General features: G+C 70.1%; 53 protein-coding genes (2 of these 53 cut by a window edge). 28 read left to right on the plus strand and 25 right to left on the minus strand.

Translation table 11 applies throughout. The features are described 5' to 3' along the window. Window positions 1–814, minus strand: the 5' portion of a protein-coding gene (locus tag BM060_RS02300; RefSeq protein ID WP_074976957.1) for a carbohydrate porin. Its footprint begins 521 nt before the window's first position; 814 of the gene's 1,335 nt are visible here — the first part of the coding sequence; it begins with the start codon at window positions 812–814; its stop codon lies off the left edge, out of view. A 535-nt stretch (window positions 815–1,349) separates the two neighbouring features. On the opposite strand from BM060_RS02300, the gene BM060_RS02305 reads away from it, so the two are divergent. Next, window positions 1,350–2,321 carry a LysR family transcriptional regulator gene (locus BM060_RS02305; protein WP_074976958.1) on the plus strand — a complete coding sequence of 324 codons (972 nt, stop codon included), beginning with the start codon at window positions 1,350–1,352 and terminating at the stop codon, window positions 2,319–2,321. Between the two features lie 35 nt (window positions 2,322–2,356). On the opposite strand, the gene madM is transcribed toward BM060_RS02305, so the two are convergent. The 9 genes from madM to mdcA are packed head-to-tail and all read right to left on the minus strand — an operon-like array spanning window position 2,357 to window position 9,700. Beyond that, window positions 2,357–3,121, minus strand: coding sequence for a malonate transporter subunit MadM (gene madM, locus BM060_RS02310; protein ID WP_074976960.1), 765 nt, complete (start codon window positions 3,119–3,121; stop codon window positions 2,357–2,359). Window position 3,122: 1 nt separating this feature from the next. Then, window positions 3,123–3,539: a malonate transporter subunit MadL gene (gene madL, locus BM060_RS02315; protein WP_043314736.1), complete on the minus strand. Its 417-nt coding sequence runs from the start codon at window positions 3,537–3,539 to the stop codon at window positions 3,123–3,125. A 48-nt stretch (window positions 3,540–3,587) separates the two neighbouring features. After that, window positions 3,588–4,520 carry a malonate decarboxylase subunit epsilon gene (gene mdcH / locus BM060_RS02320; protein WP_074976962.1) on the minus strand — a complete coding sequence of 311 codons (933 nt, stop codon included), beginning with the start codon at window positions 4,518–4,520 and terminating at the stop codon, window positions 3,588–3,590. After that, complete coding sequence (locus BM060_RS02325; RefSeq protein WP_074976964.1) at window positions 4,517–5,185, minus strand: malonate decarboxylase holo-ACP synthase; 669 nt, start codon at window positions 5,183–5,185, stop codon at window positions 4,517–4,519. Before BM060_RS02325 ends, mdcH begins: the two co-directional genes overlap by 4 nt. A gap of 17 nt (window positions 5,186–5,202) precedes the next feature. Then, on the minus strand, window positions 5,203–6,009 hold the full coding sequence (mdcE, locus tag BM060_RS02330; RefSeq protein WP_074976965.1) for a biotin-independent malonate decarboxylase subunit gamma: 807 nt from the start codon (window positions 6,007–6,009) through the stop codon (window positions 5,203–5,205). Beyond that, window positions 6,006–6,869: a biotin-independent malonate decarboxylase subunit beta gene (locus BM060_RS02335; protein WP_074976967.1), complete on the minus strand. Its 864-nt coding sequence runs from the start codon at window positions 6,867–6,869 to the stop codon at window positions 6,006–6,008. Before BM060_RS02335 ends, mdcE begins: the two co-directional genes overlap by 4 nt. Next, entirely contained in the window at window positions 6,862–7,161 is a 300-nt protein-coding gene (locus tag BM060_RS02340) for a malonate decarboxylase subunit delta (protein WP_074976970.1), read from the minus strand. The genes BM060_RS02335 and BM060_RS02340 overlap by 8 nt, the downstream gene beginning before the upstream one ends. 2 nt (window positions 7,162–7,163) lie before the next feature. Beyond that, window positions 7,164–8,039 carry a triphosphoribosyl-dephospho-CoA synthase gene (locus tag BM060_RS02345; RefSeq protein ID WP_074976971.1) on the minus strand — a complete coding sequence of 292 codons (876 nt, stop codon included), beginning with the start codon at window positions 8,037–8,039 and terminating at the stop codon, window positions 7,164–7,166. Further along, a complete protein-coding gene (gene mdcA, locus BM060_RS02350; RefSeq protein WP_074976973.1) occupies window positions 8,039–9,700 on the minus strand; it encodes a malonate decarboxylase subunit alpha in 1,662 nt (553 codons plus the stop codon). Before mdcA ends, BM060_RS02345 begins: the two co-directional genes overlap by 1 nt. A 247-nt stretch (window positions 9,701–9,947) precedes the next feature. Here mdcA and BM060_RS02355 point away from each other — a divergent pair, with 247 nt between their 5' ends. From BM060_RS02355 to BM060_RS02375, 5 genes are all read left to right on the plus strand, one after another. Next, window positions 9,948–11,090 (plus strand): porin, encoded by a 1,143-nt coding sequence (locus tag BM060_RS02355; protein ID WP_371857774.1) that lies wholly within the window; start codon window positions 9,948–9,950, stop codon window positions 11,088–11,090. A 148-nt stretch (window positions 11,091–11,238) separates the two neighbouring features. Beyond that, complete coding sequence (locus tag BM060_RS02360; protein ID WP_074976975.1) at window positions 11,239–12,405, plus strand: M20 aminoacylase family protein; 1,167 nt, start codon at window positions 11,239–11,241, stop codon at window positions 12,403–12,405. 43 nt (window positions 12,406–12,448) lie between these two features. After that, window positions 12,449–13,771: a citrate-proton symporter gene (locus BM060_RS02365; RefSeq protein ID WP_074976977.1), complete on the plus strand. Its 1,323-nt coding sequence runs from the start codon at window positions 12,449–12,451 to the stop codon at window positions 13,769–13,771. Window positions 13,772–13,780: 9 nt separating this feature from the next. After that, window positions 13,781–15,247, plus strand: a complete 1,467-nt coding sequence (locus tag BM060_RS02370) for an amidase (protein WP_074977323.1) — start codon at window positions 13,781–13,783, stop codon at window positions 15,245–15,247. Window positions 15,248–15,323: 76 nt separating this feature from the next. Then, complete coding sequence (locus BM060_RS02375; RefSeq protein WP_074976979.1) at window positions 15,324–16,094, plus strand: IclR family transcriptional regulator; 771 nt, start codon at window positions 15,324–15,326, stop codon at window positions 16,092–16,094. A gap of 7 nt (window positions 16,095–16,101) precedes the next feature. Here BM060_RS02375 and BM060_RS02380 read toward each other — a convergent pair whose 3' ends face one another. Continuing rightward, window positions 16,102–16,947, minus strand: coding sequence for a CAP domain-containing protein (locus BM060_RS02380; protein ID WP_074976980.1), 846 nt, complete (start codon window positions 16,945–16,947; stop codon window positions 16,102–16,104). A 216-nt stretch (window positions 16,948–17,163) separates the two neighbouring features. On the opposite strand from BM060_RS02380, the gene mdaB reads away from it, so the two are divergent. After that, window positions 17,164–17,751: an NADPH:quinone oxidoreductase MdaB gene (gene mdaB / locus BM060_RS02385; RefSeq protein ID WP_074976982.1), complete on the plus strand. Its 588-nt coding sequence runs from the start codon at window positions 17,164–17,166 to the stop codon at window positions 17,749–17,751. Between the two features lie 866 nt (window positions 17,752–18,617). Then, window positions 18,618–18,899: a peptidylprolyl isomerase gene (locus tag BM060_RS02390; RefSeq protein ID WP_009621739.1), complete on the plus strand. Its 282-nt coding sequence runs from the start codon at window positions 18,618–18,620 to the stop codon at window positions 18,897–18,899. A gap of 21 nt (window positions 18,900–18,920) precedes the next feature. Here BM060_RS02390 and BM060_RS02395 read toward each other — a convergent pair whose 3' ends face one another. The 5 genes from BM060_RS02395 to BM060_RS02415 form a co-directional block, all read right to left on the minus strand. Then, entirely contained in the window at window positions 18,921–20,228 is a 1,308-nt protein-coding gene (locus BM060_RS02395) for an SLC5/6 family protein (RefSeq protein WP_074976984.1), read from the minus strand. Then, entirely contained in the window at window positions 20,225–21,337 is a 1,113-nt protein-coding gene (locus tag BM060_RS02400) for an S-methyl thiohydantoin desulfurase family protein (protein WP_074976987.1), read from the minus strand. Before BM060_RS02400 ends, BM060_RS02395 begins: the two co-directional genes overlap by 4 nt. 21 nt (window positions 21,338–21,358) lie before the next feature. Continuing rightward, entirely contained in the window at window positions 21,359–22,945 is a 1,587-nt protein-coding gene (locus tag BM060_RS02405; protein ID WP_074976989.1) for a hydantoinase/oxoprolinase family protein, read from the minus strand. 11 nt (window positions 22,946–22,956) lie between these two features. Then, window positions 22,957–23,901 (minus strand): SphA family protein, encoded by a 945-nt coding sequence (locus BM060_RS02410; RefSeq protein ID WP_043270753.1) that lies wholly within the window; start codon window positions 23,899–23,901, stop codon window positions 22,957–22,959. Between the two features lie 381 nt (window positions 23,902–24,282). Further along, the gene (locus BM060_RS02415) at window positions 24,283–26,925 is read right to left on the minus strand and encodes a winged helix-turn-helix domain-containing protein (protein WP_159458811.1); all 2,643 of its coding nucleotides are present in this window, start codon (window positions 26,923–26,925) and stop codon (window positions 24,283–24,285) included. 592 nt (window positions 26,926–27,517) lie between these two features. Here BM060_RS02415 and BM060_RS02420 point away from each other — a divergent pair. The 3 genes from BM060_RS02420 (at window position 27,518) to BM060_RS02430 (ending at window position 30,226) form a co-directional block, all read left to right on the plus strand. Further along, entirely contained in the window at window positions 27,518–28,642 is a 1,125-nt protein-coding gene (locus tag BM060_RS02420) for a PilT/PilU family type 4a pilus ATPase (protein ID WP_074976992.1), read from the plus strand. A gap of 339 nt (window positions 28,643–28,981) precedes the next feature. Then, window positions 28,982–29,545, plus strand: coding sequence for a GNAT family N-acetyltransferase (locus BM060_RS02425; protein WP_074976995.1), 564 nt, complete (start codon window positions 28,982–28,984; stop codon window positions 29,543–29,545). A 186-nt stretch (window positions 29,546–29,731) separates the two neighbouring features. Further along, entirely contained in the window at window positions 29,732–30,226 is a 495-nt protein-coding gene (locus tag BM060_RS02430) for a hypothetical protein (protein ID WP_074976997.1), read from the plus strand. A gap of 3 nt (window positions 30,227–30,229) precedes the next feature. On the opposite strand, the gene BM060_RS02435 is transcribed toward BM060_RS02430, so the two are convergent. After that, window positions 30,230–31,138 carry a YihY/virulence factor BrkB family protein gene (locus tag BM060_RS02435; protein WP_043270759.1) on the minus strand — a complete coding sequence of 303 codons (909 nt, stop codon included), beginning with the start codon at window positions 31,136–31,138 and terminating at the stop codon, window positions 30,230–30,232. A 194-nt stretch (window positions 31,139–31,332) separates the two neighbouring features. On the opposite strand from BM060_RS02435, the gene BM060_RS02440 reads away from it, so the two are divergent. The 3 genes from BM060_RS02440 (at window position 31,333) to BM060_RS33195 (ending at window position 32,216) form a co-directional block, all read left to right on the plus strand. Beyond that, the gene (locus tag BM060_RS02440; RefSeq protein ID WP_074976999.1) at window positions 31,333–31,791 is read left to right on the plus strand and encodes a hypothetical protein; all 459 of its coding nucleotides are present in this window, start codon (window positions 31,333–31,335) and stop codon (window positions 31,789–31,791) included. Beyond that, window positions 31,788–31,979: a hypothetical protein gene (locus BM060_RS02445; RefSeq protein ID WP_074977001.1), complete on the plus strand. Its 192-nt coding sequence runs from the start codon at window positions 31,788–31,790 to the stop codon at window positions 31,977–31,979. Before BM060_RS02440 ends, BM060_RS02445 begins: the two co-directional genes overlap by 4 nt. A 105-nt stretch (window positions 31,980–32,084) precedes the next feature. Further along, window positions 32,085–32,216, plus strand: coding sequence for a hypothetical protein (locus BM060_RS33195; RefSeq protein WP_009621712.1), 132 nt, complete (start codon window positions 32,085–32,087; stop codon window positions 32,214–32,216). A gap of 374 nt (window positions 32,217–32,590) precedes the next feature. Here BM060_RS33195 and def read toward each other — a convergent pair whose 3' ends face one another. After that, entirely contained in the window at window positions 32,591–33,130 is a 540-nt protein-coding gene (gene def, locus BM060_RS02450; RefSeq protein ID WP_074977003.1) for a peptide deformylase, read from the minus strand. Between the two features lie 225 nt (window positions 33,131–33,355). On the opposite strand from def, the gene BM060_RS02455 reads away from it, so the two are divergent. Next, entirely contained in the window at window positions 33,356–33,910 is a 555-nt protein-coding gene (locus BM060_RS02455; RefSeq protein WP_074977005.1) for an NAD/FAD-utilizing enzyme apparently involved in cell division, read from the plus strand. Window positions 33,911–33,994: 84 nt separating this feature from the next. Here BM060_RS02455 and BM060_RS02460 read toward each other — a convergent pair whose 3' ends face one another. Continuing rightward, complete coding sequence (locus tag BM060_RS02460) at window positions 33,995–34,831, minus strand: CvfB family protein (protein ID WP_009621700.1); 837 nt, start codon at window positions 34,829–34,831, stop codon at window positions 33,995–33,997. Window positions 34,832–34,861: 30 nt separating this feature from the next. Beyond that, window positions 34,862–36,631 carry an ABC transporter transmembrane domain-containing protein gene (locus tag BM060_RS02465; RefSeq protein ID WP_074977007.1) on the minus strand — a complete coding sequence of 590 codons (1,770 nt, stop codon included), beginning with the start codon at window positions 36,629–36,631 and terminating at the stop codon, window positions 34,862–34,864. A gap of 157 nt (window positions 36,632–36,788) precedes the next feature. Here BM060_RS02465 and BM060_RS02470 point away from each other — a divergent pair, with 157 nt between their 5' ends. From BM060_RS02470 to BM060_RS02480, 3 genes are all read left to right on the plus strand, one after another. Further along, window positions 36,789–36,980 carry a PFL_1563 family small protein gene (locus BM060_RS02470; RefSeq protein ID WP_009621696.1) on the plus strand — a complete coding sequence of 64 codons (192 nt, stop codon included), beginning with the start codon at window positions 36,789–36,791 and terminating at the stop codon, window positions 36,978–36,980. Window positions 36,981–37,185: 205 nt separating this feature from the next. Then, on the plus strand, window positions 37,186–38,283 hold the full coding sequence (locus tag BM060_RS02475; RefSeq protein ID WP_074977009.1) for an AI-2E family transporter: 1,098 nt from the start codon (window positions 37,186–37,188) through the stop codon (window positions 38,281–38,283). 52 nt (window positions 38,284–38,335) lie between these two features. After that, window positions 38,336–39,046 carry an rRNA pseudouridine synthase gene (locus tag BM060_RS02480; protein ID WP_074977011.1) on the plus strand — a complete coding sequence of 237 codons (711 nt, stop codon included), beginning with the start codon at window positions 38,336–38,338 and terminating at the stop codon, window positions 39,044–39,046. Between the two features lie 6 nt (window positions 39,047–39,052). Here BM060_RS02480 and BM060_RS02485 read toward each other — a convergent pair whose 3' ends face one another. Then, complete coding sequence (locus BM060_RS02485; protein WP_074977013.1) at window positions 39,053–39,988, minus strand: p-hydroxyphenylacetate 3-hydroxylase reductase component; 936 nt, start codon at window positions 39,986–39,988, stop codon at window positions 39,053–39,055. Between the two features lie 175 nt (window positions 39,989–40,163). Beyond that, window positions 40,164–41,333: a p-hydroxyphenylacetate 3-hydroxylase oxygenase component gene (locus BM060_RS02490; RefSeq protein WP_009621689.1), complete on the minus strand. Its 1,170-nt coding sequence runs from the start codon at window positions 41,331–41,333 to the stop codon at window positions 40,164–40,166. 301 nt (window positions 41,334–41,634) lie between these two features. On the opposite strand from BM060_RS02490, the gene BM060_RS02495 reads away from it, so the two are divergent. Further along, entirely contained in the window at window positions 41,635–42,864 is a 1,230-nt protein-coding gene (locus BM060_RS02495; RefSeq protein ID WP_074977015.1) for an MFS transporter, read from the plus strand. A gap of 1 nt (window position 42,865) precedes the next feature. Here the strand turns inward: BM060_RS02495 and BM060_RS02500 are convergent, their stop codons facing one another. From BM060_RS02500 to hpaR, 3 genes are all read right to left on the minus strand, one after another. Then, window positions 42,866–44,071 (minus strand): Bcr/CflA family multidrug efflux MFS transporter, encoded by a 1,206-nt coding sequence (locus BM060_RS02500; protein WP_074977017.1) that lies wholly within the window; start codon window positions 44,069–44,071, stop codon window positions 42,866–42,868. Between the two features lie 405 nt (window positions 44,072–44,476). Continuing rightward, window positions 44,477–45,391: a 4-hydroxyphenylacetate catabolism regulatory protein HpaA gene (gene hpaA / locus BM060_RS02505; protein ID WP_009621686.1), complete on the minus strand. Its 915-nt coding sequence runs from the start codon at window positions 45,389–45,391 to the stop codon at window positions 44,477–44,479. Between the two features lie 201 nt (window positions 45,392–45,592). After that, entirely contained in the window at window positions 45,593–46,015 is a 423-nt protein-coding gene (gene hpaR / locus BM060_RS02510) for a homoprotocatechuate degradation operon regulator HpaR (protein WP_009621684.1), read from the minus strand. Between the two features lie 275 nt (window positions 46,016–46,290). On the opposite strand from hpaR, the gene BM060_RS02515 reads away from it, so the two are divergent. The 9 genes from BM060_RS02515 to BM060_RS02555 all read left to right on the plus strand — a co-directional run. Next, the gene (locus BM060_RS02515) at window positions 46,291–46,956 is read left to right on the plus strand and encodes a fumarylacetoacetate hydrolase family protein (protein ID WP_074977019.1); all 666 of its coding nucleotides are present in this window, start codon (window positions 46,291–46,293) and stop codon (window positions 46,954–46,956) included. Between the two features lies 1 nt (window position 46,957). After that, a complete protein-coding gene (locus BM060_RS02520; protein ID WP_074977021.1) occupies window positions 46,958–47,728 on the plus strand; it encodes a fumarylacetoacetate hydrolase family protein in 771 nt (256 codons plus the stop codon). A 19-nt stretch (window positions 47,729–47,747) separates the two neighbouring features. After that, entirely contained in the window at window positions 47,748–49,208 is a 1,461-nt protein-coding gene (gene hpaE / locus BM060_RS02525) for a 5-carboxymethyl-2-hydroxymuconate semialdehyde dehydrogenase (protein WP_074977023.1), read from the plus strand. A gap of 112 nt (window positions 49,209–49,320) precedes the next feature. Next, complete coding sequence (hpaD, locus tag BM060_RS02530; protein WP_074977025.1) at window positions 49,321–50,244, plus strand: 3,4-dihydroxyphenylacetate 2,3-dioxygenase; 924 nt, start codon at window positions 49,321–49,323, stop codon at window positions 50,242–50,244. Window positions 50,245–50,254: 10 nt separating this feature from the next. Continuing rightward, window positions 50,255–50,647, plus strand: coding sequence for a 5-carboxymethyl-2-hydroxymuconate Delta-isomerase (locus BM060_RS02535; protein ID WP_043270789.1), 393 nt, complete (start codon window positions 50,255–50,257; stop codon window positions 50,645–50,647). 43 nt (window positions 50,648–50,690) lie between these two features. Then, window positions 50,691–51,995, plus strand: a complete 1,305-nt coding sequence (locus tag BM060_RS02540; RefSeq protein WP_074977027.1) for an MFS transporter — start codon at window positions 50,691–50,693, stop codon at window positions 51,993–51,995. Window positions 51,996–52,007: 12 nt separating this feature from the next. Beyond that, the gene (hpaH, locus tag BM060_RS02545) at window positions 52,008–52,811 is read left to right on the plus strand and encodes a 2-oxo-hept-4-ene-1,7-dioate hydratase (protein WP_074977029.1); all 804 of its coding nucleotides are present in this window, start codon (window positions 52,008–52,010) and stop codon (window positions 52,809–52,811) included. Between the two features lie 67 nt (window positions 52,812–52,878). Next, window positions 52,879–53,685 carry a 4-hydroxy-2-oxoheptanedioate aldolase gene (gene hpaI, locus BM060_RS02550; protein ID WP_074977031.1) on the plus strand — a complete coding sequence of 269 codons (807 nt, stop codon included), beginning with the start codon at window positions 52,879–52,881 and terminating at the stop codon, window positions 53,683–53,685. Between the two features lie 142 nt (window positions 53,686–53,827). Further along, window positions 53,828–54,262: the 5' portion of a GlcG/HbpS family heme-binding protein gene (locus tag BM060_RS02555; RefSeq protein WP_064987636.1), read on the plus strand. Its footprint extends 6 nt past the window's final position; the window shows 435 of its 441 coding nt (coding positions 1–435); its start codon is at window positions 53,828–53,830; its stop codon lies off the right edge, out of view.

The following is a 54,262-nucleotide window of genomic DNA, read 5'->3' on the forward strand; positions in this document are numbered from 1 at the left end:
CGGCCTTGGCGGTGCTGTAGTAGTAGCCCAGGCGATATTCGCCCGGCAGCCCGCCGACCTTCGGCGACCACACCAGCTCCACCGGCAGGATGGCGCCCTTGGTGCCGCTGCCGCTGAGCTTGAAGCCGTTGCCGGTCTCCAGGTTCGAGGGGTTCTGCTCGTAGGCGCCGACCTGCACGAAGAACTCGGGGCTGAGGTTGTACTTCACCCGCAGCGCCCACTGCGCCACCGGCCAGTTGTACCAGATGCCGCCGACCCAGTTGCCCACCTGCGAGCCGCAGAAGGCCAGGTTCTGGAAGTCGCAGGGGAAGCTGTTGAAGTCCTCGCCCTCGCCGAACTGGCCGACCTTGATGTCCAGGGCGTCGTCGAGGAAGGTCTGCTTGTACCACATCTGTGTCAGCCGCCAGGTCTGGCCGCGGCCCCAGACTTCCTGCACCGAGCTGAGCTGGCCGGCGCGCGGATCGCTGATGCGGTCGTTGGAGAGGTTGTTGCCGCTGCGCTCGGTCACCGTCAGCTGGAACTCCGCGCCATGCCAGCCAAGGATCTTCTGCAGGTCCAGGTGCGTGCCCAGCGCCCACTGGTCGGTGTAGCGCGCGGTCTTGTCGTCGTTGTAGCCGCCGTGCAGGTTGCCCGCGGCCTCGCCGACGTAGTCCAGCTTGAAGTCGTAGCCCTTCTCCAGCAGCTCGCTGCGGGTGCCGCCCCAGTCCCCCAGGCCCCACTTCGAATCGGCGGAAAAAGCCTCGTCGCCATGGGCGCCGCCGGCCAGCAGGGCGAGCAGCCCCAGCCCCGGGGCGAGATTGCGGGCGGTGATCATGGGGGCTATTCCTCCTGGCAGCCTGAAGCGAAAAAGCGCCACCCGGCCCGCTCCCCAACGGGGCGCGAGCCGCATGGCCAAACGAAAACTGTAGAACAGGGGCCGACGCAGCGCTCTGGCGCGGCCATTCCCCCTGCCCCGGAAAACCTGCGCAGCCTTGAGACAGCGCTATCTTTTGCAGGTGAAAAAAATGCCCGGTCAAAGGCGACGCGCACGTTACTGCCCGCGCGGGCTAATGGCCAGACGCAGGGCTGGCAATATTATTTTTCATATCCCGTAATAATCCAGCCCGTTCGTGAAACATTTTCCTCAATAACCGCACAATAACCAGGGTAATGGCGACTCACAGGTTCGCGCCTGCGGGGCCCTGCGGCGACATGCAGCCTCCCGCGCGCAAAAGACAGCGCTGTCCAAACACCTCTCCAAACCACCACCGGCACGGCGCTGGCAGCCCGCGCCCGGCTCCGCTACCTTGGCCGGGCCATCGACGAAGCGAGAATCCCCATGCCTCTTCCGCACGCCGCCCGAGCCGCCCATGCCCCGCGCTGACACGGCCAGCGCGCCCACGCCGCGCATCGACGAAGAGCTGACGCTGAAGAAACTGGAAGTCTTCCTGGCCTTCATGCGCACCGGCAACCTGGCCCGCGCCGCCGCCGAGCTGGGCACCAGCAACGTCAGCGTGCACCGCGCCATCCACTCCCTGGAAAGCGCCCTGCGCTGCCCGCTGTTCAAGCACGAGGGGCGCACGCTGACGCCGCTGGAAAGCGCCTTCGTGCTGGAGGAACGCGCGCAGAAGCTGGTGCAGGACGTGAACGAGACGGTGCGCCTCACCCGCGAGGCCGCCGGCTTCTCTGCCGAGCGCTTCAAGCTCGGCGCGCTCTATTCGCTGACGGTGAAGACCGTGCCGCAACTGATCATGGGCCTGAAGCTGCGGCGCAGCGAGCTGAACATCGACCTCATCCTCGGCTCCAACGTCGACCTGTTCTACCAGCTGAAGAACATGGAGCTGGACGCCATCCTGGTGTCGCTCAACGAGAGCGTGGCCGACCCCGACTGCGAGCAGCTGCCGCTGTTCTCCGATGACATCTTCCTCGCCGTGCCGGTGGATTCGCCCTACGCCGAGCAGGCCGAGATCGACCTGGCCAGCCTGAAGGACGCGCCCTTCGTCACCCTCGCCCAGGGCTTCGCCACCCACCAGGACGGCGTGCGGGTGTTCCGCCAGGCCGGCTTCGAGCCGCACATCGCCATGCAGGTGAACGACATCTTCACCCTGCTCAGCATGGTCAGTTCCGGGGTGGGCTACGCGCTGCTGCCCAAGCGCATCGAGGCGGTGTACGAGAACCGCGTGAAGCTGATTCCGCTGCAGGCGCGCTACCGCCTGCAGCAACGCATCGGCGTGGTGTTCCTGCGCGCCAAGGAGCGCGACCCGAACCTGCTGGCGCTGCTCGCCGAATGCCGCATGTACGGCATGCGCCACGAGCAGGAAGCGGCGCGGGCGGGGGCCTGAGGCGCCCCGCCCGCTTCACTCAACCGCTCACTAGCTCAACCCACCAGGCCACGCACGCAGAAGTACAGCAGCGAGGGGCCGAGCAGGCAGCCCAGGCCGGTGTGGAAGGTGGCGGTCAGCGCGCCGTAGGGCACCAGGCGCCGGTCGGTGGCGGCGAGCCCGGCGGTGACGCCGCTGACGGTGCCGGCCAGGCCGCCGAAGACCATCGCCGAGCGCGGGTTGTCCAGGCCCAGCAGGCGTGCCGAGACCGGGGTGAAGACCATCACCAGGATGGCCTTGATCAGCCCGGTGGCGATGGACAGCGCCATCACGTCGGAGCTGGCACCCAGCGCCGCGCCGGTGACCGGGCCGACGATGTAGGTGACCGCGCCCGCGCCTATGGTGGTCATGCTCACCGCGTCGCGGTAGCCGAACGACCAGGCCACTATCACCCCGACGATGAACGGCAGGATAGTGCCCAGCAGCAGCGACACCACGCCGATCAGCCCGGCCTTGCGCGCCTCGGTGGCCTGCACCTCGAAGGCCGTGGCGACAATGGCGAAGTCACGCAGCATGGCCCCGCCCATCAGGCCGATGCCGGAGAACAGCGAGAGGTCGGCCAGGCCCTTCTGCCCGCCGCTGAGGGTGCCGCCGACCCAGGCCAGCACCAGGCCGATGAGGATGGCGATGGCCGAGCCGTGGACGCGGCCGAAGGTCAGGTGGCGGGAAATCAGCACCGACCCCCACATGATCACGCCCACCACCGCGAAGGCGGTGACCAGGCCGTTATGGATGAGCGCGTTCTCGACGATCTGCCACATCTCAGCGCCCTCCCACCGGGGCGGCGCCCAGGTCTTCGGCGCGGTCCTCGCGCGGCAGCGGCTCGCCGCGGTGGGTACGACTGATCAGCGCGATGGTCGCGCCGCACACCAGCACCGAGCCGATCGCCGCGAGCAGCGCCACCGGGCCGCCGTGCAGGGCGGTGACCACGTTCTGCTGCGCGGCCATGGCGACTACCACGGGGATGTACATGGCGCCCCAGAAGCCCACGCCGAACTCGCATTCCTTGCTCAGCCCGCCGCGCTTGTGCATCGCCAGGCGGGCGAAGATCAGCAGCAGCATAGCGATGCCGACGCCGCCGACGTTGGATTGCACGCCGAGCAGCACGCCCAGCAAATCGCCCAGGATCACGCCCGCGAGCGTGCAGGCAGACAGTAAAGCGACACCGTAGATGATCATTGTTGTTGTCCTCGGTTGGTCGTTGGGGTTGGGGATGTTGGGACCGGCTCAGGGGTCGCGGCGTTCCTCCTCGCGCAGCAGCGCGTCCAGGGTGTCCGCGCGGGCACCGTCGAAGGCGATGGCGGCGGCGCCGAAGCAGGGCCTGGCCAGGCCGCTGAGTATGCGCCCGGGCGGCAGCTCCAGGTGCAGGCGGGCGCCGCGCTCGTAAGCGCTGCGCAGGGTGGCGCGCCACTCGACGCGGCGCGCCATGTTCCAGGCGAGGTCGGCGGCCAGCGCCGCCGGGTCCATGACCAGGCGCGCCGTGCTGCCGCTCAGGTAGCGCAGGCGCGGGCGCTTCAGTTGCACGCCGGCGAAGGCTTCGGCCAGGCGCGCGGCGGGTTCGGCCAGCAGTTCGCAGTGCGAGGGCACGCTGACCGCCAGGCGCTTCGCCGCGCTGGCGCCCTGGGCGCGGGCCAGTTCGGCGATGGCTTGCAGGGCCTCGTCGCTGCCGGCCACCACCAGTTGCCGTTCGGCGTTGATATTGGCCAGGTAGACCGGGCGTTCGGCGCTGTGCACCTGGGCCAGCAGCGGCTCCAGCTGCGCCTGCTCCAGGCCGAGGATGGCGCTCATGCCGTAGCCGCTGGGCCAGGCCCGCTGCATCAGCTCGCCGCGCAGGGCGACCAGGCGCAGCGCATCGGCATAGGCCAGGGCACCCGCGACCACGGCGGCCGGATAGGCGCCGATGGACAGCCCGGCCACCATCGCCGGCCGATGCCCGCGTGCGCCGAGCAGGCGTGCCGCGGCGACACCGGCGATCAGCAGGCACAGCTGCACGGCGCGAGTAGAGGCCAGGGCCTCGGCGTTTTCCAGGCTGGCCATGGGCTGGCCGAGCACGTCCGCCGCCTCTTCCAGGCAGGTGCGCACTTCCGGCTCGCCGGGCAACGCCGAGAGCATTCCGGGGTACTGCGCGCCCTGGCCGGGGAAGGCGAAGAAGTTGCTCATGCGGCCACCTCGGCACGCGCCCAGGGATCGGCCAGCAGCGCCGGCGCGTGGTCGCCCTTGACCATGACGCGGGCGCCCTCCCCGGCCCATTCGGCCAGGGCCAGGCCGCCGGCGGGGGTCTGCAGTTGCAGGTCGATGCGGCAGGCGGCCTGGTTCAGTTCGGCGAGCAGCGCGCGGGCCGCGTCGCGGGAAAACGGCTGCGGAGTGCGCAGCAGCAGGTCGAGGTCGCTGGCGTCGTGCAGCACCGGCACGCCGGTGGCCAGTTCGAAGCCGGCGCCGCCGGTGATGCCCCAGGCCAGGCCGCTGGCGTCCAGCACTTCGCGCACTTGGCGCAGGGCCTGCCAGGAGGGCAGCTCGCGTTGCGGCGCGACCTGGCGCAACGCTTCGGGCGTGGCGCAACGCTGCACCGCGGCTACCGACAACCAGCCGGCCCAGCGCTGGTCGCGGCTGTGGCCGCGCAGGCCTACCGCCAGCCAGCCCGGACGCGTCGGCGCACGGCGAACGACAACAGGCCAACCGGCTGCCAGCACTTCGCCCGCCCAGGCCGGAGCATCCTCCGGCAAGTGTTCGGTGCCCATGCCCCAGAGCAGGTCGTGGGCGCGGAAAAGGTCAGGAGCGGGCCAGTCCCGGCGCGAGCCCCGCTGTGAGCTATCGACGATGGCCATGGCCCGCTCCTGAGTTCTCACCACTGCTCGCGCAGCAGTTCGCGCACGCGGCCGGACGCCGCGCGGTTGGCTGCGCCGAGGCGGCCGCGCAGGTCGCGCGGGGCGCCGGCGATATCGTCCAGGGCGCGGCGCAGGCTGGCTTGCACCTGGGCCACGTCCGCTTCGCCGGGCGCGTCTATGGACGGCACTTCCAGGCTGTCCCACAGCAGGCCGAGCGAGGCGTAGCTGTCGATGTCGTAGGCCATCGGCGGCACCGTGGCGGCCAGCCGTTCCAGTTCCTCGACGCTGCGCAGGGTGATACGCGCGGCGGCGGCCTTGCCCATGGCGTGGACCATCACCCCCGCATCACGCAACGCGATCAGCCGGTTGGCCTGGTAGCCATGGGCGAGGAAGGCGCCGGACATGGCCTTGCCCACCAGCAGGCCGATTACCGGGTGGCCGGCGAGCCGGGCGCGGGCATAGGCGTCCACCGCCGCGGCCAGGGCCTGGTGGATGCCCAGGGCTTCCTCGCGGCGGCCGTAGGCCTGGCTGGGCACGTCGACTATCGCCACCAGGGCGCGCTTGAGCGGCGCATCGCGGTCGGCCTCGATGGCCTCGTCCACCGCCGCCGCCAGGCGCCAGCCTTCGAGCAGGCCGACCTCGCCGTTGCGGGCGCGGGGGAAGGGACTCTGTGCATCGGCGGTCACCGCCAGGTAGCGCAACGGCTGACCGTCCAGCTCGACGTCGGCCACCCGCAGCGAAGCGCCGTCCTGCGCCCGCGCGGGCTGTTCGCCGGCCAGCGCCTGGAACCAGGCCAGGCCACGGGAAGAAGGTGCTTGGCTCATTGCGCGTCTCCTTGGTTCAGGCCGGCGTAGAGGCGGCGCACGCCGGCGGCGTCGATCTGCTCGCTCGTATCGAGGCTTTCCAGGCGCGCCAGGAAGTCCCGCGCGCAGCGGCTGCGCGGGTGCGCCGGCAAGCCCTTGGCGAAGTAGTCGCGCAGCGCCTGATGAAGGGTGTCCACGTCGTCCGCCAGGCAGGCATCGGCCAGGCCGCTGGCGGTGCGTTGCTCGCCGCCGGTGAGGCTCCAGATGAAGGGACGGTCGCGGGAGTCGTATTCCTCGATGCCGGCTTCCTGCTCGATCACCTGCGGGCCGTTGAGCCCCAGGCGCGCTTCGCGGGTGACCAGCACGTAGCTGCACAGCCCGGCGGCGATGGACATGCCGCCGAAGCAGCCGACCGGGCCTGCGATCAACGCCACCACCGGCTGGTACTGCTGCAGGTCGACGATGGCCGCCTGGATTTCGGCGATGGCCGCCAGCCCCAGGTTGGCCTCCTGCAGGCGCACGCCGCCGGTTTCCAGCAACAGCAGCGCGCGGGTGGGGATGCCCTGGCGGTTGTCCTCGGCGGCCAGTTCCAGGGCGCCGGCGATCTTCGCCCCGCTGACCTCGCCCATGCTGCCGCCCTGGAAGGCGCCTTCGATGGCGGCCACCACCGCCGGCTGGCCATCCAGGGTGCCGCGGGCGATGACCACGCCGTCGTCGGCCTGGGGCACGATGCCCTGCCCTTCCAGCCAGGGCGACTGCACGCGGGCGAAGGGGTCGATGAGTTCGCGGAAGCTGCCGGCGTCCAGCAGTTCGCGGGCGCGCTGGCGGGCGGAGAGTTCGGTGAAGCTGCGCAGGGCCAGCAGTTGGGCGACGTCACTCATGGCCGGCCTCCTCCAGCGCCTGTTCCAGGCGCAGGCGCACCACCCCGGGGGTGGCGCCGAAGTCGTGGATGCAGATCTGCGCGGCCGGCGCCGGCACGGCGGCGAACAGCCGCTCGAAGAGTTGCCGCCAGCGCGGCGCGCTGCCGTTCACCGAGGTCACCACCTCGATCTTCAGGGCCCCGGCCGCGGCCGGTTGCAGCAGCACCTCCAGGTCGCCGGAACCGACGCAGCCCACCAGGGCGCGGCCGCGCACCGACGAAGTGGCGGGGTATTCGAAGGACAGGGTTTCCATGGTCAGAGGCTCCCGGCCCACCCGCCGAGCGCGGCGGGCAGGCGATCCAGAAAGAGACAGGCGGCGAGCAGGTCGGCGGCGCCGCCGGGAGATGCGTTGAGCGCCAACAGCGCACGGTCCAGCTCGCGCAGTTGGCGGCGCCCGGCCAGGCTGGCGCTGCCGCCGGCATCGAGCACCGCCCGCGCGCCGCCCTGCATGGCTTGCAGGCCGGCGCTGCCGGCGCGGTGCAGCACGCAGGTGTCGTCCAGCACGGCCATGATCGCCAGCAGCGCGTCGAGCCGGGCGTTCTGCTCGCCGGCGCCGGCCGCGCGGCTGCGCCTTAGTTGCGGCAAGCCGTGCAGCACCACGCGGGGGAAGCCCAGCTGGGCTTCCTCGCGGGCGCCGCCGACGCCGTAGCGCTGGCGCACCCTGGCGCCATGGCTGGGCAGTTGCGGTTGCGCGCGGTCGGCGAGCACGGCGATGCGCCCGGCGCGGGCGGCCACCGCTTCGGCCGCCAGCCGCGAAGTGTCGAGCGCGGCGGCGGCGCTCAGCAGGCCCAGGGCCCAGATGGCGCCGCGATGGGTGTTCACCCCCGCCGTGGTGCGCAGCATGTCCGCCTCGCCTTCGCGGCCGAGGCGGCCGAGGGTTTCGCGCAGCGGCAGGCCGATTTCGCCATGGGCCCGGGCGGCCTCGGCCATGGCCTGGAAGCACGGCCACAGGCTCAGCGCCGAGGCCTGCATCAGGCCCAAGTGCAGGTCGCTGTGGGCGCCGCTGCCGCGACGGTCCACCAACGCCGGCTTGGGCGACAGCTCGGCTTCGTCGATCAGCGCGTCCACCGCCAGGTCGGCCAGGCGCTCGCCCAGGCCGGCGCGGGGTTCGAGTTCGTATGCCTGGGCCATCACCAGCTCCTGAAGCGCGCCGGCGGCTCGTACAGGCCCCCGGACCAGTCGACCAGTTCGGCGATGCTCTTGGCCGCGAGCAGTTCGCGGCTGGCGTCGGCGCGGCGGATGCCCAGATCCTCGGGCAGCGCGATCAGCCCTTCGCGGCGCATGCGCTCGGTGTCCTGCGGGTCGTGGCGCAGGCCGATGGGGCTGATGCCGGCCACCGCGGCGATCATCGCCCGGCGCTCCTCCAGCGAGCGCGCCTTGTACAGGTAGGCGATGCCTTCCTCGGTGAGCACGTGGGTGACGTCGTCGCCGTAGATCATCACCGGCGCCAGCGGCATGTTCGCCTTGCGCGCCACGTCCACCGCGTCCAGTTGCTCGACGAAGGTGGGTTTGCCGCCGTCCTGGAAGGTCTCGACCATCTGCACCACCAGCTTCTTGCCGCGTTCCAGCAGGGCTTCGGGCTCGGGCCGCATGTCCAGCCAGGCCGGGGTGGAATGGCGCCGGCCGCGCGGGTCGTGGCCCATGTTCGGGGCGCCGCCGAAGCCGGCCAGGCGGCCGCGGGTGACGGTGGAGGAATGGCCGTCGCCGTCCACCTGCAGGGTGGCGCCGATGAACAGGTCCACCGCGTACTGCCCGGCCAGCTGGCAGAACATGCGGTTGGAGCGCAGCGAGCCGTCGCGGCCGGTGAAGAACACGTCCGGGCGCTGGGCGATGTAGCGCTCCATGCCCAGCTCGGTGCCGAAGCAGTGCACGCTTTCCACCCAGCCGCTCTCGATGGCAGGGATCAGCGTCGGGTGCGGGTTGAGCGTCCAGTGCCGGCAGATCCTGCCCTTCAGCCCCAGGGACTCGCCGTAGGTCGGCAGGATCAGCTCGATGGCCGCGGTGTTGAAGCCGATGCCGTGGTTCAGCGACTGCACATTGTGCCGCTCGTAGATGCCGCGGATCGCCATCATCGCCATCAGCACGTGCACCGGCTTGATGTGGCGCGGGTCGCGGGTGAACAGCGGCTCGATGTAGAACGGCCGGTCGGCCTCCACCACGAAGTCGATCCAGCTGGCCGGGATGTCCACCCGCGGCAGGTCGCGCGGATCGTCGACGATGCGGTTGACCTGGGCGATGACGATGCCGTCGCTGAAGGCGGTGGGCTCCACCAGCGCCGGGGTGTCCTCGGTGCTGGGGCCGGTGTAGAGGTTGCCGTCGCGGTCGGCGATGAAGCCGGCCACCAGGGCGACGTTGGGGATCAGGTCCACCACCAGGCGCGAGTACAGCTCGATGTAGGTGTGGATGGCGCCGATCTCCAGCAGCCCGTCCTCCAGCAGCTGGCCGATGCGCAGGCTCTGCGGGCCGGAGAAGGAGAAGTCGAGCTTGCGCGCGATGCCCAGCTCGAACAGGTCCAGGTGCTCGGGGCGGCCGACGCTGGGCATGATCATGTGCAGGTCGTGGACCTTGCCCGGGTCCACCCGGGCCAGGCTGCGCGAGAGGAAGTCGGCCTGCTTCTGGTTGTTGCCCTCCAGCACCACGCGGTCGCCCGGGGCGATCAGCGCCTCCAGGGCGCGCACCAGGTGCTCGCGCGGCAGCACCGCGCCGTCGGCCAGGTGGCGCACCCGTTCGAGGCGTCGCGCCTTCTCGGCGCGCCGCCGCGACCACTGGGGCGGGGGGGATGTCTGGATCATCGGAACCTCCACGAACGCTGCTGTCGTGGACGCACCTTAGGGACCCGCCGCCCGCTGCATCAATCAAGCGCGGCGCACGATCATTAACCTGAGCGTAACGTTTGACCCAGCCTGCCAGCGGTTCCGCGCCATGGAACCGCTGTGCATTGCCGCGCCGGCCCCGTCCGGATTCTGCTGGAAAGGCGACGGCGGCCCCCGCTGCCGCCCCGGTACCTGCCTACAACAACCACAACCAGGAATCCGCGCCGTGCACACCCAAGCTCACCACCGCAAACCTTCCCCGTTCCTCCTCGCCGCCCTGCTGGCCGCCCCCTTCGCGGCCCAGGCCGAAGGCTTCCCCGGCATCGGCCGCATCGCCTCGGGGTTCGGCTACTACAACATCGACAAGGGTTTCGACGACAAGGCCAGGGTCTACGGGACCCTCGACGTCTTCAGCGACTACCACGATTCCGGCCACCACTCCGGCTGGCGCCTGGAAGGCGGCGGCGCCTGGACCAACAAGCTGGGCCTGTACCTGCGCAAGGCGCTGGACGAGGACACGGTGCTGGAGGCCGACGTCGAGGAAGGCTTCAACCTCAACGGCCAGGCCCTGGACCAGCACTGGAAGCAGGTCGGCGCGCTACGCCTGGCGCTGGTGGCGCTGCGCACGCGCCACTACGGCAAGCTGGAGCTCGGCAAGACCTACAACATGAGCACGCCGACCTACGCCGACCCCTTCCTCGCCGTGTACGGCTCGCCCTACACCTTCCTCACCCTGCCGCCGCGCGGCAAGGGCGCCTACTACCTGGACGTGCGGCCCAAGCACACCCTCGCCTACACCACGCCGAGCTACCACGGCTTCAGCCTCGGCAGCGCCATGAGCTTCGGCTTCGACGACGCCGCCAGTTCCGGACGCACGGTGCGCGGCAAGGGCGTGAGCCTGCAGTACCGCGACAGCCGGCTGATCCTGCTCGGCTCCTACAACGACTACCTGAGCGACCCGTGGGACGACGGCGGGCGCAGCCGGCAGACGCACAACGTGTTCAAGAGCGCCTCGGCCTTCTACGACTTCGGCCCCTTCTCCTCCAACCTCACCTGGCAGCGCCAGGACGTGGACTACCACGGCACCCCGAGCATGACCGCCTGGACCCTCGGCTTCATGCTGCCGGTGGGCGAGCGCGACCTGGCGCGGCTGGTGGCCACCCGGCGCAACGTCGACAGCGGCGAGCAGGACGCCACCGGGGTGATGCTCGGCTACGACCACTTCCTGCGCCCGAACCTGGCGCTGTACGGCCGCGTGGCGCTGATCGACAACCAGCGCCAGGCCGCCGTGAGCTACGCCGGCATCCCCGTGGAGCAGACCGGCGACGACCCGTCCAGCGTGGCCATCGGCATCTACTACCACTTCTGAGCGCGCGCGGTTCCACAGGGTGGAACCAACGCGCATTGCCCCGCCACGGCGCCCGCGCTTTGCTGGTAGCCATCCGAGCCGGCGGCCCCGCCGCCGGCAACCACCAACAAGACCGGACTCCAGTCCGGCTACCCCGGGAGAGCCCCATATGCCCCTCCACGCTCACATCCTCGCCTGGCTGAACGACAGCGCCGACGAACTCAAGGCCCTGCGCCAGGACATCCACGCCCACCCCGAACTGGGCTTCGAAGAACGCCGCACCGCTGACCTTGTGGCCGACCTGCTCGGCCAGTGGGGCTACGAGGTGCACCGCGGCGTCGGCCGCACCGGCGTGGTCGGCGTGCTGCGCAACGGCGACTCGCCGCGGCGCCTGGGCCTGCGCGCCGACATGGACGCGCTGCCCATCGAGGAGGCCACCGGCCTGCCCTACAGCAGTTGCCACAGCGGGCGCATGCACGCCTGCGGCCACGACGGGCACACCGTGATGCTGCTCGGCGCGGCGCGCTATCTGGCCGCCACGCGCAACTTCCAGGGCAGCCTGACGCTGATCTTCCAGCCCGCCGAGGAAGGCCAGGGCGGCGCCCTGGCCATGCTGGAGGACGACCTGCTGCAGCGTTTCCCCTGTGACGCGCTGTTCGGCATGCACAACATGCCGGGGCTGGAAGCCGGCCACCTGTGCTTCCGCAGCGGGCCGATGATGGCCTCCCAGGACCTGCTGGAAGTGCGCATCGAAGGCGTCGGCGGCCACGGCTCGATGCCGCACCTGAGCGTCGACCCGCTGGTGGCGGCGGCGAGCGTGGTGATGGCATTGCAGACAGTGGTGGGGCGCAACGTCGACCCGCAGCAGGCCGCGGTGGTCACCGTGGGCGCGCTGCAGGCCGGCGAGGCGGCCAACGTCATCCCGCAGCAGGCATTGCTGCGCCTGAGCCTGCGCGCGCTCGACGGCAAGGTGCGCGAACAGGTGCTGGAGCGGGTGCAGGCGATCATCCACAGCCAGGCGCAGAGCTACGGTTGCACGGCGCAGGTCGAGCACCGCCCAGCCTACCCGGTGCTGGTCAACACGGCGGCGGAAACCGCCTTCGCCCGCGAGGTCGGCATCGAACTGGTGGGCGCCGACGAAGTGCGCGAGGCGCCCACGGTGATGGGCAGCGAGGACTTCGGCTGGATGCTCCAGCGCTGCCCCGGCAGCTACCTGTTCATCGGCAACGGCGCCGGGGCGATGGTGCACAACCCGGCCTACGACTTCAACGACGCCATCCTGGTGCGCGGCGCCGCCTACTGGGCGGCGCTGGCCGAGCGCTGGCTGCGCTCCTGAGCGCCTTACCGAGCTGCCCTCCCCCTTTCTGGAGCACCCCGTGATGCAGACCTCCTCCCGCGCCGTGTCGCGCAACCACCAGGTGGCGGCCGCCGTGATCGGCAACGCCCTCGAGTGGTACGACTTCATCGTCTATGGCTTCCTCTCCAGCCTGATCGCCCGGCTGTTCTTCCCCGCCGAAAGCGCCTACGCCTCGCTGCTGATGGCCCTGGCCACCTTCGGCGTGGGCTTCTTCATGCGCCCGGTGGGCGGCGTGCTGCTGGGCATGTACGCCGACCGCAAGGGCCGCAAGGCGGCCATGCAGCTGATCATCGCGCTGATGACCCTGGCCATCGCGCTGATCGCCTTCGCCCCGGACTACGCCGCCATCGGCGTTGGCGCGCCGGCGCTGATCGTCATCGCGCGCATGCTCCAGGGCTTCGCCACCGGCGGCGAATACGCCAGCGCCACGGCCTTCCTGGTGGAGTCGGCGCCGGCCAACCGCCGCGGCCTGTACGGCGCCTGGCAGCTGTTCGGCCAGTGCCTGGCGGTGTTCGCCGGCGCCGGCATGGGCGCGCTGGTCACCCACAACCTGTCGCCCGAGGCGCTGGACGCCTGGGGCTGGCGCGTGCCCTTCCTGCTCGGCCTGCTGATCGGCCCGGTGGGCCTGTGGATGCGCCGGCACATGGAAGAGACCGAGGACTTCGTCCGCGCCAGCAGCCAGGAAAAACCCGTGGGCCTGCGCCAGGTGCTGCGCGAGCACCGCCGCGCGGTGCTGGTGACCATGGGCTCGACCATCAACGGCACCGTGGCCTTTTACGTGGTGCTGGTGAACATGCCGACCTTCGCCCACACCCAGCTCGGCCAGCCGCTGGACCAGGTGTTCATGGTGCAGATGCTGGCGGTGGCGCTGATGACCGTGATCATCCCCGTCGCCGGCGCCCTCTCCGACCGCTACGGCCGGCGCCCGGTGCTGTTCGCCGGCATGCTCGGCTTCACCCTGCTGGTCTACCCGCTGTTCGCCTGGGTGGCCGGCGCGCCGAGCATCGGCAACCTGCTGGTGATGCAGCTGGTGCTGTGCAGCCTGATCGGCATCAGCTACGGCCCGGCGCCCACCGCCGTGGCCGAGCAGTTCCCCACCCGCGTGCGCTCCACCGGCCTGGCCCTGGCCTACAACGTCGCGGTGATGCTGTTCGGCGGCTTCGCCCCGTTCATCGTCGCCTGGCTGACAAAGGTCGGCGGCACCCCGGTGGCGCCGGCCTGGTACGTGCTGGCGGCCTCGCTGATCGGCCTGTTCGCCCTGGCCTTCCTCCGCGAAGGCGCGCCCGAGGCCCTGGCCCGGCGCCGCGCCCGCGCCACCCTTTCCGCCACTGCCCGGAGCCTGTGAATGATCGCCATGACCGCGCCCTACGCCACCCCGCTGCAGCAGGACATCGTCGCCCTCGACGCGCTGCCGCTGTCGGAGGCGATCCGCAACCGCCAGCTCAGTTGCCGCGAGGTGATGCAGGCCTACCTGGAACAGATCGAACGCTACAACCCGCGGGTCAACGCGCTGGTCTCGCTGCGCCCAGAGGATGAACTGCTGCGCGAGGCCGACGAGCACGACCGCCTGCTCACCCAGGGCCGCTGGCTCGGCTGGCTGCATGGCATGCCCCAGGCGCCGAAGGACCTGGCGGCCTGCGCCGGGCTGGTCACCAGCATGGGCTCGCCGCTGTTCGCCAGGCAGGTGACGGAGCACGACGCCTACGTGGTGGAGCGCGCGCGCAAGGCCGGGGCGATCTTCGTCGGGCGCAGCAACGTGCCCGAGTTCGGCCTGGGCTCGCACACCTACAACGCCGTGTTCGGCATCACCGGCAACGCCTACGACCCACGCCTGACGGCCGGCGGCAGCAGCGGCGGCGCCGCGGTGGCCCTGGCCCTGCGCATGCTGCCGGTGGCCGACGGCAGCGACATGATGGGCTCGCTGCGCAACCCGGCGGCGTTCAACAACGTCTACGGCCTGCGCCCGTCCCAGGGCCGCGTGCCCTTCGGCCCGTCCAATGAACTGTTCGTCCAGCAACTGGCCAGCGAAGGGCCCATGGGCCGCAGCGTGGCCGACGTCGCCGCGCTGCTGCGCACCCAGGCCGGCCATGCGCCCGGCGCGCCGCTTTCGCTGCGTGGCAGCGACGACCTCGCCGGGCCGCTGGAGCGCGACTTCCGCGGCGCGCGCATCGGCTGGCTGGGCGACTTCGACGGCTACCTGCCCACCGAGCCGGGCCTGCTCGCGCTGTGCGAGGCGGGCCTGGCGGACTTCCGCGCCCTGGGCGCCGAGGTCGAGCCGTGCCGCCCGGACTACGACATGGCGCGCCTGTGGCGCTGCTGGCTGGTGCACCGCCAGTGGCTGGTGGCCGGCAGCCTGGCCCAGGCCTATGCCGAGCCGACGTTGCGCCGGCAACTCAAGCCGGAGGCGATCTGGGAAGTGGAGTCGGGCCTGGGCCTGGGCGCCGCCGACGTCTACCAGGCCTCGCTGGACCGCAGCGACTGGTACCGCGCCCTGCAGAAGCTGTTCGAGCGTTACGACTACCTGCTCCTGCCCAGTGCCCAGGTGTTCCCTTTCGATGCACAACTGGCATGGCCGGATGCCATCGCCGGCCGCCCGATGGACACCTACCACCGCTGGATGGAAGTGGTGATCGGCGCCACCCTCGCCGGGCTGCCGGCGATGAACGTGCCGGTGGGCTTCAACCCCGCCGGGCTGCCCATGGGCGTGCAGATCCTCGGCCCGGCGCAGGCGGACCTGGCCGTGCTGCAACTGGCCCACGCCCATGAACAACGGACGCGCTGGGTCGCCCGGCGGCCGCCGGCGCTGCTCGATGAACGCTGAGGCGCGGCGCCCGCTCGGGCATGGCACGCATCCTGCCTCCCCATTGCCGACGGCATTGGGCACATGGGGAACGGCGATGCAGGGGAAAGAGGAAGGCAGCACGGTGCGCTCGGTGGAGCGCGCCCTGGCGATCGTCGAACTGCTCGGCGAGCACGGCTCCCTGGGGCTGGAGGAACTGCACTACCTCACCGCCCTGCCCAAGGCCACCGTCTCGCGCCTGCTGCACACCCTGCAGGAGCAGGGCTGGCTGTACCGCGGCCTGTGCGACCGGCGCTACCGCCTGAGCTCGCGGCGGCTGTTCGGCGACGCCAGCGAGCGCCAGAGCCGGCGCCTGGTGGAGGAAGCCGCGCCGCTGCTCAAGGCGCTGAGCGAGCGCACCGGGCTGGTGGCCGACCTGTCGTTCTTCGACGGCGCCGACCTGCGGGTGATGGAAAGCTCGGTGCCCGAGCGCCTGCGCAAGCGCTACCCGAGCAACCGCATGATCGTCGGGCTCAAGGCCAGCCTGTTCCACTCGGCCATGGGCCAGGCCTGCCTGGCGGCGCTGGACGAGCAGCACGTGCGCAGCCTGGCCGAACGCCACGCGCTGCAAGGCGAGGAACTACTGCAGTTGCACGAGCGCGCGCACCATCGCGGCTTCGGCGAACGCACCGAAGGCCACTGGGAATACTCGGTGCGCCTGCCCTTCCTGATCCGCGCCATCGCCCTGCCGGTGCGCGCCGGCGAACGCCTGCTGGGCAGCGTCGCGCTGCACTGGCCGCAGGACCAGGGCAGCGTCGAGCAGGTGCGCCGCCAGTACCTGGGCAGCCTCGGCGACACCATCGAGCAGCTGCAGCGCAGCCTCGCCTGAGGCGCGCTCAGGGAGCGCCGAACATCGCCGTCCAGTAGATGCCGGCGTCGCTCTTCGGGTCCACCGCGTAGGCCGCGCCCAGCTCGCGGTACTGCGGGCTCATCAGGTTGGCGCAGTGCCCGGGGCTGGCCAGCCAGGCCTGCACCACGGCATTCGCGGTGCCCTGCCCGGCGGCGATGTTCTCGCCCACGGCGCCGGCGCTGTAGCCGCCCAGCTCGGCGCGGTCGCCCGGAGTGCGACCGTCGCGGTCCAGGTGGGAGAAGTAGTTGTTGTTGGCCATGGAACGGCTGTGTTCCTCGGCCACGCTGCCCAGCACGGCATTCCAGCCCAGCGGCGCGGCCTTGGCGAAGCCCTGCCCGCCACACTGGCGCGCCTGCCCGCGCGCGGCATTGACCGCCTGCAACAGCTTCTGCCCCTCGGCCTGCCAGTCGCCCAGCTTGCCCTGCAACAGCGGCCGCGCCAGCACCACGCGCCAGTCGTTGCCCTGGCGGCTGACGCCGACCTCGATGAACTGCGGGTCGAGCAGCACCTGGCAGAAACTCTCCTGCAACGCCGCCATGGCCGCCTGCTCGTCCTTCGGCCCGCTGAGGCTGAGCATGCGTGCGCTGCTCATGGGGTAGCCGGTAGCCTTGAGCGCCGACTGCCAGTCGGAAACCCCCGGCGCCAGCACCAGCCGCGAATCTTGCCCCAGCGGCGGCAGCGCCTCGCTGGCCCGGCCGGCGCAGGCCTGCGGCTGGCTGCGGTAGAGGTTGATGGCTTCGAGCAGCGGCTCGGCCGCCACGGCATGGCCGGCGCCGGCCAGCAGCGCCAGGGACGGCAGGAGGCATCGCAGAACGGACGGCAAGACGCGCATGAAAGGCTCCCTTGGTGGACTGCCGGACATGATGCGCGATCCGGCGGGATTTCGCTGCCCCCTGGCGCGGGGTCGCAGTCGCCGATTGCATAACCTGGAGCAATTCCCGGCGCCGATTCGTGAGCTAGAAACACAAATCAATTGCCGCGGGGCCGGTTTTTCCGCTTCCGCGGCCTGGCTATCCTGCCGGCCACTCACAGCTTTCGGAGCCTTCCCATGCAAAACATCCTCCTGCTCAACGGCGGCAAGCAGTTCGCCCATTCCAACGGCCGCTACAACGCCACCCTGCACGAAGCGGCCCTGGCCCATCTGGACCATGCCGGTTTCGACGTGAAGGAAACCTTCATCGACGGCGGCTACGACATCGACGAAGAGGTGCGGAAATTCCTCTGGGCCGACGTGGTGATCTACCAGATGCCCGGCTGGTGGATGGGCGCGCCCTGGACCGTGAAGAAGTACGTCGACGAGGTGTTCACCGCCGGCCACGGCAGCCTCTACGCCAACGACGGCCGCACCCGCTCCGACGCCTCGCAGAAGTACGGCAGCGGCGGCCTGATCCACGGCAAGCGCTACATGCTCTCGCTGACCTGGAACGCCCCGCAGCAGGCCTTCGACGACCCCAGCGATTTCTTCGAGGGCAAGGGCGTGGATGCGGTCTACTTCCCTTTCCACAAGGCCAACCAGTTCCTCGGCATGCAGGCGCTGCCGACCTTCCTCTGTGTGGATGTGATGAAGCGGCCGAGCGTCGAGGCGGATGTGGAGCGTTATCGCCGGCATCTGGATGAGGTGTTCGGCAAGCGTTGAGGCACGGTCGCGCCATTCCCCTGTAGGAGCGCGCCCTGCGCGCGAAATCGCGGGCAGGGCCCGCTCCTACATGATGGGGCCCCGCTTTTCGTAGGAGCGAGCTTGCTCGCGAACCTCGTCCTCCGCTCCTTACCCCACCTCGTCATTCCCGCGAACGCGGGAACCCAGCTGCCTTGGCTTAGGTGTTTCTGCGCCGCTCCGAGTCTGCCCGACCGTCTTGTTTCGCCCCCTCGGGCGAGTCCCTTTTGTCAAACGGTGGAAGGCCACCCCCGCAAAAAGGAACCAAAAAGGCTTGCCCCGCATACGGGCCCGACAGAGTCGGGCTACCCTCGCGAATTCCCCCGCCACGGAGGCCCGCCCCGAGGGTACGTCCCTGTAGCCCGCGGGGCTCTCGCGACATCCATGTCGCATGACCTCCTGAGCGCGGGTTTCGCTCGGCCTTCTGAAGGGGCGTTCCGGTGCACTCGGATATCCCTCTGGAAATCCAAAAGCCAGAGCAAACGCGGGCGTGCTCTTCGTAGGAGCGAGCTTGCTCGCGAACCCAACCGCCAGTCACTGGGTTCCCGCGTCCGCGGGAATGACGGGGTGGGGTTAGGCGTTTCAGGATGGCTCAGGATTCTCCCTCCGCTCAGGACAGCCCCCTCTCCCTTCAGGGAGAGGGTTGGGGAGAGGGCGCTCTTGAACCCAACACCTACGTCACCGGTAACCACTGTTCGCGAGCAACCTCGCTCCCACGAGAAGCCGTGCCTCCCTGGACGAACGCGGCATTCTTCCGCACCTACCCCACCCCGGCAGAAACCTCCGCACCCCACCGGCAAATGCGCTAGTCTCTGCCTCCCTCCCCTCTGCCTTTCAGGAGCATCACCATGGCCCGCGCTTCCGCCCGTCACATCCTGGTTTCCAGCGAAGCCAAGTGCAATGAACTCAAGGCCGCCATCGAAGGTGGCGCCGACTTCGCCGCCCTGGCCCGCGAGCATTCCACCTGCCCGTCCGGCCGCAGCGGCGGCGACCTGGGTTCCTTCCGCCCGGGCCAGATGGTCCGCGAGTTCGACCAGGTGGTGTTCAGCGCGCCGCTGAACCAGGTCCAGGGCCCGGTGAAGACCCAGTTCGGCTACCACCTGGTGGAAGTCACCAGCCGCGAAGACTGATCCCTCCCAGCCGGGCGCGCCTCAGGGCAACAGCGCCCGGCTGCCTTGCCGGGCCACGCCCGGCTTCCGCACTCCGCGGCGCGCGGCGATGGCGCGTAGCAGCAGATAGCAGCCAGCCGCCAGCAGCAGCGAATCCAGCGCCGGCACCCAGGTCAGGGTGAACGGCCAGAGCACCTGCAATGCCGCCGCCCCTACCCCGCAACCCCAGGCGCCGAAGGCCTCCGGCCGCCAACGGCGCGGGCTGCGCACGGTGCCCCGCAGATTCAGGTAGTAGTTGCACAGGTACACCCCGCCCACCGGCGGCAGGGCCACGGCCAGCAGCGCCAGGTAATGCTGCAGGACGTCGCCCAGACCGGCCAGCCCCAGCGCCACACCGACCAGCCCGGTGAACAGCGCCAGGCGCCGGCGCTGCACCTGCGGCGCCACGCTGGCGCACACCAGGGTCGCCGCGTAGAGGTTGTAGGCGTTGGTCGACCAGGCCGAGAGCAGGATGATCAGCATCGCCGGCAGGCCCAGGCCGAGGGCGAGCATGATCGCCACCAGTTGCCGCTCCCCGGTGGCCAGGCTGGGCAGCCCGGCCAGCGTCAGCACCAGCGGGAAGCCCAGGCCGAAGGCGCAGAACACCGCCGCCAGCGCGCGGCCGGGCGACAGGGCGTGGCGGCAGATGTCCGGCAGCAGGATGCAGCCGATGACCACGCCGCCTACTACCAGCGACATGCCCTGCAGCACCGAGTAATCCCCGGCGCCACCGCCCGCGGGCGGCATGCCGTGGCCTTTCAGCGCCACCCAGCAGGCCCACAGCACCAGGCCCAGCTTCAGCGGCGTGGCCAGTTGCGACAGCCGGTCCAGGGCGCGGAAGCCGACCAGGTTGGTGAGCAGCATCAGCAGGCAGCCGGCCAGGCTCCAGCCCAGCGCCGGCACGCCGGCCAGGAAGGCCGGCGCGGCCGCCGCCATGGCCTGGCCGAACAGGCCGGCGACCACGCCGAACCAGCCCAGCAGCGCCAGCGACAGCACCAGGTTGACGCAGCGCCCGCCCACGGCACCGAAGGCGTCGAGGATCAGCATGTAGGTGCTCAGCCGCGAACGCGCCCCGGCGTAGGCGGCGGGCAGCGCCAGCAGCAGGAGCACCGCGCCGCCGCCCAGGCAGGCCAGCAGCGCCTGCTGCCGGCCCAGGGCGTGGGCCAGTTCGGCGCCAGTGACGAAGCACGGCAGGGCGATCAGCGCGCCCATCAGGATCAGGCCGAGGCGCCAGGCGCCCAGGCCTTCGCCGTGTGGCAGGGCGCAGGTGGCAGGGTCGCCGTCGGGCTGCGCGTCAGGTAGGTCGTTCATGCCGGCGCCCTCCCCTGGTCATCGGCCAGGAAGGAGCGCCACGGCGAGTCCAGGCCGAAGCGCGCCGGGCCCACCACCGCCAGCGCCGCCTCGCTGAGCAGGCACGGCGGCGCGGCGTAGGCCAGCAGGCGCACGCGCATGCCGTAGCGCAGGTTCTCGGCGGTCAGCGGTTCGGCGCTCTCGCTGTCCAGCAGGCACAGCAGGTCGGGCACCACCGCCAGCACGCGCTCGCCCTGGCGGGCGCGGAGGAACTCGTTCTGGATGTCGATGAGCACCGCTTCGCCGCTGCCGCTGGCCGGCTCCAGCAACACCTGGCCCCAGTGGAAGCCGTCGCGGGTCTCGTGGCGCACGTCGGCGACCTTGCCGTCGAACAGCTCGCGGGCGCGGCGCCCCGGCTCCAGGCCGTCGAGGAAGCGCACCAGCCCGGCCACCGGGTCGGCGCTGCCGGCGCGCGCCTCGCGGATGTGGCGGCCGATGCGCAGGGCCTGGGTGATGCTGCCCGCTACCGCGAAGCGCTTCGCCTGGGCCCCGCTCAGCGGATAGAGCACGCCGTACAGGCTGCCGCCCAGGCTCGCGGCCAGGGCCCGGACCATGAGTTCCAGGCTCGGGTTGTCGACCGCGCTCAGGCGCGCCAGGTTGCCCAGGTCATCGCTGAACAGGGCCGGCGAAGCGCTGCAGCCGTGGATGCCGAAGGTGGTCATGTCGATGTGCGGGAAGGCCCGGCCGATGCCGTCGGCATCCACCAGCGGCAGGCCACTCAGGGCCGCGGCGGCCAGCGGCAGCATGGCATTGGCGCCGCCGACCTCGGCGCAGATCAGCGCGTCTATCGGCCGCGCGTAGAACGCCTCGGCCTGCTGCAGCAGGTGCCGCAGGGCGGCCTCGCTGAGCAGGTGTTCGACCAGCACGGTGGGCGCGCCTATCCCGGCGACGCTGACCACGAAGGCCTCGTCGGCGAGCTCGGCCAGCGGCATCAGGCGCGGCTGCAGGCCACGCTGCAGCTGGCGACGCAGGAACAGCTCGCCGACATGGGGGTCGCCCCCGCCGCCGGTGCCCAGCAGCACGGCGCCGCGCGCCAGGTCCTGGCTGGAGATGGTATCGAAGCAAGGCATGCTCGGGTCCTCTTCGGGAGTTCAGTGGGCGGCGGCCAGGGCCAGATCGCCGACGGCGCGGACCTGCACGCGGGTGGCACCGGCGCGCAGGTGCGTCATGGGCAGTTCGTTCAGTTCCACGACGCCGACGCTGGCAGGCTCGGCGCCAGCCTCCACGGTGGCGTCGATGGCCTCCTGGCGGGCCTGGCGCAGCACGCTTTCGCGGTTGCCCGGGTGCATCTCGAACAAGCGGTCGACACGCCCGCTGACCTGGGCGATGGCCGCGCCGATGGCGTTGGCCACCTCCGCGCGGGCCGGGCGCAGCACCTGCGCGGCGCCCTGCAGGTGCATGGGCAGGAGGATGCTGCCGCCACCCACCAGCACCACCGGCAAGGGCGCGCTGCTGGTGCGCATGCGCTCCAGGGCGTGCTCCAGTGTCCCGCGGATGGCGGCCATGGCCTGTTCCACCTGGGCCGGTTCGAGATCGACGAGGCGCCGCGGGTCGCCGATGCCCTGCAGGCCGTGGGCAGCCACGGCGATGTCGGTCGCGCACAGCGCGTCGCCGCCGAACATCCGGGCCCGCTGGCGCAAGTGCAGGCCCAGGGACTCGGGGCCGAGCACCGGCCCATCCTCCGCCAGACGCACCAGGGTGCCGCCGCCGAGGGCGACGGACAGGGTGTCGGGCATGCGCAGGTTGCAACGCACCCCGCCCAGCTCCAGGGGGCCGGCGGTCTGCCGCGGGAAGCCCTGGACCAGCGCGCCGATGTCGCTGGTGGTGCCGCCGATGTCCAGCACCAGGGCGTCCTCGACGCCGGTGAGAAAGGCCGCGCCGCGCAGGCTGTTGGTCGGCCCCGCGGCGCAGGTGAGGATCGGGAAGCGCGTGGCCATCGACGGGGTGATCAGGGTGCCGTCGTTCTGGCTGATGAACAGCGGCGCGTTCAGCTGCAGGCGGCGGAAGGCCCGCATCAGGTCGCCGACCACCCGCTGCGCCAGCGGCTGCAGGCTGGCGTTGACGATAGCCGCGTTCTCCCGCTCCAGCAGGCCGATGCCGCCGACATCCGAAGACAGCGTCAGGTGCACCGCGTCACCCAAGACCTTCCGCAGCACCGCCGCCGCTTCCTGCTCGATGTCCGGGCGCAGCGGGGCGAAGGTGGTGGACAGCACCAGCGCCTCGGCGCCGCGCTGGCGGATCGATGCGCCGATCCGTTCGAGCTGGCGCACATCCAGCGCGCTGTAGGTGCGGCCGTTGAACAGCGCGCCGCCGTCGGCCAGGAAGACCTGCCCATCGATCGCCTCGCACAGCTCCGCCGGCCAGCCCAGCAGCGGCGGCACGCCGTCGCCGCGCGGCAGCGCCAGGCGCACCACCGCGACCCGCGCCAGGTGCCGGCGTTCGAGGAAGGCGTTGAGCAGTTGGGTGGTACCCAGCATCACCGCGGCTACCGCCGCCGGCTCCACCGCCGCCTCGCGCAGCAGTTCGTCGACCGCCGCCGCCACGCCGTCGCCGACCGCCGCGGTGGTGGGGCGCTTCAGGGCGCAGAGCACTTCGCGGCCGCGCATCAGCACGGCGTCGGTATTGGTGCCGCCGACATCGATGCCGATGCGCAGCGCAGGGGTGTCCTTGCGGACCATGGGCTCTCTCCTCAAAGCGAACGTGACCAGACGACGTAGGCGGTATTGGCCGCCAGCGAATTGCGCGTGCTCAGCGGCGCCAGCGCCTTGAACTTCAGCGAGCCGGCGGCGCGCGGCAGGTCGTAGGCCAGCACCGGCCCCAGCGCGGTGGCGCGGTAGCGCCGGCCGTCCGGCTCGACGCGCGCGCCGTGCTGGCGGTCATCATCGAGCTGGCGCGCGTGGTAGCCGGCCAGGCCCAGCTGCCAGCGGCCGATGCGCTGGCCGACGGCGAAGTTGAGGTTGGCCACGGTGCCGCTTTCGTAGTCGGTGGCGCGGTTCCGGGAAGCGACGTTGACGAAGGCGTGCAGGCTCAGCTCCAGGCCCTCGCCCAGGGCGTTCGGCCCGCCGAGGTAGGTGAGCGCGGCGTTGGGCACGAAGAAGTAGACGTTGCGCCCGGAGGTGTAGAGGTCCGAGGTGTTGTAGCGGCCGCTGGGGAACACCATCGAGTACGCCAGCTTGAGCGTCGCCCCGGTGGGCCGCTGGCCGGGGGCGGCGTCGCCCAGGTAGCGGCTCCACATCAGCAGGTCCGCGTAGAGGTCGCCGAAGCCCTGGTAGTGCTGGGCCTCGCCGTTCAGCTCCATGCGCCCGCCGTTGACGCTGCCCTGCAGGCTGGAGGCCAGGGTGCCGCCGAAGACCTGCCCGGGGTAGACGTAGAGCAGGCCCAGGGCGGCCACCTGGGACGCCATGCGGCCTTCGAGCGCCGGGTCGCGCCCGCCGTCGTTGCCATGGAAGCGATCGCCGCTGGCGTAGCCGAGCACCAGCCCGCCATACAGACCGGAGGTGGCCGGCAGCAGCGCCGCCCCCAGGTCGGTGCCGCCCACCGGCCCGCCGTAGCTGGCCCCCTCGGCGGCGAATGCGCAGGCCAGGGGCAGCGCCGCCTGGCCAAGGAGTACCGCGGTCGTTCTTCGAAGGTTCATTGCACGCCTCCTGCGCCCTGCCGGCTGAGCCATCGCGGCTCACGGCCTGGCGAAGCCTGCGGCCTCGCGGGCCGCGGATTGTCGTTGTCATGGGCTTAGCGCGCGGCGCAGTGCCACCGCTGCCTGCCGGGCGCAGTATGCGAAGGCCCGGACGGCGCGAGCCGTCCCGGGATGAGGGAAGGTGGCGGGTAAATCGGGGGAGCGCTGCCCCCCGTCGCTACGGCGCTGGCGGGAGTGGCCTGGACGGCGTCCTGGCGTTCGGCCGCGCGGGATATGCGGACGCAGCCCACGGAGGAACCTGGGGGAAGCAGCCGATCCCCCGGCGAAGGATCGAGGCCGCGCCCCGGTTTCCGTTCCTGCAGGCCGGAACGGCGCCCTGGCTCAGGGCAGGATGGCCCGGCGCCGCGCCATGGCCAGCGCCTCCCGGCGCCGGTGCACGCCCAGCTTGGCGTAGACCGACTTCAGGTGCTGCTTGACCGTCTCCGGGGAAATCCCCAGTTCGCGGGCGATGACCTTGGTGGTGCGGCCGCCGGCCAGGCCCATCAGCGCATCCAGTTCGCGCCGGGTGAACAGGGCCTGGGCATCCAGGCGCGCGCGGAAGTGCCTTTCCCAGAGTTCGATGCAGCGCGCGATCAACTGCGCCTGGGCGTGGCCCTGGCGCCTCGACATCTCGCGCAGGTGGGTGATCACCTCGGCGCCCGCTTCGATGAAGCTCTGTACCGCGCCGCCCTGGCCGAGCAATTCCAGCGCCTCGTCGAGCACCGCCGTGGGCTGGCCGGGCAGTTCGCCGGCCAGCAGCGCGTGGGCCTTGAGCGCCAGGGCGCGGCCGACGCCGGAACGGTTGCGCCTATCGCGGGCCAGGCGCTCGAAGGCCTCCGCCGTCAGCAGCGCCGCCGCCATCTGCCCCTGGGCGGCCTGCAGCCAGTAGTGGGCCTGGGCGATGGCGACCAGCTCGGCCCAGAACAGCGGGCGCCCGTCCAGGATCTCCTGCCAGAGCTTCGCCAGGTTGATCTCCAGCGCCAGTTCCAGGCCGGCCTCCACCTCGCCCTGGCGCAGACGCAGCTCCACCAGGGTCGCGGCCACCGCGCGGCGCAGCGGGTATTCCAGGGCCCGCCCGGCCCAGGCCGCCTCCAGGCTGGCCATGGCCTGGGCGCTGTCGCCGAGGAAGTAGGCCGCCCGCGCCGCGCCGATCAGGCCACGCTCCCAGGCCTCGGCCATGGCGTTGCCCAGGCGCGAGGCGCAGTGCGCGAACGCCTGCCGCGCCTGCTCCAGCTCGCCACGCACGTAGTGGACATGGCCGAGCAGCGCATGCACCAGGTGGAAGAGCACCCGCGCCTGTGGCGAGGCCAGCGGCCCGTCCTTGGCCAGCAGGAAGGTCACCGCCTGCAGCACCTCGTCGAAGCGCGCCTGGGCGCTGTCGCTCAGGGCCCGGTAGACCAGCGACCAGGGCTGGTTCTCGCGGAAGCCCTCGCCGCGGTTGACCTCGATGAACTCCTCCAGGCGCAGGCGCGCTTCGTCTATGCTGCCGTAGCGCAGCAGCAGCATGATTTCGCTCGGCAGCACCAGGCACAGGTAGCGCGGGTCCTCGAAGAAGCGCGCGCGGGCATCGGCCATGGCCCGCGCCACCACCTCGCGGGAGGCGCCGTCGCCGGCCCGCTGCACGCAGCCGATGAGCATCATCGCGCGCACGTAGAGCAGGTCGGTGCGCGTCTCCGCGTCTTCCGCCGATGAGGTCACGCCGCCGTAGGCGGCCTCCAGCCGCGACAGGTCGAGGCTGTCCTGCAGCGTCTCGCCGCTGAGCATGTGCAGGCAGATGAGCATCAGGCGCAGGCGCGGCTCGCGGCGCACCAGGGTCAGCGGCAGCAGTTCGAGCAGCGCCCGCGTGCGCGCCGTCCCCTCGCTGACCAGCAGGCGCACCGCGCCGGCTTCCAGGATGATCGACACGGCCTGGTAGTAGAGCCCCCCTTGCGAGGCGTGCTCGACGGCGCGGAACACCTGCTGGCGCTGGGCATGGAAGTCGGCCGCGCGCCCCTGCAGCAGGGCGAAGCGGTCCGGCTCGCGGCTTTCCAGGCGGCCGAGGAGGAATTCGCGCAGCAGCGGATGCAGGCGCACCCGCAGCGGCTGCTCGGGCACCACGATGGGCGCCAGGCGCGCGGCCTCGCGCAGCCAGTGCTCGGCGTCGTCGCGCCCGCGCAGGGCATTGGCGCTGGGCACGTCCACGCTGTCGAGGATGCTGCAGTCGAGCAGGAACCCGCTCAGCTCCACAGGCAGGCTGGCGAACACCTCCTCGGCGAGGTAATCGAAGATGCCGCCCAGCGAGGCGTACGGGTCGGTCTCCGGCGGCGCCTGGCCGTCGAGGTTGCCGTTGCAGCGCAAGCGCAGCAGTTGCAGGGCGAAGGGCCAGCCCTCGGTGTAGTTCGCCCAGTAGCGGGCGCGCGTCTCGCCCAGCTGCGCGCCGAGCAGTTGCTGCGTCTCCTCTTCGGTGAACCGCAGGTTGTCGGCCTCGACGACGCGTAGCAGCCCGGCCAGTTGCAGTTGCGTGAGCGGCAGCGCCGGTTGCCGCCGGCTGCCCAGCAGCAGGCGGCAACCCGAAGGCAGGCGCCGGGCCAGGTCCTCCAGCAACCGCTCGACTTCGAGGTCCAGGGCCAGGTCCAGCTGGTCGACGAACAGGTTGCAATTGCGCGGGCAGGCTTCGAGCAGGCCGAGCAGCGCGCCGAGGCCGGCATCCTCCGCCGGGCCCAGCCCGCCCTGGTGCAGGCACTGCAGCAGGCTTTCGAGGAACAGTTCCGGCCGGCAGTCGCTCTCGCCGCAGTTCACCCAGAAGGTGTACTCGCCCCGCTCGGCCAGCAGCCGCTCGACCTGCGCCAGCAGGGTCGTCTTGCCGAAGCCCGCCGGGGCGCAGACCAGCACCAGGCGGGCGTCCCTCGGGGCGGCGCCGAGCAGCGCGTCGAACAGGCGCTGGCGGAGGAGTGAATCACTGATGTCGACGATCGGGGCGAAACGGCCATCGGCCAACGTACTCATGCTTGCAGTTCCCATACGTTCTCCAGGTGGCGCCGGCGCCCCGGGCATGGCGCGGATCACCGGCGGTGGTGCGGGCGGCCGGAAAGGGTTGTCTCCGTTGGTCGAGTGGGTATTGCGTATCTTTCGCATCCAGACACTAGCCAGGATGCGCTACGCACAGGTGGACCCGGCCGGCCGCCAGGGGATCGAGTCCTGTCGCGTGTCTGCACGGACCTGGCGGCCTTCCTGCCGCCTTCCGGCACGGCAGTATGGGAAGCTGCCGGCTACGGACAGCGGTAAAAACGGGGGAGTGCCTAACCGCAAATGGGGGATGGCGACGGTCATTGGCAGCACCAAGACGAAGCATTGAGAAATGCCCGCGCAAGTCAGCCATCCACGTCCGCAAGCAACGAAGGATTTGGCTTTGTATTGCGTAGGTAATCGACCAATCTGGCGCAGCCCCATCGACATCGCCGGGACGACCCAGGTCAAGAAATCGGCGCCGCCGGCACGCTAGGCTGCGCGCCACCCAACAGGCCACCGTCCGCCAGGCCGGCTAGGCTGAGAACATGCGCCCGCCCCACCCGGGCGCCCGCCCTTGCGAGGATTCCCCATGAGCGATGCCAGCGACAGCGCCCTGCCCGACGTCTTCAGCCAATTGCACCAGTTGGCGCAACACGCCGGTTCCGACATGTTCTTCAGCGTCGGCGCGGCGCCGCACATCAAGGTCGAGGGCGTCAGCCGCCCGGCCGGCGAGCGCCGCCTGCGCAGCGGCGAGGTCAAGCAGTTGGCCTACCAGTTGATGTCGCAGCAGCAGATCGCCGACTTCGAGCGCGACCTGGAGATGAACCTGGCGGTGGCGGTGCCCGGCAGCGGGCGCTTCCGCGTCAACGTCTACCTGCAGCGCGGCGAGGTGGCCATGGTGGTGCGGCTGATCAGGCAGGTCATCCCCGACGCCGCCAGCCTCGGCCTGCCGTCGATCCTGGAGAAACTGGCGGTGCAGGACCGCGGCCTGATCCTGGTGGTGGGCGCGGCCGGCGCCGGCAAGTCCACCACCCTGGCGGCGATGCTCGACTTCCGCAACCGCCACCGCTCGGGACACATCGTCTGCATCGAGGACCCCATCGAGTTCCTCCACAGCCACCAGCGCTCGATCATCGACCAGCGCGAAGTCGGCCTGGACACCCACAGCTTCGAGGACGCCCTGCGCAACGTGCTGCGCGAGGCGCCGGACGTGATCATGCTCGGCGAAATCCGCGACGCCGCGACCATGCAGCACGCCCTGCACTACGCCGAGACCGGCCACCTGTGCATGGCCACCCTGCACGGCACCAGCGCCCGCCACGCCATCGAGCGCATCGCCCGCTTCTTCCCCGACGAGGCCCGCCCGCAGGTGCTGGCCGACCTGTCGCAGAACCTCCTGGCGCTGGTCGGCCAGCGCCTGGTGCCGGGCACCACCCAGCGCCGCGTGGCGGCGGTGGAACTGGTGCTGGGCACGCCGCACATCCGCGGGCTGATCCAGCGCGACGAACTGCCGGAACTGCGCGGCGCCATCGAACGCGCCCTGGAACAAGGCATGCAGAGCTTCGACCAGAGCCTGTACCAGTTGCTGGAAGCCGGCCGCATCAGCGTCGCCGACGCCCTGAAGTTCGCCGACTCACGCACCGACCTGAGCCTGAAGATCAAGCTGGAGCGCGGTTTCGATGGCGACGAGGGTGGGAGTGCCTTCGGTATCTGAGCCCTGCCCTCCGCCAGCCATCGCCGGCCCTGCCGGCGCAATCGCGGATAAAATCCGCTCCTACGGTATTCCGTGCCTCACTGGGCGTAGGGCACAGCGCCTTTCGTAGGAGCGAGCTTGCTCGCGAACAGAGTCCGCAGCGGGGTTCATTCGCGAGCAAGCTCGCTCCTACGAAGAGCAGCTCGGCGCAGCGGGCAAAGTAGTTGCTCCTACGGGGATCGAGCCAAACGCCGCGTGCTCCCTGCCCCGCTCAAGAAACATCCACACGTATATCCGCCGCGGCGGGGAACCCCGCGGTTGCTAGGCTTCCCGGCTCACCTACGCCCCAGGAGGTAGCCGATGAACTTCACCCAAGGCCTTCAGAGCGCCCGCTTGCAGTTACGCCCCCTGTGCCTGGACGACGCCGACGCCTTGTTCTCGATGATGTCCGACCCGCAGGTGATGCGCTATTGGAACACCCCGCCCTGGACCGAGCCGGAGCAAGCCGTGCATGGCATCCGTCGGGACATGGAGGCATTCGCCAGGGGGGAATATCTGACCTTGGCCATCACCCGCCGCCATGAGACCGAACTCATCGGCACCTGCACGCTGTTCGACATCGCCGAGACGTCAAGAAGAGCCGAGCTGGGCTACTGCCTGGCCAGCGCCGCGCAAGGCCAGGGCCTCATGAACGAGGCCCTGCGCAGCCTGCTCGACTACGCCTTCGGCGACCTGCGCCTGAACCGCCTGGAGGCGGACATCGACCCGCGTAACCTGGCCTCCGCCGCCACCCTGGAACGCCTGGGCTTCCGCCACGAGGGCCTGCTGCGGCAGCGCTGGATGGTCGCCGGCGAAGTATCGGACTCGGCACTCTATGGGCTGCTCGCCGAGGATTGGGCCCAAGGCCGGCACGGCTTTTCGTAGGAGCGAGCTTGCTCGCGAACAGAGTCCGCAGCGGGGCTCATTCGCGAGCAAGCTCGCTCCTACGAAGGGCGCCTCGGCATGGGAGCGCGCGCCCGGTTCCTGAACGGCACGCCGGCCGTCTATGCTTGCCCACGCGGAGACGGCAAAATCGTCGGCTCCGCGCCCGTTCGCCATCGAGGGACCTTCATGGGCATGCGCCACCCGTTCTCCCGCCTCGCCGTCATCGGCCTGCCGCTGTGCCTGGCCGGCTGCGCCAGCCATGACGCCGAGCAGCAGCACCAGCTGTACCGCAACGACATGCTCGAGGCGAAGCTGCTGATCGCCTCCGCTGACCCGGGCAACTACGCCCGCGCCAACGACCTGCTCGAACGCGCCCGCGAGGCCGACCAGCGCGGCGAGGTGGCCTTCTACGAGGCGCTGCTGAAGATCCGCCAGCAGGCCCCGGCGGACCAGGCTCTGCCCCTGCTGGAACGCGCCGCCAAGGCCGGCCAGCCCTACGCCATCGCCCTGCTCTACCGCGTCTACAGCCAGCCCCTGCTCGGCCAGGATGCCGACGCGCTGAAGGCCGAGGAATACCGCAAGGCCTACGCCGAGCTGGACGTGGCCAAGAGCGGCTACCCGAACTTCGAGCGCGCCGGGCAGATCGTCGACCAGTTGCTCAGCCAGCAGCCGGCGCAGTGAGCCTCAGCCCTCCTCGGGGCTGCGCGTCTCGGCCTGTTCGAAGGTGCGCTCGCCGGGGTTCTTGCCGTGGGGCAGGTGGTGTTCGATCACCGCGTTGAGTTCGGCGCCCAGCAGCAGCACCGCGGCGGAGATGTAGAAGTACAGCAGCAGCACGATGATGGCGCCGACGCTGCCGTACATGGCGTTGTAGTCGGCGAAGTTCTTCACGTAGAAGCCGAAGGCCAGGGACGCCGCCACCCAGGCCACCACCGCCAGCACCGAGCCGGGGGTGATGAAGCGGAACTTCTGCTTGACGTTGGGGGTGGCGTAGTAGATCACCGCCACCGCCATCATCATCAGCAGGACCATCACCGGCCAGCGCAGCAGCGACCAGAGCACCACCACGTATTCCTGCAGGCCGATGCGCTCGGCGATCCAGCCCATCACCTGCGGCCCGAGGATCATCAGCGCGGTCACCAGCATCAGCATCACCGCCAGGCCCAGGGTGTAGAGCAGCGACAGCGGCACGCGCTTCCACACCGGGCGCGCCTCGCGCACGTCGTAGGCGGCGTTGAGCGCGTTCATCAACGAGCGCACCGCCGCCGAGGACGACCAGAGCGCGACCACGATCCCCACCGAGAGCAGCCCGCCCTGGCGCTGCTGCAGCTGGTCGATGATCGGGTTGACCTGCTCCAGGGCCTGGCCCGGCAGCACGTAGGCGGCCTGCTCGCGCAGCCAGTCGAAGAATTCCGGCAGGTGCAGGAAGCCCAGCAGGGCGATGAGGAACAGCAGGAACGGGAACAGCGAGAACAGCCCCTGGTAGGCCAGCGCCGCCGCGTAGGTGGGCATCTCGTCGTCGAGGAATTCCTTGACGGTCAGTTTCAGCAGTTGCCAGGGGCCCAGGCGCAGGCCCCGAAAATCCATGAATCGCATGCCTGGTTTCCTTCCTCCGCAGTCCGGCCGCGGCGCGGCTCCGTGTCGACGGTTGACCCGCCGGCACGGCTCAAGTTCGGTCCTTGCGGCCAAGCCTAGCCACTCGCCGCGGCCAGGGGAAGTTGCGCAGGCGACGGGCAGGTGTCGGAAATGGCCTATACACTTCAGCGCAACCACAGCCGGAGGAACCCCGCATGCCCATCCCGATGCTCCGCCCCGCCCGCCGCCTCGGCGCCACCCTGCTGCTCGCCGGCGCTGCCTTCGCCAGCCTGCAACCCCAGGCCCGGGCGGAGGACGAAGCCACCTTCCTCAAGGAGTCGGCCGCCTTCTTCGAGCAGCAGAGCAAGCAGCTGCCGGTGCAGGTGGACCAGGTGACGCGCCTGGAGAACGTGCGCCTGGACACCGACAGCAAGGTGCTGCACTACCGCTACGGCATTTCCAGCATGAAGGCCGAGGGCATGCAGGCCGATGCCCTGGACAAGTTCAAGGGCGAGCAGCGCACCCGCCTGGAACGCGCCACCTGCCAGCAGCCGGCGCTGCTGCAGCGCATCCGCGAGCACGGCATCCGCGTCGCCCACGACTACGACGGCAGCGACGGCAAGCCGCTGGCGAGCATCGAGATCGACCCGCAGAAACTCCAGTGCCAGGGATGAGCCGCACCGACTATCACCGCGAACACGCCGCCCGGGCCGAAGCCGAGGCCCGCCGGCTACTGGCCGAGCGCCAGGCCCTGGGCGGGCGCTGGCTGGCCTGGGTGGCCGGCGAACTCTACCGCCTGGGCCCGCCGCAGTACGCGGCCATGGTCCGCCGCGAGCTGGAGCGGCTCAGCGGCCAAGCCTGAAGCGCCCGGCAGGTCTATGCTGAAGAAGCACCGGCCCGCGCCTGCGGGCCGACGGAGCGCCGACCGCAGGGATGCCAGTCCTTCCCAGTCCACGAGGTAACGGTCATGAGCAAAGGTCTGAACGCCCACAAGGAAGGCAAGAAGAAGCCCCTGAAGACGGCCCACGAGAAACGCATGGCGAAAAAGCAGAAGAAATCCGGCAATGCGCTGCTCGGCAGTCACGGGCAGACGTCCTGAGTCCAACGGCTGCGGACGGCCGCTTGGGGGCGGTTGTCCGCGAATTACTCAGGGGGTCGGTGGATGGGTTGAGCTTGCGAAACCCATGCGGTTGCGGTGATGAGTATCGCTTCGCTCAACGCCATCCTACGAAAAGCAGTGCTCGCTCATGCGGTAGGAGCGGACCTTGTCCGTGATAACCGGACGTCCCGGCGCGATTCGCGGATGAGATCCGCTACGCAACCCCACCCGCGCCATTCCCCTGTAGGAGCGCGCTCTGCGCGCGAATCGCGGGCAGGGCCCGCTCCTACAACTCCAGGGAGGCACGGGCGTAGGAGCGGACTTTGTCCGCGATTGGATTCACCGGCCACGCCAAATGCCCAGGAGGCGGCCCCTCAATCATCCGCCTTCGGATCCAACCCCGGGAACAGCACTTCAGTAAAACCAAACTTACCGAAATCCGTGATCCGCGACGGATACAGCCGACCAATCAGATGGTCGCACTCATGCTGCACCACCCTGGCATGAAACCCCTCCACCGTGCGATCGACAGGTTGCCCCTGCGGATCCAGCCCCTGATAGCGAATACGCTTGTAGCGATTCACCGCCCCACGCAGGCCGGGCACCGACAGGCAGCCCTCCCAACCCTCCTCCATATCCTCGCCCAACGGCGTGATCACCGGATTGAGCAGGATGGTCGGCGGCACCGCCGGAGCATCCGGATATCGCTCACTGCGTTCGAAACCGAAAATCACCAGTTGCAGGTCCACGCCTATCTGCGGCGCGGCCAGGCCGACGCCGCCGGCGTGGTGCATGGTGTCGAACATGTCGTCGATCAGTTGCCGCAGTTCGGCGCTGCCGATCATCTGCGCCGGCACCGGCGGGGCGACGCGCAGCAAGCGCTCGTCGCCCATCTTGAGAATCTCGCGGATCATGCCCCTGGGCCCCTGGCTGGCGGTTGTGCGTGAGCTGGCATCCTCGCCCCTTGCCCGGCGCCTGGCAAGGCCCGCTACGCCCGTCGCCCCGGGGGGCCGGGAGCGTCCAGGGGCGTAAAATTCAAAGAGTGACACGCGGCCATCGGGCTGCGATCCGCGTGGAACTGCCGCGAACGCCGGAGCGTTCGCCGAGGGGGAGCCGGGGGACTGACCTGGAGGTGCTCCATGAACAGGCACTACTACATCAGCAACGACCTGGACGAGTTGGAGAACGTCGAGAGCGAGCTGAAGGCCAACGGCATCGCCGAGGAGCAGATGCACGTGCTCAGCGAGCAGGACGCGCAGCTCGACCAGCGCCACCTGCACGAAGTGCCGGAGGTGATGCGCAAGGACCTGGTGCGCGGCGGCAAGTACGGGCTGGGCATCGGCGTCGCCCTGGCGGTCCTGGTGCTGGCGCTGGGTTACTTCGGCGGCTGGAGCGAAAGCGCCGCCGGCTGGATTCCGGTGCTGTTCCTGGCGGCCGTGCTGCTGGGCTTCAGCCTGTGGGAAGGCAGCTTCTTCGGCCTGCAACGGCCCAGCGGCGACGTGCGGCGCTTCGCGCCTTCGCTGCAGGCCGGCCGGCATGTGTTCTTCGTCGACGTGCGGACCGACCAGGAGCCGCTGCTGGACATGGTCGTCGGCCACCACCCGCGCCTGGAAGTGGCCGGTTTCGGCGCGCCCATGCCGCGCTGGGTGCTGGCCTGGGAACAGGCCTGGCACCGCTTCAAACGCATGATGTAGCGACCGCGGCGGCCGGACCTGCCGCTGGATGATCGCGCTGCGGGCGGCCGCGGGGCTGCCGGGGGCAGCTGCGGCCTGGCGAAATCAGCGCAGCTCGATGCGGTCGTCGAGGATGGTGATCAGGCCCTGCTTGAACAGCCCGCCGATGGCCTTCTTGAAATTGCCCTTGCTCACGCCGAACTCGCGGCTGATCGCCTCCGGCGGGCTCTTGTCCGACAGCGCCAGGCTGCCGCCGGCCTCGCGCAGGGCGGCGAGGATGCGCTCGCCGAGGTCGTCGCGGGCGGCCTGGCCGACCGGCTGCAGGCTCAGGCTGATCTTGCCGTCGGCGCGCACTTCCTTGATGTAGCCCTTCTCGCGCATGCCGCTGCGGACGAACTTGAACAGCTCGTTCTTGTGGATGAGCCCCCAGTGCCTGCCGTCGATGATGGCCTTGAAGCCGAGGTCGGTGCGCTCCACCACCAGCAGGTCCACTTCCTGGCCCGCCTGGTAGTGCGCCGCGGTGTCGTCCAGGTAGCGGTCCAGGCGCGCGGTGGCGGTGATGCGCCGGGTGCGCTCGTCGATGTAGCAGTACACCACGCAGTAGTCGCCGACCTGCAGCGGGCGCTTCTCTTCCGAGTGCGGCAGCAGCAGGTCCTTGGGCAGGCCCCAGTCGAGGAACAGGCCGACGCGGCTGACTTCCACCACCTTCAGGCTGGCGAAGCCGCCGACCTGCACCTTGGGCTTCAGGGTGGTGGCGATGATGCGGTCTTCGCTGTCGAGGTAGATGAAGACATTCAGCCACTCGCCCGGCTCGGTGGGCTCGTCCTTGGGGATGTAGCGCTTGGGCAGGAGGATTTCGCCGTGGGGGCCGCCGTCGAGGAACAGGCCGATCTCGGTGTGCTTGACCACCTGCAGGGAATTGAAACGGCCGATGGCTGCCATGTGCGGGACTCCGGGGAAAAGGCGCGCATTCTACACGCTCTGCACCTGGCCGAACTGCAATTCCGCCAGGCGTGCGTACAGCGGGTTGCCGGCCACCAGCTCGGCGTGGGTGCCCAGGGCCAGCAGGCGGCCCTGGTCGATCACGGCGATGCGGTCGGCGTTCAGTACCGTGGCCAGGCGGTGGGCGATGACCAGGGTGGTGCGCCCGCTCATCAGCTGCGGCAGGGCCTGCTGGATCAGGTGCTCGCTCTCGGCGTCCAGCGCGCTGGTGGCTTCGTCGAGCAGCAGGATGGGCGCGTCCACCAGCAGCGCGCGGGCGATCGCCAGGCGCTGGCGCTGGCCGCCGGACAGGCCCACGCCGCCCTCGCCCAGGTGGGTGCGGTAGCCCTCGGGCAGGCGCTGGATGAAGTCGTCGGCATGGGCCGCGCGGGCCGCGGCGCGCAGCGCTTCGTCGCTGGCGTCGGGGCGGCCGTAGCGCAGGTTGTCGTCCACCGTGCCGTAGAACAGCGCCGGGTTCTGCGACACCAGGGCGAAGCAGCGGCGCAGGTCGGCGGGGTCGAGGCGGGTGATGGGCGTGCCGTCGATGCGGACCTCGCCCTGCTGCGGGTCGAAGAAGCGCAGCAGCAGGTCGAACAGGGTGGACTTGCCGGCGCCGGAGGGGCCGACCAGGGCCAGAGTCTCGCCGGGGCGCACGTCCAGGTCGATACCGTCGATGGCCCAGTGCTCCGGGCGCGATGGATAGGCGAAGCGCAGGCCACGCAACTCGATGCGCCCCTCGACGCGTTCGGGCAGGCGCAGCAGCCCTTCCTGCGGCGCGACTATCTGGTTGCGCGCGCGCAGCAGCTCGGCGATGCGCTCGGCCGCCCCGGCGGCGCGTTGCAGCTCGCCCAGCACCTCGCTGAGGGTGCCGAAGGCCATGCCGACGATCAGGCTGTAGAACACGAAGGCCGCCAGTTCGCCGGGGCTGATGCGCCCGGCGATCACGTCCATGCCGCCGACCCACAGCATCACCCCCACCGCGCCCAGCACCAGCAGGATGACCACGCTGACCAGCCAGGAACGCTGCAGGATGCGCTTGCGCGCGGTGCCGAAGGCGGCCTCCACCGTGCGGCCGAAGCGCGCGCGGTCCTGGGCCTGGTGGTTGTAGGCCTGCACCGTCTTGATCTGCCCGAGGGTCTCGCCGACGTAACTGCCGACGTCGGCCACGCGGTCCTGGCTCTGCCGCGACAGCTCGCGCACGCGGCGGCCGAACAGGAGGATGGGCGCGATCACCAGGGGCAGCGAGGCCACCACTATGCTGGTCAGCTTGGCGTTGGTGACGAACATCAGGATCACCCCGCCGGCCAGGGTCAGGGCATTGCGCAGGGCCATGGACAGCGACGAGCCGATCACCGTCTGCAGCAGCGTGGTGTCGGCGGTCAGCCGCGACTGGATTTCCAGGGCGCGGTTGCTCTCGTAGAAGCCCGGGTGCAGCTCGATCAGGTGGTCGAAGACGCGCTGGCGGATGTCGGCGACGAAGCGCTCGCCGATCCACGACACCAGGTAGAAACGCACGAAGGTGCCCAGCGCCAGGCCCAGCACCAGCAGGAAGAAAATGCCGATGGAGCGGTTGAGCAGGTGCTCGGACTGGGTGACGAAACCCTGGTCCACCAGCAGGCGGATGCCCTGCCCCAGGGACAGGGTGATGGCCGCGGTGAACAGCAGCGCCAGCAGGGCGCCGAGGGCGCGCCAGCGGTAGGGGCCGAGGAAGGCCCGGGCCAGGCGCAGGGCATTGCGCTGGCGGGACGACAGCAGAGGCATGGAAGGCTCGTGGCGACCGGGAATCGACCGAGGTTAACACCCCGCCGCGGGCCCGGCGATGGCGCTGCAATGGCCCTTCGGTCGATTTTCACCCCGAAGGACGGTCATTTCCTGTACAATGGGCGGCCATTTCGCGAATGAACAGGTAATGGCAAGCATGTCCAGCAAAACCATCTCCCGCCAGAAGTCCGCCCCGAAACCCGCTGCGGCCGTGACCAGCCGCGAGGCCCTGGAAGCCCAGGTGGCCGCCTTCCTCAAGTCCGGCGGCGAGATCCAGCAAGTCGCCAAGGGCGTGACCGGCCAGCCCAACGGCGCCGCCAGCCGCCACATCAGCCTCGGCAAGAAGTAATCCCCCCGCTCCTCCCGTAGGCGCGAGCTTGCTCGCGGACCCCGCCGTTTCCGGCCCGGGCGTTCGCGAGCAAGAGCCCTGCGTACCCTCCCCCGCTACTCCTACTTTCGCTCGACATCCTGCGATTTCTCCCGCCCGACTTGCATTCCGCCGCGCACCGCCAATGCTCTGAGGAACCCCACGAGGCTTTCCAAGGAGAGATGTCATGCTGCCATCGGCGGACCGGATACTGTCGCGCAACCTGCTGGACGTGTTGATACGCGCCGGTCTCATCCTGTTCCTGGCGGTGTTCTGCTTCCGCATTTTCCACCCCTTTCTCGACCTGATGCTCTGGGCGCTGATCCTCGCCGTCACCCTCTACCCGTTGCAGGGCATGCTGCAGCGCACCCTGGGCCAGCGGCCGGCCCTGGCGGCGACGCTGCTGGCGGTGGTCGGCCTGGCCCTGCTGCTGGTGCCGGTGGTGCTGATCGGCTTCTCCATCGCCGACTCGGTGGCGGACCTTGCGCACCGCTTCCAGGCCGGCGGCCTGCGCATCCCGACGCCGCCCGAGGCGGTGGCGGGCTGGCCGCTGGTGGGGCCCTACATCTACAACGCCTGGCAGCGGCTGGCCGAGGACTTCCTCGGCGCCGCCCAGCAGGCCGCGCCGCACCTGCAGGGCGTGGCCCGCACGGTGCTGGCCAAGGCCGCCGGCGTGGGCATGGAGCTGCTGCAGTTCCTCGGCGCCTTCCTGGTGGCCTGCGTGATCATGGCCTACGGCCCGCTGGGCGCGCGCACCGCCGAAGACATCGCGGTGCGCGTCTCCGGCCCCGAGCGCGGCCCGGAACTGTCCCGGCTGAGCACCGCGACCATCCGCGCGGTGGCCCAGGGCGTGGTCGGCGTGGCCTTCATCCAGACCCTGCTGCTGGGCCTGGGCTTCATCGTCATGGGCATCCCCGCCGCCGGCCTGCTGTCCCTCGGCGTGCTGCTGCTGGGCATCGTCCAGTTGCCGGTGGCGGTGATCTCGCTGCCGGCCATCGTCTACGTGTTCTGGAGCGGCGACTACGGCACCGTCAGCGCGGTGCTGTTCACTGTCTGGACGGTGCTGGCCGGGCTTTCCGACAACGTGCTCAAGCCGCTGATGCTCGGCCGCGGCGTCGCCGTGCCGATGCCGGTGATCCTCCTCGGCGCCCTGGGCGGGATGCTCACCGGCGGCATCATCGGCCTGTTCATCGGCCCGGTGGTGCTGGCCCTGGGCTTCCAGCTGTTCATGACCTGGGTGCGCGAGGGCGCCCGGCCGCCGGAAGCCGAGGACGTCTCGCCCTGAACCCGCGGCCGGGGAGTACAATGGCGGCCTTTCCCGCCGCCGACTCCCTGCCATGACCGAAACCACCCGCCTGTCCAAGCGCCTCGCCGAACTGCTGCCCTGCTCCCGCCGCGAGGCCGAGCTGTACATCGAGGGAGGCTGGGTCACGGTGGATGGCCAACCCGTCGACGAGCCGCACTTCCGCGTCGCCGAACAGCGCGTCGAGCTGCTGCCCGGGGCCATCCCGGCGCCGATTCCGCCGGCCACCCTGCTGCTGTACAAGCCGGCCGGCCACTCCGCCGAGCAGGCCCAGGGCCTGCTGGTGGCGGCCAATCGCTGGGAAGCCGACAGCGCCGAGCAACGTCCGCTGAGCAAGCACTTCGCCCGCCAGCAGAGCACCACGCCGCTGGACGACCAGGCCGGCGGGCTGCTGGTGTTCACCCAGAACTACGGCGTGCTGCACCGCCTGCAGGACGACGCGGCGACCATCGAGCACGAGTACCTGGTGGAAGTCGCCGGCAGCCTCGACGACGCCGGCCTGGCGCGCCTGCGCCACGGCCTGCTGTACCAGGGCCGGCCGCTGCCGGCGCTGAAGGTCAGCTGGCAGAACGAGACACGCCTGCGCTTCGCCGGCAAGGGCTTCCGCCCCGGGCAGATCGCCGACATGTGCCGCCAGGTCGGCCTGAAGGTCGTGGGCATCCGCCGCCTGCGCCTGGGCGGCGTGTCCATGGGCAAGATGGAACCGGGGCAGTGGCGCTACCTGCTGCCCAGCGAGCGCTTCTGACAGCTTCTAAAGCGGCTGGGCCAGGCCCCTGAGCACGGTCTTGAAGGTATCCACCTGCTCGTCGCTGAAGCGCGAGAAGACCTTGGCCTGCTGTTCCTCGGCGATGCTCCACAGCGTCTCGGCCTGGTCGATGCCGGCGGCGGTCAGCGCGCAGCCGCCCTCGCCCACCTGTAGCAGGCCCTTGCGTTCGAGGTTGGCGCGGGCCTCCTCGATCTCCCGCAGCGGCATCGCCACCAGTTGCTGCAGCGCCGTGGTGTCCAGGGCGGCGTCCTTCTCCATCACCATCAGCATGCGCGCCTCGCTGGTGCGCAGGCCGCTGGCCAATTGCCGCGGCTGGTAGTCGGCCTGGTAGCAGCGCAGCGCCTGGGTCATCAGGTAGTAGAGGTTGTGGTTCAGGCGGCCCTGGAAGGCGGTGCGCGGCACCCCGGCCTGGGCCTCGCGCAGGCGCGGGTGCGGCAGCACGCTGGAGTACACGCCCTGGTGGTAGAGCAGCGGCGCGCGGCCCAGGTCGTCGAAGGCCAGCACGCGGCCGATGAGGATCCAGTGGTCGCCGCCGTCGAGCTTCTGCTGCAGCTCGCACTGGAAGCGCGCCGCGCAGTCCGGCAGCAGCGGCGCGCCGCCGGCGCCCTGCTCGCAGGCCACGCCGGCGAACTTGTCGGCGCTGGGCCGGGCGAACTGGTTGGACAGGTCGATCTGGTCGGCGGCCAGCACGTTCACCGCGTAGTGGCTGGCCTTGTCGAACAGCGCCAGGCTGGTGGCGCGCTTGTCGATGCTCCAGAGCACCAGCGGCGGGTCGAGGGATACCGAGTTGAAGCTGTTGGCGGTCATGCCGACACGCTCGCCGTCGGCGGCCGCGGTCATCACGGTGACGCCGGTGGCGAAGTTGCCCAGGGCACGGCGGAAGGCACGCGGGTCCAGGCCCGCTTCATTGTTCTGGTTCATGGCGGTTCCTCCGCGCCGGCGCGGGGGCCGGCGGGATTGAAGAAAGTCGTTGCGATACTTTGTAGGAGCGAGCTTGCTCGCGAACGGGTTCCGCAGCGGGGTTGGTTCGCGAGCAAGCTCGCTCCTACGAAGAGCGGTTCGGTGCGACCCGCAGGACGGGTGTGGGCGTGGTGGCTCAGACCATGCTCGGATCAGGCTCCAGGCCCATCAGCTCGCGGCCGAGGATCTGCGCGCAGACGTCGTAGTCGGTGTAGGCGTGGGCGCCGGTCATGTGCGAGTCGCGGAACAGCCGCTGCATCTCGTTGCTCTCGAACCAGGCGGTGCCGCCGGCGGCCTCGAACAGGCGGTCCACGGCCTGGATGCACATCTTCACCGCGTAGGCCTGGTTGGTGCGCCAGAAGGCCAGGGTCTCGCGGCTGGGGTATTCGTGGCGCTCGCCGTGCTCGGCGTGGTCCTGCCAGGTCTTCTCGAGGAAGGCGCGGGCGGCGGCCACCTGGTGGGTGGACTCGGCCAGGCGCATCAGCGCCGGGGTGGCGGTGCCGACGCTGGCGCCGGTGTAGGCGCGCACGCGGTTGCGCGTCTTCTCCTTGAAGGCTTCCAGCATGCGCTCGGCGATGCCCAGGCCGATGGAGGCGAAGCCGCTGGCGAAGTACGGGCGGTACGGGGTGTAGAAGATCTTGCTGTAGGGGTACAGGCCGAAGCCGGCGGAGCGGCCTTCCATCATGTCCTTGGCCGCCTGGATGCGGTGGTTGGGCACGAAGGCGTCCTTCACCACCAGGGTCTTGGTGCCGCTGCCCTTCATGCCGGCGGCGTACCAGTCATCGCGGATCTCGTAGTCGCTGCGCGGCAGCACGGCGAAGCAGTACACCTGCTCGCCCTCGGCGTTCTGCCGGCGGCAGCCGAGGATGGCCCATTCGGCGTGGTCGCTGCCGCTGCTCCAGCCCATCTCGCCGTTGAACAGGATGCCGCCCTCGACCTCCTGGATGCGCCCGAACGGCGCGATGCTGCTGCTGGCGGTGGCATCGGGGTTCTCGCCCCAGACCTCGTCCTGCAGTTGCTTGGAGAACATCGCCAGCTGGTGGCTGTGGGTGCACAGCAGGCTGAAGGCCCAGGCGGTGCTGGCGCAGGCGCCGGCCAGGGCGACCACGCAGTCGGCAAACTCGGGCAGGGAGATTTCCATGCCGCCATAGCACTTGGGCTGGAAGGCGCGGTGCATGCCGATGCCCTTGAGCAGGGCGATGTTCTCGGCGGGCGCGGTGCGCGCCTGTTCGGCCTTGGCGGCGTTGGCAGCAATGGCGGGCAGGACGGATTTCAGGTCTTCGAGCAGGGGGTTTGGCTTTTTCATCTTGGCGGCCCTTGATTGTTATTGGAGGCGCGCCGCCGTCGCGAAGTGCTTGGCGACGGGCGGCAGGGCTCTCGTGGCGAGAGTGGCAGGGCCGATTATGGGAGCCGCCCGGCGGGGCCTTGAATGCAACTTCCGCGGACTCGATTGCACTTTTCATGGGATTTAGCGGCCCCTGGAAGCGGCGAAATCGGCGCCGGGCCAGGCGCCGCGCGGCTTTCGTTAACATCTGAACGTTCTGACGGAATTTTTCCGTTATCATGGCGCCCTTCCCTCATTCGCCCTCCGCCCGAGCGAGCCGCCGATGTCCGCTTCCCGTTCCTGGCCGAACAGCCTGCGCGCGCTGCGCCACCGCAACTTCCGCCTGTACTTCGCCGGCCATGCGGTCTCAACCCTGGGCACCTGGGTCCAGCAGGTGGCGCTGGCCTGGCTGGTCTACCGGCTGACCGGCTCGGCGGCGCTGCTGGGCATCACCAGTTGCGTGGCGCTGCTGCCGCAGCTGTTCATCGGCCCCCTGGCCGGGGCCTGGATCGACCGCCACGACAAGCGCCGCCTGCTGCTCGCCAGCCAGAGCCTGATGGCCCTGCAGGCCGCGGCCCTGGCCGGGCTGACCGCCAGCGGGCTGATCACCCCGGCGCTGATCGTCGGCATGTCGGCGCTGCTCGGCGTGCTCAGCGCCTTCGACACGCCGCTGCGGCAGTCGCTGCTCAGCCGCTTCGTCGACGACCGTGCTGACCTGCCCAACGCCCTGGCGCTGAACGCCTCGCTGTTCACCTGCTCGCGCTTCGTCGGCCCGCCGCTGGCCGGGCTGCTGCTGGGGCTGACCAGCGAGAGCCTGTGCTTCGCCCTCAACGCCCTGTCCTACCTCGCGCTGGTGGCCGGCCTGCTGCGGGTGCGCCTGGCGCCGGGGGTGCGCGCCAGCGGCAGCATGGGCAGCGTGTTCCGCGAGGGCCTGGACTATGCCCTGCGTACTCCGAGCGTGCGCCGGCTGATGCTCGGCGTGTTGCTGGTCAACCTCACCGCCTCCAGCTACGCGGCGCTGCTGCCGGTCTTCGCCCGCGACGTCTTCGCCGGCGATGCGCGCACCCTCGGCTGGCTGTGGGGTGCCGCCGGCTTCGGCTCGCTGCTGTCGAGCCTGTTCCTGGCGCAGCACCAGGACCCGGCGCGGTTGCCGCGGATCATCCTGCTCTCCGCCCTGGCCAGCGCCGGCGCGCTGCTGGCGTTCGCCCTCAGCCGCGATCTGCCGCTGTCGCTGGCGGCCATGGCGGTGCTGGGTTTCGGCGTCACGGTGAACAACGTCGGCACCAACATCGTCATCCAGAGCAGCGCGCCGGAAGCGCTGCGCGGCCGCGTGGTGTCGATCTACACCGCCACCCGCTTCGGCTTCGACGCCATCGGCGGCCTGCTCGCCGGGCTGCTGGCGGCGCGCTACGGCGGGCCCTGGGCGATGGCCGCGGCCGGCGCCCTGCTGCTGGCCTACTGCGCCTGGCAGGGCCTGCGCCGCACGGCGCGGACGGAACAGCAGCCGGCCTAGCTCAGGCCGCTTCCGCCAAGGGTTGCGGAGCGTGCCGGCGGGCCAGGAGGAAGGCCAGCAGGCAGCCGATGCCGGCACCGCCGACCACCAGGCACATCGGCCAGGGGCTGCCATCGGAAAGCGCGCCGACCAGCGCGCTGCACGCCGTGCCCAGGGCGAACTGCCCGGTCACCGCCAGCCCGGCGGCGGCCCCGGCCTCGCGCGGGAACAGCGCCAGCAGGCTGGCCACGCAGTTGGCGCCGAGCAGGCCGGTGACGCTGACGTAGAGCAGCACGCCCAGCACCAGCGCCGGCAACCCGCCCCAGCCGGTGAAGCCGCAGACCAACAGCAGCAGCCCCGACAGCGCGGCCATGGCAGCGCCGCAGGCGAGCATCCGCTGCGGCCCGAGCCGTCCCACCAGGCGCGCATTGAGGCTGGTGGCCAGGATGATGCCGGCGATGTTCAGGCTGAACAGCCAGGCATAGGCCTGCGGGGACACGCCGAAATGCTCGATGTAGACGAAGGGCGAGGCGGTGATGAAGGCGAACATGCCGCCGAACGACAGGCCCATGCACAGCATGTAGCCCAGCGCCCTGGGCTGCAGGAGGATGCGCCCGTAGGCGCGGAACACCTGCGCCACCGACTGCCCGCGTTGCGCCGCCGGCAGGCTCTCGGGAATCCGCCACAGCACCGTGAGCAGGCAAAGCGCGGCGAAGGCGAAGAGCACGGCGAACACCGCGCGCCAGCCGGCGGCCTGGGCCAGCAGGCTGCCCAGCAGCGGCGCCACCAGGGTGGCGAGCATGGTCACCAGGTGCATCAGCGAAAGCACCCGCGCCGACTGCTGCAAGGGGAACAGGTCGCGCACTATGGCCCGCGCCAGCACCGAGGCCGCCGCCCCGCCGAGGGCCTGGAAGAAACGCCAGGCGATCAGCGCCGAAGCCGTGCCGGCGAACAGGCAGCCGAGGGTGGCCAGCAGGTACAGGCAGATGCCGCCCAGCAGCAGGCGCCGGCGGCCGAAGCGGTCCGACAGCGGCCCGTAGAACAGCATGCCCAGGCACAGGCCGGCGAGGAACAGGCTGATGGTCAGTTGCACCTCGGCGGCGCTGGCGGCCAGGTCGGCGGCGATCAGCGGCAGGCTGGGGAGGTAGGTGTCGATGGACAGGGGCGCGAAGGCGACCAGCGCGGCCAGGGGCAGGATCAGGCGCTGGGGGTGGGCTGGGGTGGGCATGGGCGGGTCCGGGTGAGAGCGGAGTATAAAGTTAACAAGTTAACCAAAAGACCGGAAGCCACGGGTTTTCTGTCGGGGCAACGGGATGCTTTTCGTAGGAGCGAGCTTGCTCGCGAACAGCGGTGCCAGGTTCAGCAACGGAGCGGGATAGAAGTCCGTAACCCTCTCCCCAGCCCTCTCCCTGAAGGGAGAGGGGGCTTGTCCGTGCCGAGAAGATGACAGCTTCAGCTTGCAGCCACGGTGCTTGCCGGCTGACTCCAAACTACCCAAATGCACCGAACGGTCCCCTCTCCCTTCAGGGAGAGGGTTAGGGAGAGGGCGCTCTCAAACCCAGCCCCCATAGTCACCGACGAACCCCGTTCGCGAGCAAGCTCGCTCCTACGAAAAGCAGGCAAAAGCCCCGCCCTACCGCCAGGCTTCTTCCTTGTCACCCGCCCTGCGCTGTCGGTACTCCCCCGGCGCCATCCCGGCATTGCGGGCGAAGAAGCGGCTGAAGTAGGCCGGGTCCTTGAACCCCAGCTGGTAGCAGATCTCGTTCACCGAGCTGCCGCTGAACAGCAGCAGGCGCCGCGCCTCCTGCATCAGCCGTTCGTGGACCAGGCGCTTGGACGGCAGCCCGGCGACGCGCCGGCAGATGTCGTTCAGCCGTGCCTCGGTCACGCCGATGCGCTCGGCGTAGGCCGTCAGCGGCCAGTGCTCGGGGTAGTGCTGCTCGATCAGCTGGTTGAAGCGCTGGAACAGGCGCAGGTCCTCGCGGCGCATGGGCTGCGCCTTGAGCGAGCGGGCCGACAGACGCAGCAGGCTGACGAAGATCAGCCGCACCAGGTCGGCCAGAGCCAGCTCGCGGCCGGGGCGCTCGCCACGGAATTCCTCGCGCAGCAGCTCGAACAGGCCGTCCACCCGCGCCACCTCGCCGGCGAAGGTCTCGTCCAGTTGGTCGAAGGCCACGCACACCGGGCCGATGTCCGGCCCGGCGGCCAAGCCCTGCTCCGGCGCCAGCAGCGGCCAGAGCAGTTGCTGGCGCACGGTCAGCACGTGGCCGTCGGCGTCGTTCTCGGTGACGAAGGCGTGGGGGATGGTTGGTGGGGTGAGGAAGAACAGCGGGCCCTGGCGGTGGTAGAGCTGCTCGTCGAGGTAGACGCGCACCGAGCCGCTTTTGACGTAGTGCACCTGGAAGAAGCGGTCGTGGCGGTGCACCGGCATGTTGCGGCCGAAGAAGTCGGCCAGCTTGCCCAGCTCCTCGTAGTGCACCTCGGAATCGCTGTAGCGCAGGTCGTAGACCTGGCCGATGTCGATGTTGGGGATGGGTGCGCGGGCCATGGGGTTACCTGCCTGTATACCTGTAGGAGCGAACTAGCTCCAGCGCCTCACCTCGAACCGTCATTCCCGCGAACGCGGGAACCCAGAGACTTCGGTCGCGTACACTGGAAGCCACTGGTTCCCCGCGTTCGCGGGGATGACGAATCCGATTTCGGCGCGAGAGGCAGGTTCGCGAGCAAGCTCGCTCCTACACGAAGAGCCTCAGGGCTTGATCTTCTTCAGCTCGTCCAGCAGCCCCAGCAATTGCTGCAGCTTGTCCTCGCCGAACTGTTCGAGGATACGCCGGTAGTTGTTCTCCATGTCGTCGCTCATGGCCACGAAGCACTGCTGGCCCTTCTCGCTCAGGCACACCAGCACGCGGCGCTGGTCGTGCTCGGACTTCCAGCGGCGCACCAGGCCGTCGCGCTCCATGCGCGCCAGCACGCCGGTCATGCTCGGCTTGAGGATGCAGGCCTGCTGCGCCAGCTGGTAGATCTCCATCTCACCCTGCTGGCGGAGGATGCGCACGATGCGCCATTGCTGCTCGGTCAGGTCGTGCTGGTTGAGCGAGGGGCGGAAGAAAGCCATGGCGGCCTCGCGGGCCTGCAGCAGGGTGAGGGTCAGGGACGGACGCGGCGTGGACATGTAGATGGGCTACTCGACTGAAAATAGGAAAGATTTTAACCAGCATAGCCCCTGCATAGGCAAACCCTGCGACGACCCGCACCGCGCCCTGGCAGCGTCGGTCAAGGCCATGGCAGCGCCGGACAATCCCGGCGCCGGCACGCCTGCTCCAATGCCTGCAGCGAAACCAGGCCCCGATGGACGAGGCTTGACCATAGTTAACATATTAACTATAACGCTAACATGTTAACGATACCCAGGTATCCACAGCCCGGGTGAAGCAGGAGAACGAAGCCATGCGTCGCGCTATCAGCGAAGCCGCAACGGGCACCCTGTTCGGCGTCGCGCTGAACTACCAGGGCCTGTTGCACAGCCGGCTGGAGGAATTCCAGCAGCCGCCCTACCAGAAGCCGCCGGTCAAGCCGGTGCTGTTCATCAAGACGCCGAACACCCGCAACGGCGACGGCCAGGCGGTGGTCTTCCCCGCCGGCGTCGAGCGCCTGCAGCCGGGCCCGGCCCTGGGCGTGGTGCTCGGCCGCGACGCCAGCCGCGTCAGCGAGGACGAGGCCATGGCCTACGTGGCCGGCTACGTCATCGTCAACGAATTCAGCCTGCCGGAAGACAGCTACTACCGCCCGGCGGTCAAGGCCAAGTGCCGCGACGGCTTCTGCCCGCTGGGCAGCGAAGTGGTCGGCCGCGACGAGATCGCCGACCCGCACGCCCTGCCGCTGCGCCTGCTGGTCAACGGCGAAGTGCGCCAGCAGAACAGCACCGCCAACCTGGTGCGCAGCATTCCCAGGCTGATCGCCGAGATCAGCGAGTTCATGACCCTGCACGCCGGCGACGTGCTCATCACCGGCACCCCCGAGGGCCGCGTCAACGTGCAACCGGGCGACGAGGTGGTGGTGGAGATCGAAGGTCTCGGCCGCCTGGTCAATCACGTCGTGGCGGAGGAAGCCTGAGATGAAACACGCACGCATCCGCTACCAGGGCGAAGTCCACGCAGTGACCGTGGAAGCCGACAACGCCGTGCGCCTGGCCGATGGCCGCCTGCTCGGCGAGCACGAGGTGCAGTGGCTGCCGCCGGCCGAAGGGAGCATGTTCGCCCTCGGCCTGAACTACGCCGACCACGCCGCCGAACTGGCCTTCAAGGCGCCCACCGAGCCGCTGGCGTTCATCAAGTCCAGGGGCACCTACACCGGCCACAACCAGGTCACCTGGCGCCCGGACAACGTCGCCTACATGCACTACGAGTGCGAGCTGGTGGCGGTGATCGGCAAGCCGGCGCGCAACGTCAGGCGCGAGGACGCCCTCGCCTACCTGGCCGGCTACACCGTGTGCAACGACTACGCCATCCGCGACTACCTGGAGAACTACTACCGCCCCAACCTGCGGGTGAAGAACCGCGACGCCACCACCCCGGTCGGCCCGTGGATCGTCGACGCCGCCGATGTGGCCGATCCGTCGAAGCTGAAGCTGCGCACCTGGGTCAACGGCGAGCTGAAGCAGGAAGGCACCACCGCGGACATGATCTTCGACATCCCCTACCTGATCGAATACTTCTCCAGCTTCATGACCCTGCAGCCGGGCGACATGATCGCCACCGGCACGCCGGAAGGCCTGGCCGACGTGGTGCCGGGCGATGAAGTGGTGGTGGAAGTGGAAGGCGTCGGCCGCCTGGTCAACCGCATCGTCAGCGAGGCCGAGTTCTTCGCGAACCGCGCCCGTCCCTAATCGAGATAGAGATACAAGCATGATCAAGCACTGGATCAACGGCCGCGAGGTCGAGAGCAAAGAAGTCTTCCAGACCATCAACCCGGCCACCACCGAAGTGATCGCCGAGGTCGCCAGCGGCGGCGCCGAGGAAATCGCCATGGCCGTGGCCGCGGCCAAGGAAGCCTTCCCGAAATGGGCCAACACCCCGGCCAAGGAACGCGCCAAGCTGATGCGCAAGCTGGGCGAGCTGATCGATGCGAACGTGCCCAACCTGGCCGAGCTGGAAACCCTCGACACCGGCCTGCCGATCCACCAGACGCGCAACGTGTTGATCCCGCGCGCCTCGCACAACTTCGACTTCTTCGCCGAGGTCTGCACGCGCATGGACGGCCACAGCTACCCGGTGGACGACCAGATGCTCAACTACACCCTGTACCAGCCGGTGGGGGTGTGCGGCCTGGTCTCGCCGTGGAACGTGCCGTTCATGACCGCCACCTGGAAGACCGCGCCCTGCCTGGCCCTGGGCAACACCGCGGTGCTGAAGATGAGCGAGCTCTCGCCCCTGACCGCCAACGAGCTGGGCCGCCTGGCCCTGGAAGCCGGCATCCCGCCGGGCGTGCTCAACGTGGTGCAGGGCTACGGCGCCACCGCCGGCGACGCCCTGGTGCGCCACCCCGACGTGCGCGCCATCTCCTTCACCGGCGGCACCGCCACCGGGCGCAAGATCATGCAGACCGCCGGCCTGAAGAAGTACTCCATGGAGCTGGGCGGCAAGTCGCCGGTGCTGATCTTCGACGACGCCGACCTCGACCGCGCCCTGGACGCCGCGCTGTTCACCATCTTCTCGCTGAACGGCGAGCGCTGCACCGCCGGCAGCCGTATCTTCATCCAGGAGAGCGTGTACGAGCGCTTCGTCGAGGAGTTCGCCGCCCGCGCCAAGCGCCTGATCGTCGGCGACCCGCAGGACCCTAAGACCCAGGTCGGCTCGATGATCACCCAGCAGCACTACGACAAGGTCACCGGCTACATCCGCATCGGCATGGAAGAAGGCGCGCGCCTGGTCGCCGGCGGCCTGGAGCGCCCGGCCAACCTCCCGGCGCACCTGGCCCGCGGGCAGTTCGTGCAGCCCACGGTGTTCGCCGACGTGGACAACCGCATGCGCATCGCCCAGGAAGAAATCTTCGGCCCGGTGGTCTGCCTGCTGAAGTTCAAGGACGAGGCCGAGGCCCTGCGCCTGGCCAACGACACCGAATACGGCCTGGCCTCCTACATCTGGACCCAGGACATCGGCAAGGCCCACCGCCTGGCGCGCGGCATCGAGGCCGGCATGGTATTCATCAACAGCCAGAACGTGCGCGACCTGCGCCAGCCGTTCGGCGGGGTGAAGGGCTCGGGCACCGGCCGCGAGGGCGGCGAGTACAGCTTCGAGGTCTTCGCCGAGATCAAGAACGTGTGCATTTCCATGGGCAGCCACCACATCCCCCGCTGGGGCGTGTAAAAAGGCGGCCCGATGAGAGCGGCCGCCCAGGCCGCCTGCATCGCCGGCGTGCAGCCACAATCACAAGAATCCGGGCGCCCCAGCGCAGGCGCCCCGCACCAGGAGAACCACCATGGGCAAACTCGCTCTGGCTGCCAAGATCACCCACGTTCCCTCGCTGTACCTTTCCGAACTGCCCGGCCCGCGCCAGGGTTGCCGCCAGGCGGCGATCGACGGCCACAAGGAGATCGGCCGCCGCTGCCGTGAGCTGGGGGTGGACACCATCGTGGTGTTCGACACCCACTGGCTGGTCAACGCCGGCTACCACATCAACTGCGCGCCGCACTTCCAGGGGCTGTACACCAGCAACGAGCTGCCGCACTTCATCGCCAACATGGAGTACGAGTTCCCCGGCAACCCCGAACTGGGCCGCATCCTCGCCGAGGGCTGCACCGCCATGGGCGTGGACGTGCTGGCCCACGACGCCACCACCCTCGGCCCGGAGTACGGCACCCTGGTGCCGATGCGCTACATGAACGCCGACCAGCACTTCAAGGTGGTCTCGGTCTCGGCGCTGTGCACCGTGCACTACCTCAACGACAGCGCGCGCCTGGGCTGGGCCATGCGCAAGGCGGTGGAAGAGCACTACGACGGCACCGTGGCCTTCCTCGCCAGCGGCTCGCTGACCCACCGCTTCGCCCAGAACGGCCAGGCCCCGGAATTCGCCGACAAGGTCTGGAGCCCGTTCCTGGAAACCCTCGACCACGAGGTGGTGCGGATGTGGCAGCGCGGCGACTGGCAGGCCTTCTGCGGCATGCTCCCGGAGTACGCGGCCAAGGGCCACGGCGAAGGCTTCATGCACGACACCGCCATGCTCCTCGGCGCGCTGGGCTGGTCGGACTACGACGGCAAGGCCGAGGTGGTCACGCCCTACTTCGGCTCCTCCGGCACCGGGCAGATCAACGCGGTGTTCCCGGTCACCCCGCAGGACGGTTCGGCGATCCCCGCCGCCCAGGCCTCCAACCCCGCCGGCAACCCGTCCGCCAGCCGCCTCTGAGGAGCCCGCCATGCCGCACTTCATCGCCGAGTACACGCACAACATCGAAGCCGAGGCCGACCTGCCCGGCCTGTTCGAGAAGGTCCACGCCTGCCTCGGCGCGAGCGGGGTGTTCCCGCTCGGCGGCATCCGCAGCCGCGCCGTGCGCCTGGACACCTGGCGCATGGCCGACGGCGCGCACGACTACGCCTTCGTCCACATGAGCCTGAAGGTGGGCGCCGGGCGCGACCTGGCCACCCGCAGGCAGGTCGCCGACGCGCTGTTCGAGGTGATCAAGGCGCACTTCGCCGACCTCCAGGCGCGCCGGCTGCTGGCGTTGTCCTTCGAGATGAGCGAGCTGAACGCCGAGCTCAACTACAAGCAGAACAACGTCCACGCCTTCCTCAACGGCCAGGCGGGCTGAAGCCCGCCGCGCCCCCGGCCACTCGCAGAACAAAGACAAGACCATGAGCACCGCCACCCTGACCTCCGCCGCCCTGCCAGCAGGCAGCGACGCCACCCACGCCCGCGTGGTCTGGCGCCTGATGCCGCTGCTGCTGATCTGCTACGTCTTCGCCCACCTGGACCGCATCAACATCGGCTTCGCCAAGCTGCAGATGAGCGCCGACCTGCACTTCAGCGACACCGTCTACGGCCTGGGCGCCGGGCTGTTCTTCGTCGCCTACGCGCTGTTCGGCGTGCCCAGCAACCTGATGCTGGAGCGCGTCGGCCCGCGCCGCTGGATCGCCTTCCTGATGGTCACCTGGGGCCTGCTGTCCACCGCCATGCTGCTGGTGCAGAGCGCGGCCGGCTTCTACAGCCTGCGCCTGCTGCTGGGCGTGGCCGAGGCCGGCTTCTTCCCCGGCATACTGGTCTACATCAACCGCTGGTTCCCGGCGCGCCGCCGCGCCGGCGTCACCGCGCTGTTCGCCATCGCCGTGCCCATGGCCGGGGTGATCGGCGGGCCGCTGTCCGGCGGCATCCTCGAGGGCTTCCACGACTTCCTCGGGCTGCGCGGCTGGCAGTGGATGTTCCTCATCGAAGGCCTGCCGGTGGTGCTGCTCGGCCTGCTGGTCTGGCGCCGCCTGCCGGAGAGCTTCGAACGCGTGGCCTGGCTCAGCGACGAGCAGAAGGCCGGCCTGCGCGCGGAGATGCAGGGCGAGGAACAGCGCAAGCAGATCACCTCCCTCGCCGGCATCTTCCGCGACCGCCAGGTCTGGCTGCTGGTGGCCATCTACTTCGCGGTGATGCTGGCGGTGAACACCCTGGCCTTCTGGATGCCCAGCCTGATCCACGGCGCAGGCATCGGCTCCAACGGCCGCGTCGGCCTGCTCAGCGCCCTGCCGTACCTCGCCGGCTGCGTGTTCATGATCGCCCTGGGTCGCTCCTCCGACCGCCGCCGCGAACGCCGCTGGCACCTCGCCGTGCCGCTGCTGCTGGCCGCCGCCGGCCTGGCCCTGACGGGCCTGGCGCCGAGCAACGCGTGGCTGGTGCTGGCCGGGCTGGTGCTCGCCGGCATGGGCGCCAGCGCCGCGCTGCCGATGTTCTGGCAGCTGCCGCCGGCCTTCCTCGCCGACCGCGCCCAGGCCGCCGGCATCGCCCTGATCAGCTCCTTCGGCAGCATCGCCGCCTTCGCCGCGCCCTACTTCATCGGCTGGATGCGCGACACCACCCACAGCTCCAGCCTGGCCCTGTACCTGCTGGCCATCCTCATCGCCCTCGGCGCCGCCCTGGTCCTGCGCACCCCGGCCGCCGTGGTCAACCCCCGCTAAAGAGATATCGCCATGCTCGACTCCAGCCTCATCCAGGAAGCCGCCGCCCGCCTCGACGCCGCCGAGCGTTCGCGCCAGCAGGTGCGGCAGTTCTCCCTCGACTACCCGGACATCGCCATCGAGGACGCCTACGCCATCCAGCGCGCCTGGGTGCAGAAAAAGATCGCCGATGGCCGCGTGCTCAAGGGCCACAAGATCGGCCTGACCTCGCGCGCCATGCAGGTCTCGTCGAACATCACCGAGCCGGACTACGGCGCCCTGCTCGACGACATGTTCTTCGACGAAGGCAGCGACATCCCCTTCGAGCGCTTCATCGTGCCGCGAGTGGAAGTGGAGCTGGCGTTCATCCTCGGCAAGCCGCTGAAGGGGCCGAACGTCACCCTGTTCGACGTGCTGGAGGCCACCGAGTGGGTGATCCCGGCGCTGGAGATCATCGACGCGCGCATCCAGCAGGTGGACCCGCAGACGAAGGTCACCCGCAAGGTCTTCGACACCATCTCCGACAATGCCGCCAACGCCGGCGTGGTCATGGGCGGCCGCGCGGTGCGGCCGAGCGAGATCGACCTGCGCCGCGTGCCGGCGATCCTCTACCGCAACGGCGTGATCGAGGAATCCGGCGTCTCCGCCGCGGTGCTCAACCACCCGGCCAAGGGCGTGGCCTGGCTGGCCAACAAGCTGGCCCCCTACGACGTCACCCTGGAACCCGGCCAGGTGATCCTCGGCGGCTCCTTCACCCGCCCGGTGGCGGCGGCGCCGGGCGATACCTTCCATGTCGATTATGACCAGCTCGGCAGCATTTCTTGCCGCTTCGTCTGAGCCGTCCCTTGTCTGCGCCATCCCTTGTAGGAGCGAGCTTGCTCGCGAACCGCTCCGAGGTAGCCCCATGAAAGTGCCCATCAACACCTTCAAGCAACGCCTGCAATCCGCCGAAGCCCAGATCGGCCTCTGGCTCGGCCTGGCCGATCCCTACTGCGCCGAGCTGGCGGCCAACGCCGGCTTCGACTGGCTGCTGATCGACGGCGAGCACGCGCCCAACGACCTGCGCAGCCTGCTCGGCCAGTTGCAGGCGGTGGCGCCCTACCCGGTGCAGCCGATCATCCGTCCAGTGCTCGGCGACACGGCGCTGATCAAGCAACTGCTCGACATAGGCGCGCAGACGCTGCTGGTGCCCATGGTGGATTCCGCCGAGCAGGCCCGTGAGCTGGTGCGCGCCATGCGCTACCCGCCGTTCGGCGTGCGCGGCGTGGGCAGCGCCCTGGCCCGCGCCTCGCGCTGGAACAGCATCCCCGGCTACCTCGACGAGGCCGACGAGCAGATGTGCCTGCTGGTGCAGGTGGAGAACCTCGAAGGCCTGGCCAACCTCGACGCCATCGCCGCGGTGGACGGCGTCGACGGCGTGTTCATCGGCCCGGCCGACCTCAGCGCGGCCATGGGCCAGCGCGGCAACCCCGGGCACCCGGAAGTGCAGGCCGCCATCGAAGACGCCATCGCCCGCATCCAGCGCGCCGGCAAGGCCGCCGGCATTCTCAGCGCCGACGAGAAGCTGGCGCGGCGCTATCTGGAGCTGGGCGCGAAGTTCGTCGCCGTGGGCGTCGACACCAGCCTGCTGATGCGCTCGCTGCGCGAACTGGCCGGCAAGTTCAAGGGCGGCGCCCAGCCCCAGGCCCCGTCCGCCCCCTCGGTGTACTGAAGCCCCCGCCGCCCGCCGGGCCCGCGCGGGAAGGCGCGGCTGCCGGGCGGCGCCCAGGCAAGGATTTTCCTGGCCCTTGCAAAGCCCCGCCCCCTTTCGGTCATGATCCTCCCCCGCCACCTTCCCACTCGGAGTCCCCTCGATGACCGCACTCGTCCGCCAGCAGGCACACCTCACCCTGAACCTCGCCCAGCAGGCGCTGCAGGCCGCGCTCGCGCGCGCCGAGGAGCTGGGCCTGCGGCTCAGCATCGCGCTGGTCGACGCCAGCGGCCTGCCGGTGCTCACCGCGCACATGGACGGCGCCGCGCAGCCGTGCCGCGAAATCGCCCTGAAGAAAGCCGGCACCGCCGCCGCCTTCGACAAACCCACCGGCGACTGGCAGGCCTACCTGGAACAGAGCGCGCCGACCGTGCGCCAGGGCCTGCCACTGCAGACCGGGCTGGTGCTGTTCGGCGGCGGCGAGCCGCTGCGCCTGGGCGAGGTGGTCATCGGCGCGGTCGGCGTCTCCGGCGCTTCCGAGGCGCAGGACATGCTCTGCGCCCGCGCCGCCGTCGAGCGCGTGCGCCAACTGCTGGCC

It is taken from the genome of Pseudomonas citronellolis, assembly GCF_900112375.1.
GTDB lineage: Bacteria > Pseudomonadota > Gammaproteobacteria > Pseudomonadales > Pseudomonadaceae > Pseudomonas > Pseudomonas citronellolis.

What these genes read in the sequence shown, in the direction of transcription:
- BM060_RS02460 (WP_009621700.1), bottom strand. Translation starts at nt 34,831, where the DNA reads ATGGCAGCCATCGGCCGTTTCAATTCCCTGCAGGTGGTCAAGCACACC.
- BM060_RS02340 (WP_074976970.1), bottom strand. Translation starts at nt 7,161, where the DNA reads ATGGAAACCCTGTCCTTCGAATACCCCGCCACTTCGTCGGTGCGCGGC.
- BM060_RS02420 (WP_074976992.1), top strand. Translation starts at nt 27,518, where the DNA reads ATGAGCGATGCCAGCGACAGCGCCCTGCCCGACGTCTTCAGCCAATTG.
- BM060_RS02365 (WP_074976977.1), top strand. Translation starts at nt 12,449, where the DNA reads ATGCAGACCTCCTCCCGCGCCGTGTCGCGCAACCACCAGGTGGCGGCC.
- mdcE (WP_074976965.1), bottom strand. Translation starts at nt 6,009, where the DNA reads ATGAGCCAAGCACCTTCTTCCCGTGGCCTGGCCTGGTTCCAGGCGCTG.
- BM060_RS02425 (WP_074976995.1), top strand. Translation starts at nt 28,982, where the DNA reads ATGAACTTCACCCAAGGCCTTCAGAGCGCCCGCTTGCAGTTACGCCCC.
- hpaD (WP_074977025.1), top strand. Translation starts at nt 49,321, where the DNA reads ATGGGCAAACTCGCTCTGGCTGCCAAGATCACCCACGTTCCCTCGCTG.
- BM060_RS02400 (WP_074976987.1), bottom strand. Translation starts at nt 21,337, where the DNA reads ATGCCTTGCTTCGATACCATCTCCAGCCAGGACCTGGCGCGCGGCGCC.
- BM060_RS02445 (WP_074977001.1), top strand. Translation starts at nt 31,788, where the DNA reads ATGAGCCGCACCGACTATCACCGCGAACACGCCGCCCGGGCCGAAGCC.
- hpaH (WP_074977029.1), top strand. Translation starts at nt 52,008, where the DNA reads ATGCTCGACTCCAGCCTCATCCAGGAAGCCGCCGCCCGCCTCGACGCC.
- madL (WP_043314736.1), bottom strand. Translation starts at nt 3,539, where the DNA reads ATGATCATCTACGGTGTCGCTTTACTGTCTGCCTGCACGCTCGCGGGC.
- BM060_RS02375 (WP_074976979.1), top strand. Translation starts at nt 15,324, where the DNA reads ATGCAGGGGAAAGAGGAAGGCAGCACGGTGCGCTCGGTGGAGCGCGCC.
- BM060_RS02305 (WP_074976958.1), top strand. Translation starts at nt 1,350, where the DNA reads ATGCCCCGCGCTGACACGGCCAGCGCGCCCACGCCGCGCATCGACGAA.
- BM060_RS02470 (WP_009621696.1), top strand. Translation starts at nt 36,789, where the DNA reads ATGTCCAGCAAAACCATCTCCCGCCAGAAGTCCGCCCCGAAACCCGCT.
- BM060_RS02410 (WP_043270753.1), bottom strand. Translation starts at nt 23,901, where the DNA reads ATGAACCTTCGAAGAACGACCGCGGTACTCCTTGGCCAGGCGGCGCTG.
- BM060_RS33195 (WP_009621712.1), top strand. Translation starts at nt 32,085, where the DNA reads ATGAGCAAAGGTCTGAACGCCCACAAGGAAGGCAAGAAGAAGCCCCTG.
- BM060_RS02535 (WP_043270789.1), top strand. Translation starts at nt 50,255, where the DNA reads ATGCCGCACTTCATCGCCGAGTACACGCACAACATCGAAGCCGAGGCC.
- mdcH (WP_074976962.1), bottom strand. Translation starts at nt 4,520, where the DNA reads ATGAGCAACTTCTTCGCCTTCCCCGGCCAGGGCGCGCAGTACCCCGGA.
- hpaE (WP_074977023.1), top strand. Translation starts at nt 47,748, where the DNA reads ATGATCAAGCACTGGATCAACGGCCGCGAGGTCGAGAGCAAAGAAGTC.
- BM060_RS02335 (WP_074976967.1), bottom strand. Translation starts at nt 6,869, where the DNA reads ATGAGTGACGTCGCCCAACTGCTGGCCCTGCGCAGCTTCACCGAACTC.
- BM060_RS02515 (WP_074977019.1), top strand. Translation starts at nt 46,291, where the DNA reads ATGCGTCGCGCTATCAGCGAAGCCGCAACGGGCACCCTGTTCGGCGTC.
- BM060_RS02430 (WP_074976997.1), top strand. Translation starts at nt 29,732, where the DNA reads ATGGGCATGCGCCACCCGTTCTCCCGCCTCGCCGTCATCGGCCTGCCG.
- BM060_RS02395 (WP_074976984.1), bottom strand. Translation starts at nt 20,228, where the DNA reads ATGAACGACCTACCTGACGCGCAGCCCGACGGCGACCCTGCCACCTGC.
- BM060_RS02345 (WP_074976971.1), bottom strand. Translation starts at nt 8,039, where the DNA reads ATGGCCCAGGCATACGAACTCGAACCCCGCGCCGGCCTGGGCGAGCGC.
- BM060_RS02520 (WP_074977021.1), top strand. Translation starts at nt 46,958, where the DNA reads ATGAAACACGCACGCATCCGCTACCAGGGCGAAGTCCACGCAGTGACC.
- BM060_RS02435 (WP_043270759.1), bottom strand. Translation starts at nt 31,138, where the DNA reads ATGCGATTCATGGATTTTCGGGGCCTGCGCCTGGGCCCCTGGCAACTG.
- BM060_RS02405 (WP_074976989.1), bottom strand. Translation starts at nt 22,945, where the DNA reads ATGGTCCGCAAGGACACCCCTGCGCTGCGCATCGGCATCGATGTCGGC.
- BM060_RS02440 (WP_074976999.1), top strand. Translation starts at nt 31,333, where the DNA reads ATGCCCATCCCGATGCTCCGCCCCGCCCGCCGCCTCGGCGCCACCCTG.
- BM060_RS02370 (WP_074977323.1), top strand. Translation starts at nt 13,781, where the DNA reads ATGACCGCGCCCTACGCCACCCCGCTGCAGCAGGACATCGTCGCCCTC.
- BM060_RS02360 (WP_074976975.1), top strand. Translation starts at nt 11,239, where the DNA reads ATGCCCCTCCACGCTCACATCCTCGCCTGGCTGAACGACAGCGCCGAC.
- BM060_RS02325 (WP_074976964.1), bottom strand. Translation starts at nt 5,185, where the DNA reads ATGGCCATCGTCGATAGCTCACAGCGGGGCTCGCGCCGGGACTGGCCC.
- BM060_RS02475 (WP_074977009.1), top strand. Translation starts at nt 37,186, where the DNA reads ATGCTGCCATCGGCGGACCGGATACTGTCGCGCAACCTGCTGGACGTG.
- madM (WP_074976960.1), bottom strand. Translation starts at nt 3,121, where the DNA reads ATGTGGCAGATCGTCGAGAACGCGCTCATCCATAACGGCCTGGTCACC.
- BM060_RS02480 (WP_074977011.1), top strand. Translation starts at nt 38,336, where the DNA reads ATGACCGAAACCACCCGCCTGTCCAAGCGCCTCGCCGAACTGCTGCCC.
- hpaA (WP_009621686.1), bottom strand. Translation starts at nt 45,391, where the DNA reads ATGGCCCGCGCACCCATCCCCAACATCGACATCGGCCAGGTCTACGAC.
- mdcA (WP_074976973.1), bottom strand. Translation starts at nt 9,700, where the DNA reads ATGATCCAGACATCCCCCCCGCCCCAGTGGTCGCGGCGGCGCGCCGAG.
- BM060_RS02485 (WP_074977013.1), bottom strand. Translation starts at nt 39,988, where the DNA reads ATGAACCAGAACAATGAAGCGGGCCTGGACCCGCGTGCCTTCCGCCGT.
- BM060_RS02500 (WP_074977017.1), bottom strand. Translation starts at nt 44,071, where the DNA reads ATGCCCACCCCAGCCCACCCCCAGCGCCTGATCCTGCCCCTGGCCGCG.
- hpaR (WP_009621684.1), bottom strand. Translation starts at nt 46,015, where the DNA reads ATGTCCACGCCGCGTCCGTCCCTGACCCTCACCCTGCTGCAGGCCCGC.
- BM060_RS02390 (WP_009621739.1), top strand. Translation starts at nt 18,618, where the DNA reads ATGGCCCGCGCTTCCGCCCGTCACATCCTGGTTTCCAGCGAAGCCAAG.
- BM060_RS02540 (WP_074977027.1), top strand. Translation starts at nt 50,691, where the DNA reads ATGAGCACCGCCACCCTGACCTCCGCCGCCCTGCCAGCAGGCAGCGAC.
- BM060_RS02380 (WP_074976980.1), bottom strand. Translation starts at nt 16,947, where the DNA reads ATGCGCGTCTTGCCGTCCGTTCTGCGATGCCTCCTGCCGTCCCTGGCG.
- hpaI (WP_074977031.1), top strand. Translation starts at nt 52,879, where the DNA reads ATGAAAGTGCCCATCAACACCTTCAAGCAACGCCTGCAATCCGCCGAA.
- BM060_RS02465 (WP_074977007.1), bottom strand. Translation starts at nt 36,631, where the DNA reads ATGCCTCTGCTGTCGTCCCGCCAGCGCAATGCCCTGCGCCTGGCCCGG.
- def (WP_074977003.1), bottom strand. Translation starts at nt 33,130, where the DNA reads ATGATCCGCGAGATTCTCAAGATGGGCGACGAGCGCTTGCTGCGCGTC.
- BM060_RS02415 (WP_159458811.1), bottom strand. Translation starts at nt 26,925, where the DNA reads ATGAGTACGTTGGCCGATGGCCGTTTCGCCCCGATCGTCGACATCAGT.
- BM060_RS02490 (WP_009621689.1), bottom strand. Translation starts at nt 41,333, where the DNA reads ATGAAAAAGCCAAACCCCCTGCTCGAAGACCTGAAATCCGTCCTGCCC.
- BM060_RS02495 (WP_074977015.1), top strand. Translation starts at nt 41,635, where the DNA reads ATGTCCGCTTCCCGTTCCTGGCCGAACAGCCTGCGCGCGCTGCGCCAC.
- BM060_RS02455 (WP_074977005.1), top strand. Translation starts at nt 33,356, where the DNA reads ATGAACAGGCACTACTACATCAGCAACGACCTGGACGAGTTGGAGAAC.
- mdaB (WP_074976982.1), top strand. Translation starts at nt 17,164, where the DNA reads ATGCAAAACATCCTCCTGCTCAACGGCGGCAAGCAGTTCGCCCATTCC.